53 protein-coding genes (1 of these 53 cut by a window edge) are annotated in these 57671 nt (G+C 43.8%); 5 read left to right on the forward strand and 48 right to left on the reverse strand.

Annotated features, from left to right (window positions below; genetic code table 11):
* Positions 1–16 precede the first annotated feature (16 nt).
* The 13 genes from H7T92_RS03245 to H7T92_RS03305 form a co-directional block, all read right to left on the reverse strand.
* A complete protein-coding gene (locus tag H7T92_RS03245) occupies positions 17–310 on the reverse strand; it encodes a hypothetical protein (protein WP_003004348.1) in 294 nt (97 codons plus the stop codon).
* A 98-nt stretch (positions 311–408) separates the two neighbouring features.
* Positions 409–1263: a PTS system mannose/fructose/sorbose family transporter subunit IID gene (locus H7T92_RS03250; RefSeq protein ID WP_037585172.1), complete on the reverse strand. Its 855-nt coding sequence runs from the start codon at positions 1261–1263 to the stop codon at positions 409–411.
* Positions 1247–2089, reverse strand: a complete 843-nt coding sequence (locus tag H7T92_RS03255) for a PTS mannose/fructose/sorbose/N-acetylgalactosamine transporter subunit IIC (RefSeq protein WP_003019182.1) — start codon at positions 2087–2089, stop codon at positions 1247–1249. Before H7T92_RS03255 ends, H7T92_RS03250 begins: the two co-directional genes overlap by 17 nt.
* Before the next feature lie 56 nt (positions 2090–2145).
* Entirely contained in the window at positions 2146–2640 is a 495-nt protein-coding gene (locus tag H7T92_RS03260; RefSeq protein ID WP_000261775.1) for a PTS sugar transporter subunit IIB, read from the reverse strand.
* 14 nt (positions 2641–2654) lie between these two features.
* Positions 2655–3092, reverse strand: coding sequence for a PTS sugar transporter subunit IIA (locus H7T92_RS03265; RefSeq protein WP_049472855.1), 438 nt, complete (start codon positions 3090–3092; stop codon positions 2655–2657).
* Between the two features lie 140 nt (positions 3093–3232).
* A complete protein-coding gene (locus H7T92_RS03270; protein WP_201037041.1) occupies positions 3233–4531 on the reverse strand; it encodes an ABC transporter substrate-binding protein in 1299 nt (432 codons plus the stop codon).
* Positions 4528–5211, reverse strand: a complete 684-nt coding sequence (locus H7T92_RS03275; RefSeq protein WP_037585171.1) for a response regulator transcription factor — start codon at positions 5209–5211, stop codon at positions 4528–4530. The genes H7T92_RS03270 and H7T92_RS03275 overlap by 4 nt, the downstream gene beginning before the upstream one ends.
* A 5-nt stretch (positions 5212–5216) precedes the next feature.
* Complete coding sequence (locus tag H7T92_RS03280; RefSeq protein ID WP_049522525.1) at positions 5217–6533, reverse strand: sensor histidine kinase; 1317 nt, start codon at positions 6531–6533, stop codon at positions 5217–5219.
* Positions 6533–7516: a substrate-binding domain-containing protein gene (locus H7T92_RS03285; RefSeq protein WP_201037043.1), complete on the reverse strand. Its 984-nt coding sequence runs from the start codon at positions 7514–7516 to the stop codon at positions 6533–6535. The genes H7T92_RS03280 and H7T92_RS03285 overlap by 1 nt, the downstream gene beginning before the upstream one ends.
* 189 nt (positions 7517–7705) lie before the next feature.
* Positions 7706–8101, reverse strand: a complete 396-nt coding sequence (locus H7T92_RS03290; RefSeq protein WP_201037094.1) for a single-stranded DNA-binding protein — start codon at positions 8099–8101, stop codon at positions 7706–7708.
* A 101-nt stretch (positions 8102–8202) separates the two neighbouring features.
* Entirely contained in the window at positions 8203–8829 is a 627-nt protein-coding gene (ytpR, locus tag H7T92_RS03295) for a YtpR family tRNA-binding protein (protein WP_023919637.1), read from the reverse strand.
* A gap of 9 nt (positions 8830–8838) precedes the next feature.
* On the reverse strand, positions 8839–9156 hold the full coding sequence (locus tag H7T92_RS03300) for a thioredoxin family protein (RefSeq protein ID WP_021154296.1): 318 nt from the start codon (positions 9154–9156) through the stop codon (positions 8839–8841).
* Positions 9153–9443 (reverse strand): DUF4651 domain-containing protein, encoded by a 291-nt coding sequence (locus tag H7T92_RS03305; RefSeq protein WP_003004245.1) that lies wholly within the window; start codon positions 9441–9443, stop codon positions 9153–9155. The genes H7T92_RS03300 and H7T92_RS03305 overlap by 4 nt, the downstream gene beginning before the upstream one ends.
* A gap of 142 nt (positions 9444–9585) precedes the next feature.
* Here H7T92_RS03305 and pepA point away from each other — a divergent pair, with 142 nt between their 5' ends.
* Positions 9586–10650 (forward strand): glutamyl aminopeptidase, encoded by a 1065-nt coding sequence (pepA, locus tag H7T92_RS03310; RefSeq protein ID WP_201037044.1) that lies wholly within the window; start codon positions 9586–9588, stop codon positions 10648–10650.
* A 372-nt stretch (positions 10651–11022) separates the two neighbouring features.
* On the forward strand, positions 11023–12507 hold the full coding sequence (locus H7T92_RS03315; RefSeq protein WP_021154294.1) for a DUF1846 domain-containing protein: 1485 nt from the start codon (positions 11023–11025) through the stop codon (positions 12505–12507).
* A gap of 63 nt (positions 12508–12570) precedes the next feature.
* Here the strand turns inward: H7T92_RS03315 and folK are convergent, their stop codons facing one another.
* The 18 genes from folK to pbp1b form a co-directional block, all read right to left on the reverse strand.
* Positions 12571–13380 carry a 2-amino-4-hydroxy-6-hydroxymethyldihydropteridine diphosphokinase gene (gene folK, locus H7T92_RS03320; RefSeq protein ID WP_201037046.1) on the reverse strand — a complete coding sequence of 270 codons (810 nt, stop codon included), beginning with the start codon at positions 13378–13380 and terminating at the stop codon, positions 12571–12573.
* 25 nt (positions 13381–13405) lie between these two features.
* A complete protein-coding gene (gene folE / locus H7T92_RS03325) occupies positions 13406–13960 on the reverse strand; it encodes a GTP cyclohydrolase I FolE (RefSeq protein WP_201037047.1) in 555 nt (184 codons plus the stop codon).
* Between the two features lie 8 nt (positions 13961–13968).
* Positions 13969–15279 (reverse strand): bifunctional folylpolyglutamate synthase/dihydrofolate synthase, encoded by a 1311-nt coding sequence (locus H7T92_RS03330; protein ID WP_201037049.1) that lies wholly within the window; start codon positions 15277–15279, stop codon positions 13969–13971.
* Positions 15280–16236 carry a dihydropteroate synthase gene (gene folP, locus H7T92_RS03335; protein ID WP_201037051.1) on the reverse strand — a complete coding sequence of 319 codons (957 nt, stop codon included), beginning with the start codon at positions 16234–16236 and terminating at the stop codon, positions 15280–15282. It lies immediately after the preceding gene.
* A gap of 162 nt (positions 16237–16398) precedes the next feature.
* Complete coding sequence (locus H7T92_RS03340; protein ID WP_260314258.1) at positions 16399–16998, reverse strand: CPBP family intramembrane glutamic endopeptidase; 600 nt, start codon at positions 16996–16998, stop codon at positions 16399–16401.
* Positions 16999–17201: 203 nt separating this feature from the next.
* Positions 17202–18395, reverse strand: coding sequence for an acetate kinase (locus tag H7T92_RS03345; RefSeq protein WP_023919646.1), 1194 nt, complete (start codon positions 18393–18395; stop codon positions 17202–17204).
* Positions 18396–18446: 51 nt separating this feature from the next.
* Positions 18447–19400, reverse strand: coding sequence for a class I SAM-dependent methyltransferase (locus H7T92_RS03350; RefSeq protein WP_201037054.1), 954 nt, complete (start codon positions 19398–19400; stop codon positions 18447–18449).
* Positions 19401–19430: 30 nt separating this feature from the next.
* Positions 19431–19889: a competence type IV pilus minor pilin ComGG gene (gene comGG / locus H7T92_RS03355; RefSeq protein ID WP_201037096.1), complete on the reverse strand. Its 459-nt coding sequence runs from the start codon at positions 19887–19889 to the stop codon at positions 19431–19433.
* Complete coding sequence (comGF, locus tag H7T92_RS03360) at positions 19855–20307, reverse strand: competence type IV pilus minor pilin ComGF (RefSeq protein ID WP_201037056.1); 453 nt, start codon at positions 20305–20307, stop codon at positions 19855–19857. Before comGF ends, comGG begins: the two co-directional genes overlap by 35 nt.
* Positions 20297–20584: a competence type IV pilus minor pilin ComGE gene (gene comGE, locus H7T92_RS03365; protein ID WP_201037058.1), complete on the reverse strand. Its 288-nt coding sequence runs from the start codon at positions 20582–20584 to the stop codon at positions 20297–20299. Before comGE ends, comGF begins: the two co-directional genes overlap by 11 nt.
* Positions 20550–20954: a competence type IV pilus minor pilin ComGD gene (gene comGD / locus H7T92_RS03370; RefSeq protein WP_260314263.1), complete on the reverse strand. Its 405-nt coding sequence runs from the start codon at positions 20952–20954 to the stop codon at positions 20550–20552. The genes comGE and comGD overlap by 35 nt, the downstream gene beginning before the upstream one ends.
* On the reverse strand, positions 20944–21261 hold the full coding sequence (gene comGC / locus H7T92_RS03375; RefSeq protein ID WP_101770912.1) for a competence type IV pilus major pilin ComGC: 318 nt from the start codon (positions 21259–21261) through the stop codon (positions 20944–20946). The genes comGD and comGC overlap by 11 nt, the downstream gene beginning before the upstream one ends.
* Entirely contained in the window at positions 21258–22289 is a 1032-nt protein-coding gene (gene comGB, locus H7T92_RS03380; protein ID WP_201037098.1) for a competence type IV pilus assembly protein ComGB, read from the reverse strand. The genes comGC and comGB overlap by 4 nt, the downstream gene beginning before the upstream one ends.
* Positions 22222–23163: a competence type IV pilus ATPase ComGA gene (gene comGA / locus H7T92_RS03385; protein WP_021154281.1), complete on the reverse strand. Its 942-nt coding sequence runs from the start codon at positions 23161–23163 to the stop codon at positions 22222–22224. Before comGA ends, comGB begins: the two co-directional genes overlap by 68 nt.
* Before the next feature lie 87 nt (positions 23164–23250).
* Entirely contained in the window at positions 23251–23640 is a 390-nt protein-coding gene (locus H7T92_RS03390) for a DUF1033 family protein (RefSeq protein ID WP_042759849.1), read from the reverse strand.
* A gap of 190 nt (positions 23641–23830) precedes the next feature.
* Entirely contained in the window at positions 23831–27484 is a 3654-nt protein-coding gene (gene rpoC / locus H7T92_RS03395) for a DNA-directed RNA polymerase subunit beta' (RefSeq protein WP_049492130.1), read from the reverse strand.
* A 160-nt stretch (positions 27485–27644) separates the two neighbouring features.
* Positions 27645–31214, reverse strand: coding sequence for a DNA-directed RNA polymerase subunit beta (gene rpoB / locus H7T92_RS03400; RefSeq protein WP_201037061.1), 3570 nt, complete (start codon positions 31212–31214; stop codon positions 27645–27647).
* Between the two features lie 351 nt (positions 31215–31565).
* Positions 31566–34022 (reverse strand): penicillin-binding protein PBP1B, encoded by a 2457-nt coding sequence (gene pbp1b, locus H7T92_RS03405; protein WP_201037062.1) that lies wholly within the window; start codon positions 34020–34022, stop codon positions 31566–31568.
* Positions 34023–34204: 182 nt separating this feature from the next.
* On the opposite strand from pbp1b, the gene tyrS reads away from it, so the two are divergent.
* Positions 34205–35461, forward strand: coding sequence for a tyrosine--tRNA ligase (tyrS, locus tag H7T92_RS03410; protein ID WP_003004779.1), 1257 nt, complete (start codon positions 34205–34207; stop codon positions 35459–35461).
* Between the two features lie 61 nt (positions 35462–35522).
* Here tyrS and H7T92_RS03415 read toward each other — a convergent pair whose 3' ends face one another.
* Genes H7T92_RS03415 through H7T92_RS03430 form a run of 4 tightly spaced genes read right to left on the reverse strand, consistent with a single transcriptional unit; the run spans position 35523 to position 38128 of the window.
* The gene (locus tag H7T92_RS03415) at positions 35523–35936 is read right to left on the reverse strand and encodes a DUF3021 domain-containing protein (protein ID WP_049513833.1); all 414 of its coding nucleotides are present in this window, start codon (positions 35934–35936) and stop codon (positions 35523–35525) included.
* 9 nt (positions 35937–35945) lie between these two features.
* Entirely contained in the window at positions 35946–36401 is a 456-nt protein-coding gene (locus H7T92_RS03420) for a LytTR family DNA-binding domain-containing protein (RefSeq protein WP_049513831.1), read from the reverse strand.
* A gap of 18 nt (positions 36402–36419) precedes the next feature.
* On the reverse strand, positions 36420–37262 hold the full coding sequence (locus H7T92_RS03425) for an ABC transporter permease (protein ID WP_201037064.1): 843 nt from the start codon (positions 37260–37262) through the stop codon (positions 36420–36422).
* Positions 37262–38128, reverse strand: a complete 867-nt coding sequence (locus H7T92_RS03430; protein ID WP_201037066.1) for an ABC transporter ATP-binding protein — start codon at positions 38126–38128, stop codon at positions 37262–37264. Before H7T92_RS03430 ends, H7T92_RS03425 begins: the two co-directional genes overlap by 1 nt.
* Positions 38129–38364: 236 nt before the next feature.
* On the opposite strand from H7T92_RS03430, the gene H7T92_RS03435 reads away from it, so the two are divergent.
* Positions 38365–39219, forward strand: coding sequence for a putative RNA methyltransferase (locus H7T92_RS03435; RefSeq protein WP_201037068.1), 855 nt, complete (start codon positions 38365–38367; stop codon positions 39217–39219).
* Positions 39220–39297: 78 nt separating this feature from the next.
* Here H7T92_RS03435 and H7T92_RS03440 read toward each other — a convergent pair whose 3' ends face one another.
* The 12 genes from H7T92_RS03440 to H7T92_RS03495 form a co-directional block, all read right to left on the reverse strand.
* Positions 39298–39861: an NAD(P)H-dependent oxidoreductase gene (locus H7T92_RS03440; RefSeq protein WP_201037069.1), complete on the reverse strand. Its 564-nt coding sequence runs from the start codon at positions 39859–39861 to the stop codon at positions 39298–39300.
* On the reverse strand, positions 39861–40454 hold the full coding sequence (locus H7T92_RS03445; RefSeq protein ID WP_201037071.1) for a TetR/AcrR family transcriptional regulator: 594 nt from the start codon (positions 40452–40454) through the stop codon (positions 39861–39863). Before H7T92_RS03445 ends, H7T92_RS03440 begins: the two co-directional genes overlap by 1 nt.
* A gap of 197 nt (positions 40455–40651) precedes the next feature.
* Positions 40652–41956: a response regulator transcription factor gene (locus tag H7T92_RS03450; RefSeq protein WP_201037072.1), complete on the reverse strand. Its 1305-nt coding sequence runs from the start codon at positions 41954–41956 to the stop codon at positions 40652–40654.
* Between the two features lie 10 nt (positions 41957–41966).
* Positions 41967–43613: a sensor histidine kinase gene (locus H7T92_RS03455; protein WP_201037074.1), complete on the reverse strand. Its 1647-nt coding sequence runs from the start codon at positions 43611–43613 to the stop codon at positions 41967–41969.
* A 2-nt stretch (positions 43614–43615) separates the two neighbouring features.
* Entirely contained in the window at positions 43616–44227 is a 612-nt protein-coding gene (locus tag H7T92_RS03460; RefSeq protein WP_201037100.1) for a YesL family protein, read from the reverse strand.
* Between the two features lie 171 nt (positions 44228–44398).
* Complete coding sequence (locus tag H7T92_RS03465) at positions 44399–45880, reverse strand: ABC transporter substrate-binding protein (RefSeq protein WP_201037076.1); 1482 nt, start codon at positions 45878–45880, stop codon at positions 44399–44401.
* A gap of 79 nt (positions 45881–45959) precedes the next feature.
* Entirely contained in the window at positions 45960–46892 is a 933-nt protein-coding gene (locus H7T92_RS03470; RefSeq protein WP_070587891.1) for a carbohydrate ABC transporter permease, read from the reverse strand.
* A gap of 13 nt (positions 46893–46905) precedes the next feature.
* Positions 46906–47835, reverse strand: a complete 930-nt coding sequence (locus H7T92_RS03475; protein ID WP_070674606.1) for an ABC transporter permease — start codon at positions 47833–47835, stop codon at positions 46906–46908.
* 224 nt (positions 47836–48059) lie between these two features.
* Positions 48060–49940 carry a beta-N-acetylhexosaminidase gene (locus tag H7T92_RS03480; RefSeq protein ID WP_201037077.1) on the reverse strand — a complete coding sequence of 627 codons (1881 nt, stop codon included), beginning with the start codon at positions 49938–49940 and terminating at the stop codon, positions 48060–48062.
* Positions 49934–50803 (reverse strand): ROK family protein, encoded by an 870-nt coding sequence (locus tag H7T92_RS03485; protein WP_201037079.1) that lies wholly within the window; start codon positions 50801–50803, stop codon positions 49934–49936. Before H7T92_RS03485 ends, H7T92_RS03480 begins: the two co-directional genes overlap by 7 nt.
* 90 nt (positions 50804–50893) lie before the next feature.
* The gene (locus H7T92_RS03490; RefSeq protein WP_201037081.1) at positions 50894–53539 is read right to left on the reverse strand and encodes an alpha-mannosidase; all 2646 of its coding nucleotides are present in this window, start codon (positions 53537–53539) and stop codon (positions 50894–50896) included.
* A 240-nt stretch (positions 53540–53779) separates the two neighbouring features.
* The gene (locus H7T92_RS03495; RefSeq protein ID WP_201037082.1) at positions 53780–55060 is read right to left on the reverse strand and encodes a glycoside hydrolase family 125 protein; all 1281 of its coding nucleotides are present in this window, start codon (positions 55058–55060) and stop codon (positions 53780–53782) included.
* Positions 55061–55275: 215 nt separating this feature from the next.
* Here H7T92_RS03495 and H7T92_RS03500 point away from each other — a divergent pair, with 215 nt between their 5' ends.
* On the forward strand, positions 55276–57351 hold the full coding sequence (locus H7T92_RS03500) for a GH92 family glycosyl hydrolase (protein WP_201037084.1): 2076 nt from the start codon (positions 55276–55278) through the stop codon (positions 57349–57351).
* Positions 57352–57541: 190 nt separating this feature from the next.
* Here H7T92_RS03500 and H7T92_RS03505 read toward each other — a convergent pair whose 3' ends face one another.
* A protein-coding gene (locus H7T92_RS03505; protein WP_201037086.1) for a DUF6287 domain-containing protein crosses the window boundary here: on the reverse strand, positions 57542–57671 show its end. The gene runs 440 nt beyond the window's last position; the window shows 130 of its 570 coding nt (coding positions 441–570); its start codon lies beyond the right edge, outside the window — the gene reads right to left on this strand; its stop codon occupies positions 57542–57544.

Genomic DNA, 57671 nt, shown 5'->3' on the forward strand with positions numbered 1-57671 from the left:
AGATGTTTCTAAAATATCAATTTAAAATTGTCAATTTTTGATTGAAATCGTCGATCACTTTTTGAAGATTGATCCGCCCGCGGTAGATGCCATATCCAAAAACAATCATGCCTAAAATTCCAACCAAGGCTAGTAAAATCCCGAGGATCAAGAGTGGGAGGAAACTTTTGTGAAAGAGATAGATCAATACCACACCAATACTGGCAATGATAAAGAGTAAGCTGAACCAACGACCAAGGTTTTCAAGCATGTGGCGTTGGTACTTGATTTCTGTTTCATATCCATTGACAAGTTCTTGTTTTGTAACCATGGGATTCCTCCTTATAAAAATTGAGAATGAAGTGCAAGTAAAGGAGGTCAATTCACTTCATTCTCAAAAACTCCTACTAGCAAATTCCTTTTTTTACCTTAGTATTTAAGATGTGGGTCAAAGATACCAAGGGCAACACCGATCAAAGCAACTACAACGAGAAGTAACATAACTTTGTTTGGTGAAATTTTTTTCTTAGACATCAACCACCAGCAAAGAGTGATGAAGGCTGCTGTTAAGAGACCTGGATAAACACCATCGATCTTTTCTTGGATGTTCAAGAAGACTTTTCCTTCAGAATTCTTGAATTGAAGGGCTGTTGTAACAGATACCCAAGTAGCTGCTACGGCACCGATAACCATACCACCGACAACGCTGATCGCTTTACGAAGAGCTTGTCCTTTTGGTCCTACAAGGAATTCAACGGCTTTATCCCCTAATTGGTAACCTTTGAAGAAGGCAAAGCGCATACCAAAGTAGACTAAGAGGTTCCATACGACGATGTAGAAGAGGGCACCAGCGACGTTACCACCTTTAGAAAGTCCAAGGGCAATCCCCAAGAGAACTGGAATCAAGGTACCAACGACCAATGAGTCACCAATACCAGCGATTGGTCCCATCAAACCGGCACGCATACCGTTGATGGTTTCGCCATCTACTGCATCTCCGTTTGCACGCGCTTCTTCCAAACCAGCTGTGATCCCTACAACAAGAGATCCAAGTTGTGGTTCAGTGTTGAAGAAGGCCGTATAGGTTTGCATAGCATCCTTTTGTTCTTCTTTTGTGTCATACATTTCTTCTACGATTGGAAGCATAGAAGTCAAGTACCCGAAGGTTTGCATATGTTCTTGAGAGAAACAAGTCAAATGACCATAATACCAATGATGGAATGCTTTTGCTAATGTTTTCTTTGAAATTTTCTTTCTATCAGCCATTTTAAATATCCTCCTCATCATCGTCTAGATCCACCGCTCCAGCTGGAGCAGCTTTCATCGATTTGATCACTTCAAGTTCATAGTAGATTACTGCAAAGATTAATGAAACAACGGCACTGGATACCAAGTTCAATCCGAGAGATTTTGCCAAGGTAAATCCAACAAAGAATGGAATGAAGTCAGTTGCTTCTGTAACAATTTGTTTCAACAAGATGGCAATACCGACACATGGGAGAAGAGCACCGACTGTAAAGAGGGCTTTCATCCAGTAACCATCCATAGGAAGGTATTGTTTCATCAAATCAACCATGTTTTCACCGTATTTGGTGATAATCATTGTTGGAAGGAAAGAGAAGAGGAAGTGAGAGATCCAAGGGTAAACCCAGTCAACTGCGTAGAGTTTTTTGAAGTTTCCTTCTTCAACGGCTTTCCAACCGATGTGTTGCCATACCAAGTTCATAGTAGCGGTACCGTAGAAAAGAACTGTACCGATTGTCCCAACGGCTGCACCGATTGGAGCTGCAGCTGCGGCGATTCCAGCTTCATCTGTGATGTTATTAGCATGCACAAACAAGATAGCAAGAGGAACACCGATGTAAGAGATGGCACGCACATCGGCAGATACGGTACCACCAGGTGTTACCAAGGCGATATAAACGACTTGAAGGGCAACCCCGACCATAATACCGGTTGTCACATCTCCAAGAATTAAACCTGAAATCAACCCACCGATCAAAGGACGACCGAGTGTATAGTTCCCGATACTGGAACCCCCCATACCAGGCATTGAAGACAAGCTGGCGAAAATACCAAGCAAGATTGCTTGAATCCATGAAATTGTCATAACAAACGCTCCTTTTGTTTGTAAATTTATTTACCTAACAGATAAGACTGTTAGTTTTAAAAACCAAATTTTGATTTGAAATCATCCCAATAACCGATGGAAACATCTGGCAACAATTGGAATTTCACCTTGTAGCCTGCTGCTTGAATGGCTTGGAAGGCTTCTGCTTCTTCCTGAGTGATGGATTGGTTATTTCCCAATTTCACAGCTCCAGGACGATCATTTGCAGGGCCAACAATGATTTCTTTGACATCACCTGGGACAAACCCTTGGTCGACCAAAATTTCCTTCATATCGATTGGATTTTTGGTGATCAAGAAGTAACGACTATCTGATTCTGTTACTTTTGCTGATTTTTCTTTAAAGGCTTCCTTTGTCCATACAAAGGTTTTCTTGTCTGATGCGCCTTTGTAAGCTTGGATCAAAACCTTGTTTGATGCTGCTGCATCGTTTACGGCAATCAAGCCATCACATGGTTTTTCCTTTGCCCAGCGTGTGACTGTTTGACCGTGAATCATGCGGTCATCAATCCGTACAAATGTTACTACCATAAGGTACCTCCCTATTAAATATCGTCATCATCTTCTTCAGCACTTGTGGCTGAAACTTCAAAAGGCTGTAGTGCAGATCGTGCTTCTGATAAGATGGTAGCTGACAAATCGTCTCCATCCAACACATCCTTCATCACAACTGCCGTCAAGGCCATGGTGAGGTTCATCCCACCAAGGATTAAGGCTCCATCGAGCTTTCCAGCTTCTTCTAGAACCGTGGCTGCAGTGGTTAATGGACTACCACCTACGATATCTGCCAAGACCAAAACAGAATCATCAGCTGTCAATCCTGAAATGCTCTCTCTGAAATCAACTGCGAAGTCATCAACTGATTTTCCTTCTTTGAGTCCAACTGCGATGACCTGATCCATCTTATCACCAGCAAACATGGCTAGTGATGTTTTTAGACCTTCTGCCAGTCCACCATGACTGACCAAAACGAGGTATTTCATTTTGCTACGCCTCCTTTATTTGACTCTATTGTAGACTATTTGAAAGCGTTTTTATATTGTCAAATGTCACATTCCCAATATGACATTTAGCAATAAAAAAATGACATCTGTCACTTGACAAAATGCCATCTTATTTTACTCTAAACTCCTACCTGTAGGCTACTTTCAATCTCCCTCTGAATTTGAGGCAAGCGGTTCTCGACATCTTGATCGCGCAAGGCATTGCCAATTAAGTAATCTAGCTTTTCTAGCACCTCTTTTGAGACATTTTTCGGACTACTTTCAACAGCTTGTTCCATAATGCGGTTCAAGGTCTGATTGGTCAAGGAATCCGTTCCAAAATCATCCACCTGCAAAAGGTCTTTACTAGAGCGACTCTTGACCACCTGTGGCATGACAGAGATCCCTTGGGATTGAGCAAAGAGGGTTTGTTGAATGTCTGGATCCTCTGTTAAGAGTTGCATCAATTCCCAAGCCAACTTGGAATGAGAACTTCGAGCCGACATAGCAAAAGAAGTCGTCGTGACTAAGGTTGCCTTGGTCGTTTTTGATTTAGCCGGCATCGGGATACAGGTCCAGGTGAAGTTTGAATATTTAGAAACGTGGTAGGGATAAGGTTTATAGGTCCGATATTGAGCCAAGGTCATGGGATAGAAGGCGACTTTCCCCTGGTCAAAATCTTTAGAGCTCACCTTGTAATTTTTATTTAGATCTTCCAATTTTTGCAGAAAAGTCAGAGACTCTTTCACCTCTGGAGCTGTCAGCTTGAGCATGCCACCTTGGAAAAGATGACCTCCATTTGCCGCCAAGGCTTCTTTCCAGGTGTATTCTGTACTCCCAAATTGGTCCAGTTGCCCATCCCCATTGGTATCTTTGGTTAGTTTCTTGCAAATCGTATAGAACTCTTCAAGGGACCAACCTTCTTTGGGAACCGCGATGCCTTCTTTATCCAAGAGATCTTTATTGACACACATCAAAATCGGATTGCTTTCATAAGGTAAGGCATAGGTTTGCCCCTGATAGACACCGGATTCAAAGGCAACGGGATAAAATGTTGCTTGATCTTTTCGATCCATATATTCGTTTAACTTTTCTAATACGCCTCGCGCTGCTAATAAAGAAAGATCTTGCTCAGAGACCATAAACACATCCGGCGTCTTTCCTGAGACAATCTTTTCAGAGAGCCAGTCTGAATAATCCGACTGCGGAATCCCGTTTTCATACTCTACACGGACATGAGGATGGGATTTTTCAAATTTTTGAATCGCACGATCCAAGGCATGGGAACGTTGACTGGTCGGCACATCCCAGCTAGAGCCTGCATAAACGCCGATATGGAGGACGGTCGGTTGCTGTTTCCACCAATAGAAACCCGCGCTCGCACAGAGCATAACAAGGAGACCAATCCCCCAACAAAGATGCTTTTGCTTCAATTTCATTCTGTATTTCCTTTAGAAAAATCACGTCTCGTCACTCCTGTTTGGACAGACCAGATCGCTAATTGCGTTCGATCTCGTAGGTTTAATTTCGCCAAAATCGTTGATAAGTAATTGCGCACCGTTCCTTCTGACAAGAAGAGTTTGGCCGCAATTTCTTTATTGGACTCCCCATAGCCGACTTCTTGGATAATGCGCCATTCCGTCGTGCTCAAATCCTTGACATTGTCCTCATCTACAGCAATAGAGAAGTTGGTTTTGGCCATTTGTGAGAAAATTTGAAAGACTTTACTAGCGATATTCGGGTTGATCATAGCTCCGCCTTGATACACCACCTTAATCGCTTCATAGAGTTCCTCTGTCGAGGCACCCTTTAAAAGATAACCTGAAGCACCATACTTGAGTGCACTATAGATAAATTCATCATCGTCAAAGGTCGTTAAAATAATAATTTTGATATCCGGATAGTGTTCTTTTACTTCTTTTGTCGCTAAGACCCCATCCATGCCTGGCATCCGGATATCCATTAAGATCAGGTCAGGATGTGTCTGTGGAATGCTCGACAAGACGTGATTCCCATCTTCCACTGTGGCCACCACTTCGATATCGGGGTGGGCTGACAAAATAATTTTCAGAGATTCTCGAATCAAGGCCTGGTCATCTGCCACCATTACTTTTATCACCATCTCTATCTCCCTTCTTTATATTTCGGTAAACTGACGCGCGTGAAAAATCCATCGCGACTTTCAAATTGAAGCTGTCCTCCTAGGATGGAAATGCGCTCCATCATCTGCTTGAGCCCATAGCCATAGGTCAAGGTTTCAAACCCAACCCCATTGTCCTGCAACTCGATCAGGTAATCTTCTTCATCCTCAAAAAAATGAAGGCTCATCTGACTGGCATGACCGTGGCGAACCGCATTGGTCATAGACTCTTGAATCACACGAAAGATCGTATCTTCAATCATGACGTCCATATCGACATCGACCCATTCATAGTGTAAATCAACCTGCAAGTTGGAAAGCGTCTGGTACTCGCGGATCATCTTTTCTAAAGCATCTTTGAGGGTTCGTCCCTCAAGGGCACCTGGACGGAGGCGGTTGAGAGACCCTCTCACATCCTGGATTCCTTCACGAACCACTTCTGATACGCTTTTCACCTGCTCTTTTGCTCGATTGGGATCGATATCAATCAAGACCCCAACAGCATCTAAACCTGCCGAGATCCCTGTTAGCGCATGCCCCAAGGTATCGTGAATCTCCCGAGCAATCCGCTTGCGCTCCCGATCTTCTGCAATTTTCTCAGACAAGGCCATATAGTTGTTCAACTCCGTATTGACCTTCGAAACCATGGCCAACTCTTCTTCTACTTCGTGGTTTTCCGCAAGAACATTCATAATATAGAACAAAAGCGAAATAATGAAGAGCACCATATTCAAGGCATAGAGGGAATTCTTTAAGAAAAAGGCCAGAATCCGGATGGAGGCAGGGTAAAAATGAATATAGACATCCAGAGAAGGTATCGGAAAGAAAAGCGAAAAGACGTCTGAATTGGTCACAAGTAGAATCAAGAAACTCACTAGGATAAACGCAAACCAATACTTGCGGTCTCGCTTGGTATTCAACTCTTTGGAACCATAGAAGATATCCGCAAAAACCAATAGAATCAGCCCGTTATAAGCTACATTTTGGACCCACATCAAGAGCAACATCAGGAGGATCTCCAAAATGTTCCACTTATCAAAAATGGACCATCGACTCGTTTGAGACCGGTAACGACTCATGGAGATCAAGGCAATTCCAGCAAATAAGAGCGCAGACAACCAAAAAGTTGTAGAAGGCGCAAAAGGAATACGCTCTAAGCGTTCTACTAATAGAGAAGCTTGCCGTTGGGCAATGATATAGTTGGTTGCTTGAAGATAGATGATACTGTTGAGCATCACAGCGATAAAATTCACGACCATCAGAATGGCCAAACTGTATCTCACACCTCTAAATTTTCTCATTACTGCCACCCATTCACATCAAAGTGATCGATGTTTTCCTTTGTCATCATTTGAACCGGAATGGTTATCTCTTTTTGATAGCTCTTCCCATCCGTCATATCTTGGATAACCTCCATCACGCGGTCTCCCATCTTCAACGGAGACTGGGCAACGGTTCCTACAACATCATCTGTCGAGTGCAGCAAGGCTTTCATATCTGGTGAGCCATCGATCCCATAAATCGCAATGGGATGGGTGATTCCTTGCTCCTTGATCGCTGCTAAAGCTCCTATAGCTGAACGGTCATTCAAGGAGACTAGAGTATCGACATTCCCCCCTGACTGCAAGAACTTACGGACAGCTGGCATAGCGATCTCCGTCTGACCCTTGGTTTCTAGTTCCGAGATAATCTCATATGACCCATGTCCTTTGATGGTATCCTTAAATCCCTGAATCCGCGTATCTGCTGAAACAGTCCCTTTGTGCTCCAAGAGAAGGATCCGAGCATTTGAAGAGCGTTTCATCAGCTCTTTCGCAATCAAGACTCCTGCTTGGTAGTTGTCGGAGACAATGCTGGCATCCGGCTTAAAATGCTTGAGCTGGGTATCAACTGCAATGATCTTAATTCCTTGTTTTCTAGCTTTTTTAAGAGCCCTTAAAATGGGCTGACTATCCCCTTTGACCGGATTAATCACAATCACATTTACTTTTTGGGCACAAAAATCATCGATCTGCTGGCTCTGCCTTTTTTCGTCCAATTCTGGATCTCGGACAGATACAAGAGCTCCTTTCTCATCGGCAATCCGACTAATTTCCGAATGAATACTTTTATAGAACTCATTGTTCATGGTCATATAGGTGACACCAATCTTGGTCTGATCCTTGATGCTACTGGTTTGACAAACAGCATAGATCCACAAGAGGAGGCAGGCCACTGGAATCACCAGTAGAACCCGTTTTATCAGCCATTTTAACAGTTCTTTTCTTTCTTCTTTCCTCTTCAAACTCCGGTCCTTTTCTGAAAATTTTGAATATATATTACTTTATTTTACTACTTTTTCAAGAAAAGTGCTGGCTTTTATTGTACAGATGCATATTTTTGATTTATTTTTAAAAGAGTCGTTCCCGAATGAAATCCCTAGCAAGTATCAAAAAAGCTGGTCTATAAACGAACCAGCTTTCTTTTTTTATTTCTAAAAAGGAAGATCTTCCTCTTCTAAGATGATATCAGCTAAATCTCCCGTTCCACCATTTTCACGCATCGCTCGCTGAGCGCGGCTCTCTAGCAACTGAAAACTTTGGCAGAGGACCTCTGTCACATACTGCATGACCCCATTTTTCTCGTAGCGGCGCGTCCGAATCTCTCCATCCAAAGAGATCAGGCTCCCTTTGCTGGCATAACTAGCCATGGTTTCAGCTAATTTCCCCCAGACAACGACATTGACAAAATCAGTCTCTCGCTCCCCGTTTTGGTCCTTGTAGCGACGATTGACCGCAATGGTCACTCGGGCAACGGATTTGTCTGTGCTGGTTTTATGCAATTCTGGAGCCGCTACTAGGCGACCGATTAAAATAACTTTATTATACATCATTTACCTCCTATCTATTTATTCGAAAAAATTTTAAAAAATGGAGGTGACAAACCAAAATCAAAAAAATCTAGGATCCAAAACATCCTAGATTCTTCTCTTTATTCATGCCAGTGACGAGCAGGATCAAAAGGTGTCCCTGCTACTTCTGCGTCATCCAATTCAATAATGCCTCGTTTTTGAGGAGCATTTGGCAAGTGCAATTCACGCGGACTGCACATCATGCCATAGCTTTTTTCTCCACGAAGGGCACCTGGGAAAATCAAGCTACCATCCGGCATCATGGCACCTGGAAGAGCGACAATGGTCTTGAGACCCACCCGCGCATTTGGAGCTCCAGCTACGATCTGAACCGTCTTATCTGGTCCAACTGCTACCTGGCAGATATTCAAGTGGTCACTATCTGGATGGGCCACCATTTCAAGGATTTCTCCCACCACAAATTTTGGTTCCCGATCGTTGACCAAACGTTCTGCGAAGCCTTCTCTTTCCAATTCTTGGTTCAAACGAGCTACTTGCTCATCTGTCAAAAAGACTTGGCCCTTGCCTTCGATGGCGAAGAAAGATGAGGCATCAAAGATATTCCAGGCAACGGTTTCTTGGTTGTCCTCACGGTAAACGCGAGCCACTTTCCCTTTTCTCTCCACCGCGAGCTTTGCTTCCCCACTATTTTTCAAGGTCAGCATCAATACATCGCCGACTTGTTCTTTGTTGTATGTTACAATCATGTTTTTCTCCTATTTTAATCCTGCTAAGAATGCTGTAATCTGCGCTTTGGTTTTCCGATCCCGATTGACAAACCGACCGATTTCCTTATCCTTTTCCAGAACCACCAAACTTGGGATCCCATAAACATCCCAGACTTTCGCCAGATCCATATAGGCATCTCTGTCAATCAAGATAAAGGTAAATTCGGGATTTTCAGCTTCAATCTCCGGCAAAAAAGGCTTGAGGTAACGACAATCCCCACACCAGTCGGCTGAAAAGACAAAGACTTTCTTGCCATCTTGCTCTACGTATGAAGCAATTTCTTCTAGAGAATTTGGTGTAATCATAATTTTTCCTCTTCGTAATGCAAGAGACCGTCCTCATAGACAAAGCGGTAATGGCGCTCATCTTCAAAAATGACGCCTCCTACTAAGCGCTCTTCACTAGACTCGTAGAGTTCCACATACAGAGTCGCAATCGTCCCCATGGCTTCCATTTGCTCCCGTACTTCTGCTACCAATTCTTCTTGGGTACGGAGACGCTTTTGATCTTTGGCAATTTTATAAACACCGGCCGCAAGAGCTCCTGCACTTGCTACAGCCAGACTAGACAAAATAATTTTTTTAGCTTTCATAGTGCCTATTGTAACACAAAATAAGCAGAGGGACAACGGTCTAGGCTAGATCTCTCCCTCTGCTTTTAGAGACTGATTTCCATAATAACGCTACCATCCTTGTAGAAAAAGTGATAAAATAGCATCAGAAAGAAGGTAACCTATGACTGATTTATTTTCTAAAATCAAAGAAGTAACTGAAATCCCTGCTATCTCAGGTCATGAAGCTCCTGTACGGGATTATTTGCGCCAACAATTGACCCCTCATGTGGACGAAATCGTGACAGATGGTCTCGGTGGGATCTTTGGGGTCAAACACTCCACAGCAGCCGATGCTCCTCGTATCTTAGTAGCTGCTCACATGGATGAAGTTGGTTTTATGATCAGCGAAATCAAAGCTGACGGAACTTTCCGTGTTGTCCCAATCGGAGGTTGGAATCCGATGGTCGTCAGCAGCCAACGCTTCAAACTCTTTACACGTGACGGGCGTGAATACCCTGCTATTTCAGGATCTGTTCCTCCTCATTTGACACGTGGAACAGGTGGACCAACCGTACCTGCTATTAGCGACATCGTCTTTGATGCAGGCTTTAGCTCTAAGGCTGAAGCTGAAAGTTATGGGATCCGTCCTGGAGATACTTTGGTCCCAGATAGCTCTGCGATTCTCACTGCTAATGGTAAAAACGTCATCTCAAAAGCATGGGATAACCGCTACGGCGTCTTGATGGTCAGCGAATTGGCTAAGAGTCTTTCTGGACAAGCCTTAAACAACGAACTCTATGTAGGGGCCAACGTTCAAGAAGAAGTGGGACTTCGTGGAGCTCACACTTCAACCACTAAATTTGATCCTGAAATCTTCCTTGCTGTAGACTGTTCGCCAGCAGCTGATGTCTTTGGAGACCAAGGTGCGATTGGGGAAGGAACACTGCTTCGCTTCTACGATCCAGGTCACATCATGCTACCAAATATGAAAGATTTCTTGCTCACTACTGCTGAAGAAGCGGGCATCAAATTCCAATACTATTGTGCCAAAGGTAGTACCGATGCAGGTGCAGCACACTTGAAGAATGGTGGAGTCCCATCAACCACTATTGGTGTCTGTGCACGTTACATCCACTCACACCAAACCCTCTATGCAATGGATGATTTCTTGCAAGCACAAGCCTTCTTGCAAGCATTGGTTAAGAAATTAGATCGCTCTACAGTTGATCTGATCAAACACTATTAAGCAAATCCTCTTAAAAACTTTTTCCTTAGGTGAGTACGGACGTTATGGACCTAAGGTTCCAAAACTCCCAAGTGCTAGAAACAAAAGTGTTTCTAGCACTTTTCTCACAGCGGAAAGTTTAAGTGCACACTGCGATAACCTTAATAGACTACCTCATTTTATTTGTTTAGCATCACTTAGGTTATTTTATGAAAAAAATATGCCTGAACAATCAAATTCTAGGATGTCTAACCTCATCTTAGGAAAGTATCTTAGAATATTTTATCTTCCATCTTTTTTCTGATATAATATGAAAGAATGAAATGGTAGGGAACTGAACACTCATCCTTGGTTCTGTGTAGCAGGCCCTTTCCTTATATACAGGAGTTTTACATGAAAAAACAAGCTTTTAGTTCTGAAAAGTATTTGAACTTGCAACGTGACCACATTATTGAGCGGATCAATCAATTCGATGGCAAGCTCTACCTTGAATTTGGTGGTAAGATGTTAGAAGACTTCCACGCTGCTCGTGTCCTCCCTGGATACGAACCAGACAATAAGATCAAGCTGCTCCAAGAATTGCGCGACCAGGTGGAAATTGTCATTGCCATCAACGCCAACAACATTGAGCACTCAAAAGCCCGTGGAGACCTAGGAATTTCTTATGACCAAGAAGTGCTACGCTTGATCGACAAATTCAATGAATTAGGGATCTTTGTGGGCTCTGTCGTGATCACCCAATATGCTGGACAAGCTGCAGCAGACGCCTTTCGCAAACAACTGGACAAGAGCGGGATCGCCTCTTATCTCCACTATCCGATCAAGGGCTATCCGACCGACATGGACCACATCATCTCTCCTGAAGGGATGGGGAAAAATGACTACATCAAAACTAGCCGCAATTTGGTCGTTGTGACGGCTCCTGGACCTGGTTCTGGTAAGCTGGCAACTTGTATGTCCAATATGTACCATGACCAATTAAATGGGATCAAATCAGGTTATGCTAAGTTTGAAACCTTCCCAGTTTGGAATCTTCCTTTGCACCACCCAGTCAACTTGGCTTATGAAGCAGCGACTGCCGATCTAGACGATGTCAATATGATCGATCCCTTCCACCTCCAAACCTACGGGGAAACAACGGTCAACTACAACCGTGATATTGAAATCTTCCCTGTCTTGAAGCGCATGTTGGAACGCATCCTAGGAACCTCACCTTATGCTTCTCCAACAGACATGGGCGTCAATATGGTTGGCTTTGCCATTGTGGACAATGACGCTGCGATTGAAGCTTCCCAACAAGAAATTATCCGTCGCTACTACCAAACCATCTTAGATGTCAAAGCAGAGCGTGTCGGTGAAGGGGCTGTGAAGAAAATTGAACTCTTGATGAATGATTTGGGCATTACTCCAAATGATCGGAAAGTGACCGTCCTTGCCCGCCAAAAAGAAGAAGAAACAGGGGAGCCTGCCTTGGCGCTTGAATTGCCAAACGGCGAGATGGTAACCGGAAAAACGTCTGATCTCTTTGGCCCAACCGCAGCCCTCTTAATCAATGCGATTAAGAAATTAGCTCATATTGACAAAGAAACCAAATTAATTGAGCCAGAATACGTCCAACCGATCCAAGGTTTGAAGATCAATCATTTGGGTAGTCGCAACCCTCGTCTTCACTCGAACGAGATCCTCATTGCCCTTGCTATTACAGCTATGACTAATGAAGACGCTAAGCTTGCTATGCAAGAATTAGGCAAGTTGAAAGGCAGCGAAGCCCATTCAACCGTTATGCTGACAGACGAAGACAAGAACGTCCTTCGCAAGCTCGGTATCAACGTCACCATGGACCCTGTCTACCAGTACGATCGCTTGTATCGTAAATAAATCAAGACAAACAAAAACAATCCCTGTTCGAGGGATTGTTTTTTATAATGCAAAGAAGAGAGACTATTTAACAGCCTCCCATAATTGGCGAATGGGCTTTCTTTGAACAGGGTCCACAAAATGGGGAGCAATTTCATTTAAAGATTCTAATACAAAGGCTCGTTCTGCCACATAAGGATGCGGCAAGATCAAGCTAGGGCTGTAGCAAATCGTGTCCTCCATATAAAGCAGATCTAAATCAATCACACGCGGTCCCCACTTGACCTCACGGACACGCCCCATTTCCTGCTCGATGGCAAGTAAGGTCTCTAGTAAATCCTCTGGGGTCATCCAGGTTTCAACCTCTGCCACCTGATTCAAAAAGGCGTCTTGCTCCACTCCTCCCCAAGGTTCCGTTTCAATCCTTGTGGATGTCTGAAGAAGGCGAATGCCTCGATCCTTGATTTTTTCTAGCGCCGTCTCTAGCTGCAGTTGTTTATCTCCCATATTGGTACCAAGGCCAATAAAGGCTCGTTTTTTCTCTCGTTCGATTGTCACCGAACAAGTCTCGAGTGGCAAGGGAACAGGAGCCCAAGGTTTTTTCAACTCCAGACGAACTTTTTCTACAAAGGCATAGCTTTCGAAAATCTTTTGCACCAATTGAAAGGCAACCGTTTCAATCAGATCGATCTTTTCTGCCTGCATCCACTCGGTCAACTGTTCCGCCAAGATCCCATAATGGATCGAAGCTTCCAAATCACCTGTGCGGGCAGCACGGGTCATCTCATAATCCACCCATAGGTCTAGGACAAAGCGTTGTCCTAATTCTTTTTCTGCTGGAAAAACACCATGATAGGCGTATACCTCTAAGTCCTTGATCCGTAATTGATCCACTCTCTTCACCTCTTATAGCCAGCCATTAGTGGCCCATGAGTTTATAGGCTTCATTTTTCAAGTCTTTATCTGTCGCAAGCAATCCACGCGCAGCAGTTGTCACTGTAGCAGTCCCAGGTTTACGGACACCCCGCATGTTCATACACATATGCTCTGCTTCTACCCAGACAAGAGCACCTTGCGCTCCAAGATATTCCATCAAGGCATCTGCGATTTCTACCGTCAATCGTTCCTGAATCTGTGGTTTTTTAGCATAAACCTCGACCGTACGAGCCAGTTTTGAAAGCCCAGCCACACGGCCATTTGGAATGTAGGCAATGTGCACTTTTCCATAAAACGGCAAAAAGTGATGCTCACACATGGAATGGAAAAAAATATCCTTCTCAACCACCATATTGTTATCAATGATTTCAAATGATTTAGACAAGTGCTCTTCTGCCGTCTGTCCTAGTCCTGAAAAGATTTCTTGGTACATCTTTGCAATGCGGGACGGGGTTTCTTGAAGCCCTTCACGGTTCTCTTCTTCACCGACTGCCTCGATGATCATTTTCACTGCTTCTTCAATTTTCTTTGTATCCATATCATCTCCTAGTTGGATTTTTCTGTTTTTAATAAATAAGGTCGTACCTGGCTAAGGAAGTAGAGCGACCCCGTTACAATGAGGAGCTCATCATCTCCAGCTTGCCAGTTTTGTAGAAATTCTCGCCAGTTGACTTCCTCAAGCTGATGGTTTTTCGCAGCAGCTCTTATCTCTTCTTGAGAATAGGCTCTTGGATCCTCAAAGGTCGTGAGGATCAAGCGACTATTTTCTAGTTCCTGCCACTGAATGAGCATCTCTTCCAAGGCTTTGGTCCGGATGCAGGTAAAAAGAATGGTCTTTTTTTGACTCGGGAACAGTTCTCGAAGACTTGCGATCAAAGGCGCAACGGCGTGGGGGTTATGGGCCCCATCTAGCAAGATCACGGGATTTTGCGAGACCACTTCCATCCGGCCAGGCCAGATGACTTGATGCAAGGCCTCATCCACTAACTCTCTTGACAATAGTTCACGTCCTTCTCTTTCAAAAAGTACATCACAAATACTGATAGCAAGAGCTGCATTTCTGGCCTGGTGATGTCCTAAGAGCGCTACTTGATAAGAAGCTGTTTCTCTTTTGGAACTGTGATAAGAAAAGGATTGGCCTGATAAACAAGAGGCCTCTAGCTCAACTTGGTAATCTCTGTCATAGGCTGTTATCGGTGCCTGCTCTTGAATCGCAATGACTTCAATGACTTGGCTAGCTTCTGCTTCTAATTTCCCTAGAACCAGAGGAATTCCTGGCTTAATGATACCTGCCTTTTCACGGGCAATGGAAGCTAGATCTGGCCCAAGAAGGGCGACATGATCCAAGCCAATCGATGTGATCGCAGTCAGAACGGGCTGGCAGACGTTGGTACTGTCTAGTCGTCCCCCCATACCGACTTCCATCATCACATAATCCAGCTCCTCGTGAGCAAAATAATCATAGGCGATCGCCGTCATCACTTCAAATTCCGTCAAACCTTGAAAGATGTCTCTTGATTCTTCAGCTTCCAAGAGCTGTTGGTAGCTATCCAGGTAGGTTTGCAGGTCTTGATCGGAAATGGCTTCGCCATTAATGGTGATCTGGTCATTGTAATGGATCAGATAAGGAGAGGTAAAGACTCCAACGCGTAAACCTGCCTTCCTCAAGAGTTGGGACAAGGTAGCAATGGTAGAGCCTTTGCCATTGGTCCCCGCAACATGAATGACCCGACAGTCTAGGTGAGGATTTCCTCTCAAAGCCAAGAGAGCTTCCATGCGCTCCAAGCCAAAATGTGGATCCTGCGAACGATAGGCTTCTAGCCAACGAAGATCCAACTGATGTTCTTTCTTCTTCATTTATTTGTATTGTTTCAAATTAGTATCTGCTGCCTCTTGGGCTTGGAAAATGGCTTGGCCCAGACTGGCTGCCATCTTGTGTAGGGGAATATCATGCACCCGCACCACTTCGACTCCTTGACTAGCTGCAATACTGGTCAAATGGCTCGAAGCCAGGTCCCGATTCCAAAAACCAGTCTCCGTTGCAGGATCTGTCTCAAATCCAGCTTCCTCAATAATATTGACCACAAAACGTTTGCGGGAGACCCCTAGAAAGATCGGATAACCTTTTTGGTGGATGGTTTCAAGCTCTTGCAACAAGAGCAAATTCTCGCGCTTGGTCAAACCAAAGCCGATCCCAGGATCCAGCATGATCCGTTCCGTCTGGACACCGGCTTCTTTTGCGACTGCAAGCGAGCGGTCAAAGAAGGTCCACATCACGTCTTGAATCGGTTCTTGAGCCATTGTTTGAAGCTCTGCTTCTGTAAAAGCTGGTTCGAAACCAAAAGTTGGAAAAATAGTGGAACTTGGATGATGCGGTCTTGCCATCACTGGATTAAACATGAGAACTGCGCTGGCTTCATGCTCTGCAACCACAGTAGCCATCTTAGAATCCCCAAGAAAACCAGTAATATCATTGACAATATCGGCTCCAGCTTCCAGCGCTGCCGCCGCCACCTGGGACTTCCAGGTATCCACTGAGATCAAGATATCACTTTCTTTCCGGATAGCTTTAATCACTGGAACCACGCGGTCAATCTCTTCTTGGATCTCCACATAATGACTTCCTGGTCTGGGTCTGGTTGATTCTCCCCCGATATCGAGGATCTGAGCCCCTTCTTGGATCAGTTTTCTCGCCTGTTGCAAGGCTGCATCCACACTCGTATACTTACCGCCATCAGAAAATGAATCCGGAGTGACATTTAAGATCCCACAAAGAAGGGTCCCTTGGCCACTCAGCCATTTATTATCAATCATTTTCGTTCTCCTTTGATTTCCTTCCAACAGCATGATTGCGAACAAAAGAGGCTAGAACAAATGTTCTAAACCTCTGAGTTCATTCTCCATACGGATTTCTCATTTTTTCTGACCTTCTGTACGAAGATTCTGCATCAAAACTCATTGGTACCTACCATTTTATCATAATTTATCATGGAAGAAAACTCTCGATACCGGCAATAAACAAAGGAGGAGTACAGCCGGATAATAATAAGCTAGCGCATTCAAGGTCATATGGAGACAGATGCTATACTCGATCCGCTTGTAGCGATAAGCCACCCAAGTTAAGATCAAGGACATGCCTCCGTAAGCTACCCATTCCCCCAAGGTACTCGGTCCATGTAAGTAAGTAAAAAAGAGAGCACCAGCTAGGTAACCGATCGGTTCTGCTCCTCGAAAGATCAAACGAGGGATGATGGCCCGACAGAGCAGCTCTTCTAGAATCGGAGCGACAAAGATCACGACCATGCCCATAGCAAGGAAAGGAGCATGAGATTGTAGTTCATTTAGAGCTGCTTGATTTGCCGTCGTGCCACCTGCCTCTTGTTTCAACAAGGGATAGGCGAGCAGGTTATTAGCCATCAATAAGAGAAGAAAAAGAAAATTTCTCCCCAGAGCCGGCCAGGTAATCACCCGAGCATCTAAGTTCTCCAGAGAGCTCATCTTGATGATTCTATAAAAAGCAAAGAGCACCACCACTGTAACTAGTGCCGTGAGAACAGTAACCCACCCAGCATTCATTCCATCTCGAAGGGAATAAACCATGATGATAAGAGGAAGTTGTGAGAGAAGGAATAGGGGGACAAAAAGAAGGAGCCAGAGAGCATTCTTACATAATGGGTGCTCCCGAATAAAAGACTGGATTTTTTTCAATGAATTATCTCTTTCTTACATAAAATAAGAAGGTCGGGGCTTTCGCCTCCAGCCTTCTTACTTTATTTCATTTACTGATTTTTGAAACGTTCAACGTCACGCGCAATCACCAACTCTTCATCAGTTGGAATGACTAATACCTTGACACGCGAATCATCTGTGGAAATATCTCCGACAACTCCAAAGACGTTCTTTTCAGGGTCGACCTTGCAGCCAAACCAGCTGATTCCATTGATAATAGAAGAGCGAACATTTACTGCATTTTCACCAATTCCTGCTGTAAAGATGATGGCATCTGCACCATTCAAGACTGCTAAGTATTGACCGATGTATTTTTGCAAACGATCGATAAAGATATCGTAAGCCAATTTAGCTTTTTCGTCTCCATTATGCATCGCTGTATGAATATCCCGCATGTCACTAGAAGATCCAGAAACACCCAGAAGACCGGATTCACGATTGAGGATGCGGCTAATATCTTCAGGCTTATTGAAATCCTCTGTATGTTCCATCAAGTATGGAATAATCGCTGGATCGAGATCCCCTGTACGGGTTCCCATCATGACACCACCTAGAGGTGTGAAGCCCATTGAGGTATCCACAGAGATTCCCTTGTCAACCGCTGTAACAGATACACCATTTCCAACGTGGCAGGTGATCAATTTCAATTCTTCTAATGGTTTTCCAAGAAGTTTAGCAGCTTCACCAGCTACATACTGATGACTGGTTCCATGAGCGCCGTACTTACGGACCTTATTTTCTGTGTAATATTTAGTTGGAAGAGGGTAACGATAAGCTTTTTCCGGCATGGTTGTATGGAAAGAAGTATCAAATACCACAACACTGGTAATATTTGGACAAATCTCTCTAAAGGCACGAATTCCAGCTGCATTTGCAGGATTATGAAGAGGTGCTAACAAAGACAATTCTTCTACTTTTCGAAGGACTTCGTCATCTACCAAGGCAGAATCCTTGAAGTATTCTCCACCAGCAACGACGCGGTGGCCCACACCTGTAATCTCATCGTAGGATTTGATAATATCAAAGCGAATCAAATCATCCAACAAAATTTTTACAGCTTGTGTATGGTCCTGGATATCTAATACTTGTTTTTCTGAACGTCCATCAAATTTAACAGTTGAAATAGAATCCTTCAAACCGATCCGTTCAATCAACCCTTTTGCAAGAACAGTTTCCTCTGGCATTTGGTACAATTGCCATTTCAAACTAGAGCTTCCTGCATTAATAGAAATTGTTTTCGACATATATTCACCTCATTAAGCGTTTTCACTTCCTCTATTATATCAGATCTTTGATCAAATTTCACTATCCTTTAACCAGTTTTGGAAACTTTCCATAAAGTGAACCACCTGGTCTTGATCCTGGAGATCGGTAAACGGATAGACAAAGGGCTGAACAGACTCTTCTTCTTGTTTTCGTAGGACGAAAATCGTCTTAGCATATGCCGGATTTGAAAAAAGAGATTCTGGCAAGGTCAGCATGGCAAGGAGTTGAGCCTTGTCTGTTAGCCAAGCTTTCAACAGATCACTCTGAGAGCTCGTCAAGAGGTTGTTTGGAGCTAAAAAGATGGCTACTCCTTGAGGTTTCAGGTATTTCAGAGCCTGTTCCATCATAAGGTGATGAGCATAGGTATGGCCTTCGGAGCTCGCCACCTGATAGCGCTGTGCAATCGCATCATCTGGATAATAACCAATCGGTAAGTCGCTAACGATCAAGTCACTTTCTTTTAACACTTGCGGACGCACCGCGTCGCCTTGTGCAAAGACAACACTAGACTCCATTACGTCTGCGATACTAGCAGATAGGTCAATCAAGAGATCATCTACTTCCAATCCTAAGTAATCAATCGTGAGACGGCTATTGTTGACAATGGTCTCAGCGAGATTTCCGGTCCCACTTCCCACTTCTAAGACATCCAGTTGGTCGCTTTTGGCCAACTGGTCGATCAAAAATGTAATGATAAAACCAATCGCATCTGGTGTGAACTGGTGATTTGCTTGCAAAGGCTCTGTTTGAGCAGCTTTCATAAAAAGGAACTGGTAGGCTCTGCGCCATTCTTCCTTACTTAAACCTAGCTCTTTTAATTTTTGGCTATTATTTTTGACAATGTCTAGATCTGTCTTGCCCTCTAAATACATGGCATTTTGCTCAATCAAGGCGTCATAAAAGTTAGTCGACAATTCATTTTGAATACTTTGAGTGTTTTCCAATAGATAGGTATAGGCTTGTTCAATTTTTTCGAAATTCATGATTTCCTCCGCACCCTATCATACCAAAAATTAGTCTTTTTCGCTATTTTCTGATGACTCCTTCGTCTCTTTTGGCGTCTCTTCAGAAGGCTTTTCGCTCCCTATCTGCTCTTTATCTTTCTGTGTCTTCTTCTTTTCTTTTTTGCTCTTTCTACTTTCTTTTTCTTCCCTTACAGGAAGAACAAACTCATAACTTTCTCCATCCATCTTAGCCTGGGCATGAAGAAAACCAGGATCCTGCTGTAGCTGAACAACTCCAGACTTTAAGTGAATCTCTGATGCCTTCTCATCACCCTTTCCTTTTTCAAGAGCCAATTGTACCAAAGCATAGGCCCGAAGTCGATCTTGACTCGTCTTTAAGATCCGTTTTCCCGCGACCTGACGGTGGAGATAAAACTGAAGCAAGAGACTGAAAATCGCTGCCATCAAAAGGGCGTAGAGCAAGACACCAGCCTTAACTTTTTTCATTTTGCATCGCTGGTACCACATGGTAGACATACTCCCTTTCTAAACCTTCTTCAAAATTCAAACGCAGATGAATCAACTCTCCCTCCTGCCAAATCTGACTAGAGTGAACACCTGAAATCATAGGCTGATATCCCCTGCCCTTAGCATCTGTTTTTCGAATATCATCTCCTTTAGACTGGCCAATCGCAATTGGTTTTTGATCCTGAATCAAGTAGATATGGTTGTTCTCCACTTTTTCAAAATGACTCCGGTCCAATTCCACCTGCATTTGTTGCTGAAATAAGATCCATTCTTCCTGCTTTTGATGCGCTTGGTAGTCCAATTCAGCGTGCAGGAGTTTAGTCAATCCTTGAAAAATCAACACACCCCCACTGAGCACTAAGAGAGCGACCAAGGCTTCGAGCAAGGTAAAGGCCTTAACCCTTCCTTTATTCCACATGCAGTACCACCTTTCCTTGATGATAAACCGTGATTTGATCGGCATCTTTTTCAACATGAACCTGAATACCACTAGCCTCAAGATGATTTTGCTCTGTCTGAAGCGCCATTTGAGCGACAGATAAGACCTCAACCTCTTTGAAATCCGCTAGTCGCTCCTTGCGCGAACGCCGGATCTCCCCTAATAATAGGGTCGTAATCATGGCAAATAAACTCAAGGCTACTAGGGATTCTATGAGAATACTAGCGGGAACGGATGCTCTTTTTAATTTTTCCATTTCCAAGCGAAAGCTGATAGGTCACCACTCCTCTCTGTGTCTGAAAGTGAACATTAGCCAGGGATGAATTGCCACCTGCTCGGTCTAAACGAATGGTTTTAGGATCTTGCAAAATAACAGAATCAGGAATCTCCACCGTCTGGTAAGGCGTTTGAATCTTCCTTGCACTCACTTCAACATCCAATTCCGTTTGCCTTGCTAGTGCTATCTTCTGACTTTCTTGATAGAGGTGTTCAAACTCTGCAAAAAATACTTTTTCTTCCACCTGCTGAAAACTAGTCTTGATCGATCCTGATAAGCCCAGATAGATAAAGCTGACGATCATCAAGGTCAGAAGGGTCTCCACCAAGGTGAAGGCCTTAATCTGCAACCGCACGTGTTTCTCCACTATTTTTCGCATAATAGGCACGGTAGGATTCTGCTTGTTTGTTGGTAATATTTCCATCAGCAATCAGCTTGGCTAGAGTGGCTTGGTCATTGGTATGATTGAGTTCATACAATTCAGCCTGGCTTTCGACCACCTTGACAACGGCTGCATTACCTGTCTCTTTCACAGAGTCTTTTTGCTTGGTCAAATTCGGCACAAAGAGCAATAAGAGTACACTGATGATCAATAAGACCACTAACATTTCAATCAGCGTAAAAGCTTTTACCTTGTATGTTTTTAATTTTTTCATAAATGAACCTCCATATTTTGATAAATCGGCAGCAACATGGCTGCGTAAAGTAAGACAATTACAAGAGCCACAAAGACAAAGACCAAGGGTTGTATCACATTCATGGCCTTGTGGACCCGACGAAAGAAGTCTTCCCATGTTTTTTCAGCGTAGATCTCTAGCTCACTTCCAAGCTTTGATTTGACCTCACCATATTCAATCATAAGCGGCAATTCTTTTTTGAAAAAAGAATATCCCCCGACCGTCTCTGAAAAGGATTGACCGCGGTCTAAAGAAAGAGCTAAGTCTCTTCCAATCTCTTGGAAAAGCTGGGATTTTTGCTCCTGCATCATGGAAAAAATCTGAGACAATTCCAATCCTTGCCCAATCAGATTGCCCCATTCTCTGGCATAATAGGCTGTCAAATAAGCTTGAATCATGCCTTTTCCGAAAGGCAGATGAGACAAGCTTCTAAAAACCTTGATCTTGCCTGACTTTCGATAATAGAGAAAGCCGAGTAAGAAGAAGGTTACCAGTCCCGCTCCTAAGGCCAAAAAGAGTTGCGGGAAGGAACTGATCAATTGCGTCCCAATATTTTGAGCATCCATTTGAGGAAGCAAGTAATTGCGCAAGCCTAGCATAATCAGAACTAAAAATCCAAGCAAGATGAGAGGATAGGTGCTCACCTCAATCAGCTTTTTCTTGACCTTGCGCATGTTTTCTAGGTAAGCACTGATTTTCTCCAAGCTCAATGCAAGATTGCCATGAAGCTCAGCGAGAGACAGCTGTGTCGTGACCGCATCTGAAAAACCGATCCCCGCCATCATTTCTGAAAAACTCCGCCCCCTCGAGAGGTCCTCTCGCATCTGGGAAACCAAACGACTCTCCACTAGGTGAGAGCGATCCAGAAAATCGACAATCTCAGACAGATGAAAACCACTCGAATAAAGATTCAAAAACAATTCGATGATTTGCTTTTGTTTAGCGGTAGATAATTTTTTCGGCTTGCGCCTGAGCCAGCTGGATATATCCCGATTGAGCCAAGAGATCCATTTGTTGGTTCCAGCGGCTGGCTGAGTGCTCTTGGTAGTTTTCCGTCGCAAAATCGACCACACCTCCTCCTGCAATTAATCGTTGGTAGCAAATACCTTGTAAAACAATCTTGAGTTCTTCCTCACTCACTCCAAGTTCTAAGAGCCTCTCATAAACACCTCGAACGCTTTTCGCATGAATCGTAGAGAAGACGGTGACTCCTGTCAAACTAGCTCGTACGACTGCACGAGCTGTTTCCTTATCTCGGATTTCCCCAATGATGAGAAGGTCCGGCCGATGGCGCAAGGAGAGTTTGATCAGGTTGTCATAGGTCATGCCGATCTGGTCATTCAGCTGAAGCTGAAGCATATTATCCTGCTTGATCTCGACAGGATCTTCAATAGACATGACTTGCTGGTCCGCAAAGCGCTCTTGCGCCAAAGCATGCATGAGAGTGGTCTTTCCCGAGCCAACGGGGCCCGCAAAAAGATAAAGCCCACGACCAGCCAATTTCTTCTGCAAGTCTGGCAGCTGGTCAAACCAAAACCGCAATTCACGTTCCTCATCATGCAAGAGCCGAATGACCAAGCTTTCATAACCACGATAATCCCCCACCGTTGACAAGCGAATCGAGACCACTCCATCCTCTAATGGGTAATCACACGACCCTAGCTGGCTGCGCCTTTTTTCTCCCACATTCATCCCTGCCACGAACTTAAAGTGGCTGATAATAGCCGTCATGTCCTCAAAAGGGAAGGACTTTACAAAGCGCCTCTCGTCTCCCACCCTCATAAAAACCTGGTACTCCTCCTTCCGAGGAATGAAGTAAAGATCCTGAGCTTCTTCCTTTTTCCCCATGCGGATCAGTTTTTTTGCAATTTCTTGAACCATAGTTCCTCCTCTCACTTATACTATTCGAAAAAGAAGACAAAAAAAGAAGACTTTCTAGATCGCTCTAAAAAATCTTCCGAATGTCTCTTATGACAGGGTTGTCCCCTTTTTTGAATCGAGTGTATATTGACAAGAACGGTGTTTGCGACTGCCTCTTTCCTTTTCGTAGCCTGGGCGGAGCTTGCTTTTAGGGATCTTGTGCTCGTCTTCTAGAAGGACAATCGAATGGAAAAACTGCACATCTTCACTGCAGTCCTCACACCACTCTTGCTCGTTGGTATCCCAAAAGATCGTCATGAGATCACTCCGACTCTTATAACTTGGAAAGTGTGCATTCAACTCCAACCACTTCTGCTTGTAGTATTTCAAAGCCTGGTAATAGTCTTCAAACTTCCGGCTACTGACGATATCTTCTTCCCAACCTTCTAAAAACCACCAGGGTTCACAGTCCCCGTACATTTCAATCACTCGATACATAAACTCTTCCATCCTTTGTATCCTCTATTATATAGAAAATCCTTTGAGAATAAAAGTTTTCTGCTCAGAGCATGATTTTTCAGGTAGTTTTCAGGTGATTTTCACAATTATTTTCCAAAAATAGACTGCCTAATTGCTATTGGTTCCTTTTTTCAAAAAAAGCCGGAACATGTAGTTCCGACTAATTTTCTTATTCTTCTACGACTTCAGCTGTTTGAACTTCATCGACTGTTCCATCTGTTAATGGTACTTCTTCGATAATTTCAACTTCATTAATCGCTTGTGGTTCCAAATTACGGTAACGAGCCATACCTGTACCCGCAGGAATAATCTTACCAATGATAACATTTTCCTTAAGTCCAAGGAGATGGTCTTTCTTACCGCGGATCGCTGCGTCCGTAAGAACACGAGTGGTTTCTTGGAAGGAAGCAGCTGACAAGAAACTGTTGGTTTCAAGAGAGGCTTTGGTGATTCCCATAAGGACTGGACGAGCAGTCGCAGGAACTCCACCAGAGATAAGGACATCCTTATTAGCATCTGTAAAGTCTGTAATGTCCATAAGCGTACCCATGAGAAGGTCTGTATCTCCTGGATCCATGACACGTACTTTACGGATCATTTGACGAACCATTACCTCGATGTGTTTGTCGCCGATTTCTACCCCTTGGCTACGGTATACTTTTTGTACTTCCGCAAGAAGGTAAGTTTCAACCGACAAGACATCACGAACGGCAAGGAGACGTTTTGGTTGGATAGACCCTTCTGTCAGAGCCGCACCACGAGAGACTTGATCTCCCACTTCGACTTTCATGCGGGCAGTGTAAGGGACAACGTATTCGCCCTCACCAGTTGCTCCGCTAACAAAGACTTTCTTGGTGCGTGTAGAAGCATCTTCTTCGATCGCTGTGACTTCCCCTTTGACCTCAGTGATGACCGCTTCCCCTTTTGGATTGCGGGCTTCAAAGATTTCTTGGACACGAGGAAGACCTTGCGTGATATCGGTATTTGAGGCAACCCCACCCGTGTGGAAGGTACGCATGGTCAACTGTGTACCAGGTTCCCCGATAGATTGGGCAGCGATAGTTCCGACTGCTTCACCCACTTCAACCGCATCACCAGTCGCCAAGTTGATACCATAACAGTGACGGCAGACACCATGGCGGGTGTTACATGTAAAGACAGAGCGGATAGTGACTTCTTCCACACCAGCTTTGACAATTTCACGTGCTAGGTCTTCTGAAATCAAGGTATCTGGACCAACGATGACTTCACCTGTTTCAGGATGTTTAACAGATTTCTTGGTATAACGACCAGTCAAGCGTTCTTCGAGTGGCTCGATCATTTCCTTACCATCAGTAATGGCACGGATCACAAGTCCACGGTCTGTTCCACAGTCGTCTTCACGGATAATGACGTCTTGGGCCACGTCAACCAAACGACGAGTCAAGTAACCTGAGTCGGCTGTCTTGAGGGCCGTATCGGTCATCCCTTTACGGGCACCGTGAGTTGAGAAGAACATTTCGAGTACTGACAAACCTTCGCGGAAGTTTGACAGGATTGGCAATTCCATGATCCGTCCGTTTGGAGCGGCCATCAAACCACGCATACCGGCAAGTTGCGAGAAGTTTGAAATGTTACCACGGGCTCCAGAGTCCATCATCATAACGATTGGGTTCTTCGGATCTTGGTTATCCACTAAGCGTTTTTCCAATTTTTCACGGGCTGCACGCCATTCAGCTGTAACGGCATTGTAGCGTTCATCATCTGTGATCAAACCACGACGGAATTGTTTAGTGATTTGTTCCACACGTTTGTGAGATTCTTCAATGATTTCTGCTTTATCTTCAACGACCGGAATATCGGCAATCCCCACTGTCAAACCAGCAAGGGTTGAGTGATGGTAACCCAAGTCTTTCAAGCGGTCCAAGAAAGCAGATGTTTCAGTTGTACGGAAGCGTTTGAAGATTTCTGCGATGATATTTCCAAGATTTTTCTTCTTGAATGGAACGTTTAATTCCAATTTCTCAATCGCTGCTTTGACATCTTGACCAGGCTCCAAGAAGTACTTAGCTGGAACGCCTTCTGTCAAGTTGGCATTATTTGGCTCTTGAAGGTATGGAAGCTCTGCAGGCATGATATCGTTAAAGAGGATCTTACCAACAGTTGTCAAGAGAATCTTGTGTTGTTGCGCTTCTGTCCATGGTTTGTTCAAGCTATCTGTCGCAATTCCGACACGTGTATGCAAGTGAACATAGCCATTGCGAAGGGCCATCACCGCTTCATCACGGTCTTTGAAGACCATGCCTTCGCCTTCACGACCAGCTTCTTCCATAGTGAGGTAATAGTTCCCCAATACCATATCCTGAGATGGAGTAACAACTGGTTTACCGTCTTTTGGATTCAAGATGTGCTCAGCAGCCAACATCAAGATACGAGCTTCTGCTTGAGCTTCTTCTGAAAGCGGTACGTGGATGGCCATTTGGTCCCCGTCAAAGTCGGCATTATAGGCTTCACAGACAAGTGGGTGCAAACGAAGAGCTTTCCCGTCAATCAAGACAGGTTCAAAAGCTTGGATCCCCAAACGGTGAAGGGTCGGTGCGCGGTTCAAGAGAACTGGGTGTTCTTTGATCACTTCTTCTAGGATATCCCAGATGCGTTCATCTCCGCGTTCGACCAAGCGTTTTGCAGCTTTAACGTTTTGCACGATATCACGCGCAACGATTTCACGCATCACGAATGGTTTGAAGAGCTCGATGGCCATTTCACGTGGCACACCACATTGGTACATCTTAAGAGTTGGACCAACGGCGATAACAGAACGTCCTGAGAAGTCAACCCGTTTACCGAGCAAGTTTTGACGGAAGCGTCCTTGTTTCCCTTTGAGCATGTGGCTCAATGATTTGAGTGGACGGCTACCTGGTCCTGTGATTGGACGACCACGACGACCATTGTCGATCAAAGCATCGACGGCTTCTTGGAGCATCCGTTTTTCGTTTTGCACGATGATACCAGGAGCATTCAACTCAAGCAAACGTGCCAAACGGTTGTTCCGGTTAATAACCCGACGATAAAGGTCATTCAAGTCAGAGGCAGCAAAACGGCCACCATCCAATTGGACCATCGGACGAAGATCTGGTGGAATAACCGGAAGGATGTTGAGAACCATCCATTCTGGCTTGTTACCAGATTTGTAGAAGGCATCCAAGACATCCAAACGACGAACAGCCTTCACACGTTTTTGACCAGTTGCAGTCTTCAATTCTTCTTTCAAGAGAGCAATTTCAGCTTCCAAATCCACTTGTTTCAAGAGGTCTTGGATCGCTTCTGCACCCATCTTAGCTACAAAGGAACCTGGTCCGTATTCACGCAAGCGTTCACGGTATTCACGTTCTGTCATGATGGATTTGTGCTCAAGTGGTGTATCTTTTGGATCGATCACCACGTAAGCTGCGAAGTAAATGACTTCTTCAAGGGCACGAGGGCTCATATCTAAGGTCAATCCCATACGAGAAGGGATGCCTTTGAAGTACCAGATGTGTGATACAGGAGCTTTCAACTCGATGTGCCCCATGCGTTCACGACGAACTTTCGCACGTGTTACTTCAACCCCACAGCGGTCACAAACGATCCCTTTGTAACGGATCCGTTTGTATTTCCCACACGCACATTCCCAGTCTTTTGTAGGTCCAAAGATGACTTCATCAAAGAGACCTTCACGTTCTGGTTTCAATGTACGGTAGTTGATTGTTTCAGGTTTCTTGACCTCTCCATAAGACCATGAACGGACCTTGCTTGGAGAAGCTAGGGTGATTTGCATACTTTTAAAACGATTTACATCAACCACTATTTCTTACCTTTCCTTGTTTTCATACTTGTTTCATTTGGATACAGCCTTAGGTGGGGGAAGAAAGGAAACTTTCTTGCCACCGCCTTGTGTCTGTATCTTGTTATCGAATCATCCTGTCAGAAGCATTGGTTTCTCACAAGACAATCATTTTTACTGATTATTTTTCTGATTCTTCAGCATCAAAGGCTGCTTTTGCTTCCTTAGCTGCTTTTTCACGTGCTTTTTCAAGGTCATCCACATGAATCACATCATCGTCTTCCCCTTCATCGAGGTCACGAAGTTCCACTTCTTGATCATCTTCGTCCAAGACACGCATGTCAAGTCCAAGAGATTGCAATTCTTTGACAAGAACGCGGAAGGATTCTGGTACACCTGGTTTTGGAATTGGTTTACCTTTGGTAATCGCTTCATAAGCTTTCAAACGTCCGTTGACATCATCTGACTTGTAGGTCAAAATTTCTTGAAGGACATTTGATGCACCATAAGCCTCAAGGGCCCACACTTCCATTTCCCCGAAACGTTGTCCACCAAACTGAGCTTTCCCTCCGAGTGGTTGTTGGGTAACCATTGAGTATGGTCCAACTGAACGGGCATGGAGTTTATCATCAACCATGTGGTGAAGCTTGATCATGTACATGACACCGACAGAAACACGGTTGTCAAACGGCTCACCTGTACGTCCATCGTAAAGAATCGTCTTGGCATCGCTATCCATACCAGCTTCTTTCACAGTATCCCAGAGATCTTCTGAGCTTGCTCCGTCAAAGACTGGTGTTGCGATGTGGATACCCAAGTTACGAGCGGCCATACCAAGGTGAAGTTCCATAACCTGACCAATATTCATACGTGATGGCACCCCAAGAGGGTTCAACATGATATCAACCGGTGTACCGTCTGGAAGGTAAGGCATATCTTCAACTGGAACAATACGAGACACAACCCCTTTGTTTCCGTGACGACCGGCCATCTTATCTCCGACGCGGATCTTACGTTTTTGTGCGATGTAAACACGAACCAACATGTTGACACCAGATTGTAATTCATCTCCGTTTGCACGCGTAAAGATCTTAACATCGCGAACGACTCCATCTCCACCGTGAGGGACACGAAGAGAAGTATCCCGCACTTCACGAGATTTATCTCCAAAGATCGCGTGAAGGAGACGTTCTTCAGCAGAAAGGTCTTTTTCACCCTTCGGCGTTACCTTACCGACAAGGATATCGCCTTCTTTTACTTCCGCACCAATACGGATAATACCTGTTTCATCCAAGTCACGAAGAGCATCTTCCCCAACGTTTGGAATTTCACGGGTAATTTCTTCAGGGCCTAACTTGGTATCGCGTGTTTCTGATTCGAATTCTTCCAAGTGAACAGATGTGTAGACATCTTCTTTCACCAAGCGTTCGCTCATGATAACGGCATCCTCGAAGTTATACCCTTCCCAAGTCATGTAAGCGACGATTGGGTTTTGACCAAGGGCCATTTCCCCTTTTTCCATCGATGGACCGTCAGCGATAAAGTCGCCTTTTTCAACGACATCGCCAACTTTTACAAGGGTACGTTGGTTGTAAGCAGTACCTGAGTTTGAACGACGGAATTTTTGGACGTGATAGACATCAAGAGATCCATCTTCCCGACGAACTTCTACCTTGTCCGCATCCGCATAAGTAACTTTACCATCGTGTTGAGCAATGACTGCAGCTCCTGAGTCATGGGCTGCTTGGTATTCCATACCAGTACCCACATAAGGGGCTTTTGGATCGATCAATGGCACAGCCTGACGTTGCATGTTGGCACCCATGAGGGCACGGTTGGAGTCATCGTTTTCCAAGAAAGGAATACATGCTGTCGCAACGGCAACTACTTGTTTTGGAGATACGTCCATGTAGTCGACTTGATCAGATGGGAATTCTTGGTTGTTACCACGGTGACGTCCCATAACGATTGGCTCAGCAAAGCCACCTTTTTCGTTCAACTTAGAGTTAGCCTGAGCGACGATGTACTCATCTTCTTCATCGGCTGTCAACCAAACGATTTCGTTGGTGACTACACCTTTTTCCCGGTCCACTTTACGGTATGGCGTTTGGATGAAGCCATATTTGTTCAAGTGTCCGTAAGATGACAAGTTGTTGATCAAACCGATGTTTGGTCCTTCAGGTGTTTCGATTGGACACATACGACCATAGTGGGTATAGTGCACGTCACGCACTTCATATCCGGCACGGTCACGTGTCAAACCACCAGGCCCTAAGGCAGACAAACGACGTTTGTGAGACAACTCAGAAAGTGGGTTGTGTTGGTCCATGAACTGTGACAACTGTGAAGATCCAAAGAATTCTTTAATTGCTGCAGTTACTGGGCGGATGTTGATGATTTGTTGTGGTGTCAAGACGTCGTTATCTTGTACAGACATCCGTTCGCGAACGTTTCGTTCCATCCGTGAAAGTCCAAGACGCACTTGGTTGGCAAGCAATTCACCAACGGCACGAATCCGACGGTTTCCAAGGTGGTCGATATCATCCACGCGGCCAAGGCCTTCTGCAAGGTTCAAGAAATAGCTCATTTCTGCCAAGATATCAGCTGGAGTTACGATGCGTACTTTGTCAGATGGGTTGGCATTTCCAATGATGGTAACAACGCGGTCTGGATCTGTTGGAGCGACAACTTTGAATTTTTGCAATTCTACTGGTTCTGTCAAAACAGCAGCATCATTTGGAATGTAGGTGATTTTGTTCAAACCGTTATCCAATTGTTCTGAGATGCTGTCGATCACATCGCGCGTCATGACAGTACCAGCTTCTACAAGGATTTCCCCTGTTTCAGCATCTACCAATGGTTCTGCGATTGTTTGGTTCAACAAGCGGTTCTTGATATTGAGTTTCTTGTTGATCTTGTAGCGACCAACTGGTGCCAAGTCATAACGACGTGGATCAAAGAAACGGGCTACCAACAAGCTACGTGAGCTTTCCGCTGTTTTTGGTTCACCTGGACGAAGACGCTCGTAGATTTCTTTGAGGGCTTCATCTGTCCGTGAATCCATTGGATTTTTGTGGATATCTTTTTCAATGGTATTGCGAACCAATTCGCTGTCCCCAAAGATATCGATGATTTCATCATCTCCAGAGAATCCAAGAGCACGCACAAGAGTTGTAAATGGAATCTTACGTGTGCGGTCGATGCGCGTGTAAGCAATGTCTTTTGAGTCAGTTTCAAGCTCTAACCAAGCCCCACGGTTAGGGATAACAGTTGATCCATAACCTACCTTACCATTCTTGTCCACCTTATCATTGAAGTAGACACCTGGTGAGCGGACCAACTGAGATACGATAATCCGTTCTCCACCATTGATGATGAAAGTTCCCATCTCCGTCATGATTGGGAAATCACCAAAGAAAACTTCTTGGGTCTTGATTTCACCTGTTTCTTTGTTGACCAAACGGAAGGTCACAAAGATTGGTGCTGAGTAGCTGGCATCGTGGATGCGCGCTTCTTCAAGCGAATACTTAGGTTCGCGGATTTCATAACCCACAAATTCCAATTCCATTGTATCCGTGAAGTTTGAGATGGGAAGCACATCTTCAAATACTTCCTTCAAGCCATGATCCAAGAAATCTTTGAATGAGTCTGTCTGGATTTCAATCAAGTTTGGTAAATCAAGAACCTCTTTGATTCTTGAAAAACTACGACGGGTCCGATGTTTCCCGTATTGAACGTCATGTCCTGCCAAAGTTTTTAGCTCCTTTTTCCATACTAGGATAGCTTGGTAAAATGACTTTCACCACCTATCCGGTTTTAACTACAATTGTGTGATTTGCATCACGTGAAGAGCTATCTCTTCACCTCATTCGTCGCTTTTTGTAATTTTTAGAAAAATTAAATTTGTGTAACAAACTAGGATTTTTCTGAAAAATAGGCACAAAAAGAGCAGCTAAATCGACTTATTCAAGTAAGATTTAACTGCTGTAAGCTCTTATTTGGACAATATTTCAAATAAAGCACACGACAAATTAGTTATCACTATTATACCGTTTTTTGCTCCAAAAATCAAGGCTTTCTCCAGGTTTTCTACTGGATCAGACTAGTGTCGATTGCCACGATTTGAGCTGTTTCGATTTGAACTATTGCTGGATGAACTATTGGTTGTCGAATTGTTCTTATTATTCGACTGATTTCCACTGGAATTACCGAAAATCGCTGCCCAAGCACTTTGATAATCGCTATCCGATCCCCCGATGGCAAAGCGGTATTGAGTGGTTGGCGCTCCGTTTTTGGCCCAAAGGCTCGTCACCATTTGACCGCTCACATCGATATCCCTACCATTGACATTGACGCGGCCCGGTCTTTCACCAGTCGATTTGAGCACTTCAGAGCGGATCACACTCTTATCGAGAGTGAATTTATCCTGAATTCCGAAGAGACTTGGATCTGCTTGGTAGATCGCATTCGCCAACTGCGCCATATATTGGGCATTGTTGTTGTATCCAGTCAAGGTCTGCATAGAAGCATTGTTGTCATGACCGATCCAACCTCCTAAAGAAACATTAGGGGTGGACAACATCAGCCACATATCCCCATTTGAGTTAGTGGTACCGGTTTTTCCAATCCAGTCTGCACCTGCCAGCGTTGGGTTGACTTGGCTAATCCGTGACTTAAAGGTCGTTGTTGCACCAGACGTAATAACCCCGCGCAAGAGATCCTGCATAATCGTTGCCGTTGCTGGGGAGTATACACGAACAGGATCTGCCTCGTGCTTGTAGACTACATCCCCATCTCGATCAATGATTTGCTCTACCATGTAGCGTTTGAGGTAGTTCCCATTGTTAGCAATGGTTTGGAAACCATTGGTATGTTGGGCAACAGTGACCTCAATTCCTCCCCCCATCGGCAGACTCTCAATGCCATATTCAGGGATATCATAGCCCATTTTCTTCATGTAGGATGGGACATCCACACCCTTTTCACGAAGGGTCCGGTAAGTCCAGTAAGCTGGAATATTCCATGAGGTGTTGAGGGCCTCACGGAGATCCATCATCGCTGTCCCTCGGCTATCCACGTGCATGATTGGCTCCCCACTTGAGAAATTAGTCGGGTAGTTAGAAAGGATGCTATTGCTTCCCATCAAGCCTTGGTCGATGGCAATCCCATAGGCCAACAGTGGTTTGATTGTAGACCCTGGGGAACGCTCTGTATCAAAAGCATGGTTGTTTTGATTGCCGTCAAAATTCCGTCCACCGATAAATCCTAAAACGGCACCCGTTCGGTTGTCCATGAGGACATTCCCAACTTCTACAAGACCCGTTCCATCATCCAAGACGCTTCCAAAATTCGCGACTGCAGCCTGCATCGCATTGTGAACCGGTTTGTTAATAGTGGTTTGGATCGTGTAACCACCTTCGCGCAACTCACTCTCAGCTAATTCTTGATAAGCCTTGACGGTTTCATTATTTTTCAGGTCTTGCTTGGTTACATTGTCTCGCTTGATCAAGTAATCATACATGGCCTCTTTTGCTTCTTCCATTGCTTGGAAGTAGAGGTAGTCATGCGGTGTTTTCTCGATGCCATCTGGAGCAATGAAGTCTTTGGTCAAGTCGTACTGAGCATAGGTTTCGTAGTCTTTTTTCGATAAGGCTCCCGTCCGGTACATATTGAACAAGACATCTTTGGCACGCGCCAAACCTAATTCGAGGTTCTCCTTGCTCTTTAGGCTACCGTCTGCAGCATAAGGGGAGTAGACAATCGGACTCTGAGGCAAGCCAGCGATAAAGGCTGCTTGTGGAACAGACAAGTCTTTCGCAGAGACGCCAAAGATCCCTTGAGCTGCGGCTTCTACACCTGCAATATTTTGCCCCCGATTGTTTCGTCCAAAAGGCGAGACGTTTAAGTAGGTGGTTAGGATTTCGTTTTTATCCATTCCCCTCTCTAAAGCTAGGGCGTCGACAATCTCTGTCGCCTTACGAGTAAAGGTGGGAGCATCTCCTACGACTTGCTGTTTGATCAACTGCTGGGTTAAGGTCGATCCTCCACTAGAGGAACCGACACCGGCTACAGATCCAAGCGTCGCCCGAAGAACAGCTTTGGGCACAACCCCCTTGTGGCTTTCAAAGTTCTCATCCTCAGTAGCGATCACAGCCTTTTTGACATTGTCAGAAATGGCATCTCCAGCTACCGGCGTGCGGATCAAATCACTGTCCACTTCTGCAATCAGGCTCTTATCGGAATAGGTCAGTTTTGAAACACTGCTGACATTGCGAACCTGCTGGACCAGTTCTTCTGTCTTTGGAACCTTGACATTGCTAAAGAGGCTTGCTGCATAACCAATCCCGATCCCTGCGCCAAATAAAAAGAGGCACACAAATAAGGCGATCATCACATCCCACAAGAGTTTGAGCGTCCTCAAAAAGGTCGCAAAAATATCGCCGACAGACCAGCTACTTTCTTCATTTTTTTCCTTATTCGGAGTTTCTGTATACATCTTTGCAAAGAATTTTTGGACTTTCTTCCAAAACTCTTGCAGCTTCTCTTTTAATTGATTCACTGATTCTTTCTCCTTGTTCCCTATATTATAGCAGATTAGCCCCTTTGTTTTCAATCACAAGAGCGTAGAAATCGTCACTCATTCTTCCTAGAGAAGCGCAAGAAAATGATGGAAAGCATTGCCATTTCCGTGGTTTATGGTAGAATAGAGAAATGAATAAACTTATAAAGGAGAAAAGACACATGCACATTTTTGATGAGCTAAAAGAGCGTGGTTTGGTATTTCAAACGACGGATGAAGAAGCCTTGCGCAAAGCACTGGAAGAAGGTCAGGTTTCTTATTATACTGGTTATGATCCAACTGCTGACAGCCTTCACCTTGGTCACTTGGTTGCCATCTTAACGAGCCGTCGCCTTCAACTAGCAGGCCACAAACCTTACGCGCTCGTTGGCGGTGCGACTGGTCTCATTGGAGATCCGTCCTTCAAAGATGCTGAGCGTAGTCTCCAAACAAAAGAAACTGTTCAAGAATGGGTTCGCTCCATTCAAGGGCAATTGTCTCGTTTCCTCGATTTTGAAAATGGTGACAACAAAGCCGAAATGGTCAACAACTACGATTGGTTCGGAAGCATTAGCTTTATTGACTTCCTTCGTGATGTCGGAAAATACTTTACGGTCAATGCTATGATGAGTAAAGAATCTGTTAAAAAACGGATTGAGACAGGAATTTCTTACACGGAGTTTGCCTACCAAATCATGCAAGGCTATGACTTCTACGTCCTCAACCAAGAACACAATGTCACCCTTCAAATCGGTGGATCTGACCAATGGGGAAACATGACAGCTGGTACTGAGTTGATGCGTCGTAAGGCAGATAAAACTGGTCATGTTATGACTGTGCCTTTGATCACAGATGCAACTGGTAAGAAATTCGGTAAATCAGAAGGCAATGCCGTCTGGCTCAATGCAGACAAAACATCTCCTTACGAAATGTACCAATTCTGGATGAATGTGATGGACGCCGACGCTGTGCGCTTCTTGAAGATCTTCACTTTCTTGTCACTCGATGAAATCGAAGAGATCCGCAAACAGTTTGAGGCTGCTCCTCATGAACGCTTGGCTCAAAAGATCTTGGCGCGTGAAGTGGTCACCCTCGTTCACGGTGAAGAAGCTTACAAGGAAGCTCTCAACATCACGGAACAACTCTTTGCAGGAAACATCAAAAACCTTTCTGTCAAAGAACTCAAACAAGGCCTTCGTGGTGTGCCAAACTACCAGGTCCAAGCAGAAGACAACCTCAACATTGTTGAGCTCTTGGTCACAGCTGGTGTAGTGAATTCTAAACGCCAAGCCCGCGAAGATGTTCAAAATGGAGCGATCTACGTCAATGGCGAACGCATCCAAGACCTTGACTATGTCTTGAGCGATAGCGATAAATTAGAAAATGAATTGACCGTTATCCGTCGCGGTAAGAAAAAATACTTTGTTTTGACTTATTAAGAAAGTAAAACCACGAAGTTTCGTATGAACTTCGTGGTTTTCTTATACACTTTTTCTGAGACTATTTCCCTTTTCTGCGATGCAACAAAGCTTGGTTGATTCGTTGAGTTTTTTTATGGAGTTGCCAAATCTGGTACAGCCAGATCAGGCCGTAAATGGCTAGAAAGATCAACCAAGGAATCGGGCTCCGCAAGGCTGTCCCCCAGCCAAAAAACAAGTAGGTTAATGCTAAGATGGCAGCTGTCACAACTAAATGCAAAGCCACACGCAAACTATAGGTCAAAAACTCTTCTTCCTCAAGAATGAATGTCAAGACCCCCATTGTCCCACTCATCAAAAAGATCGCCAGGATATTGCGGACATTTACAGCAGGATAGACGATGTTGGTATAGACATGGGATAATAACACCAAACACAAATAAAAGAAGGATCCTGTCCTCATACCAGATACAAAATAAGCTATAACTCGTTTCATCACTTTCTCCTATACCCCTAAATAATCCATCAAGGATTTGACATATTTCCGACTGACACTTGATTTTACTCCACGTGTCAGTTTAGCCATCATATTGCCTGAAAAACTATCCGATAGCGATTCTAAATGGTCGATATTCATCACCGCGTGGCGTGATATCTGTAAAAAATTACGACGATTAATCCGATGTTGAAAATTTATCAAAGTATCTCTGATGGTGAACGTTTTGTCTGTCGTATAAATGGTGAGCTGATTCTTATCAATCTCGGCTAGAATAATGTCATCAATTTTCACCATGATCAAATGATCATCTGTTTTGATAGGGATCACTACTTGATTCACTGTCGAAAATTGTTCGAGATACTCCATCACCTCTCGTGCTTGATCAGATAATTGCTTGGCTTGAATGACCACACAGGGGTCGTTTTCTGGGATATCTTGTTTTTCCTCAAAACGAATCTTCATTCCTACTCCAATTCTCACTTACTTTCTTTTACTCGATCTTTTTGCCAAGGAAATCCAAATCCCCAAAGCTAGAAGAATACCTCCTAACACTATAAGGTATGTTTGTTCCTTTGTCAATAAAGTTTGCCATTTGAGCTGAACACCCATTTTTTCTTGAAACTCTTGAAGAAGATTATCTTGACCTTTAAAGGTCTCACTTAATGCTTCTTTCATGAGGACTTGTCGATAAAGTGCAGCAATATAAGTTGCTGGGGTACATTTCATTAGTAGTTGAGCAAAATTAGGTAGAACGCCCAAAGGTACATAAGTCCCTACCAAAAAACCAGAAGCTGTACCCACTATGGTCGAAAACTTCCCAAGACTGTCTACTGATTGGAAAAAATAAACAAAAATGGCATTCACTAAGCTAGAAAGTAGGCTACTAAGTAGCATAATGAGGAGCACTTCAGGTAATAGAGATAAGGTTGGAACTTCTCTAAAATAGCCACACATCAGCACATACATAAGGATCTGCATGGAAAAAGAAATGATGATTGCACTCGTTAGATACGAAAATGCTAACCGCCACTTTCCTTGATCCGATAAATAAAGATCCTGATCTACCTGATGTTCACGGTCCTTTACTAACTGAGTCAGGGCAGCCAGACTTGTCGTAATCCCTGTCACAGCCAGCGTCCCACTCATTAACCAATTATTTAACACAGGACCACTATTGGGGAGCTGAGCCCAAGCATCTGTTAGATTTTTTTGAAGAAAAATAATATAAAGGACAAAGGAAATCAAGGCTCCCAACAGGGAGAAGAAAACTCCTGAACGATTCCTGAAGTACAATAAAAAATTTCGCTTTAGTAAGGCTAGCATTAGCGAACCTCCCTTCCTGTAAGTGCAATAAAGGCATCATCCATGGTCCCTGGGCGAAACTCAAAATGGGCTATTTTATCTCTAACTTGCGCCAGGTAATCAATGGCTTCCCTTTCACTATCGGGTTGAAGAACATACTCCAATTGACCTTGTTGCTCTACTGACATTCCCGAAGATTTGAGACTTTCTATCTGCTGTCTCTCCTTGAAACGAATCTTTAAGATATTAGTAGCATACTGGCTCTTAATATCTAGTGCCGATCCTTGAGCAATCACTTTCCCATGATCTACAATATAAATTTGATCAGCTTCATCTGCTTCGTCAAGATAATGCGTGGTCAATACAACGGTCATTCCCTCTTCTCTCTGCAATTGATAGAGCAAATCCCAAATAGATTTTCGAGTTTGGATATCCAAACCTGTCGTTGGTTCGTCTAAGAATAGAATATCTGGTTGTGAGAGCAGAGCACGCGCAATGTCAACCCGACGCTTTTGGCCGCCTGAAAGCGTCCCATATTTCTGCTTTTGGAAAGCTGATAGGCCTAGACGATCAATAAGATCAGACACACGATTTGGTTTTAGGCCTTTGTACTGTCTGGCACGAATGGTCAGATTTTCCCTAACCGTCAGCATCTCATCTAAGACACTAGTCTGAAAGACCACACCAATTTTAGTACCTGGTTCATAGATGATTTTACCTTGCGTTGGTTGTTTCAAACCAATCAACATGGAAATCGTCGTTGATTTCCCCGCCCCATTTGGTCCTAGAATCGCATTAAAGGTTCCCTTTTCAAACTGTAAATGAATATTGTTTACGGCTAAATGATTTCCATATCGTTTACTGATGTTTTTAGCTTGTAATATCATGTTCTCTCTCCTTTTGATAGAACCAGTCTAACAAAAAAAGCCATTTAAAAAACGGCTTTTGGGTATAAGTGGTCAAAATGAAGAGATGAGTGGCGAGATAGAAGAGATTAAAATGAGGAAATTAAATAAAGAGACTCAAGTTCCATTCAATACCGCGTAGATTCGTTAAAAAAGTGTGACTTAGTCCCATTAAAACATCGGTTGCTATCTAGAGGCTCTTTTGTTACACTACTAATATGAATACACCGATCAAACCAAAATTACAACGATTTCAAACAGCCACTGCTTTTGCCTGTCCCATCTGTCAATTGGACCTAGAACTTGTGGAGACCAGTTTTAAATGTCCCAAGGGCCATTCTTTTGATTTGGCGAAATTTGGCTATGTCAACCTGGCTCCTCAGATCAAACAATCGAAGGACTATGACAAAGAAAATTTCCAGAATCGCCAGCTAATCTTGGAAGCAGGTTTTTATGAGCCGATTCTAACAGCGATCGGACAAAAAATTCCGACCAGTGATGCCAGAATTCTAGATATCGGTTGTGGAGAAGGCTATTACTCCCGGAAACTACAAGAAGCCTATCCCAAGGCTACTTTCTATGCCTTTGATCTTTCCAAGGAATCTGTGCAACTAGCTGCCAAGAGTGACGCTAGCTGGAAGGTCAATTGGTTTGTAGGAGACTTGGCTCATTTACCCATTCAATCCAAGAGTATAGAGGTCATTTTGGACATCTTCTCCCCGGCTAATTACGCTGAATTTGAGCGTGTCTTAAAGGCTGAAGGGGTCATCATTAAGGTTGTCCCAACCTCTTCTCATCTGAAAGAAATTCGTCAGTTGGCCCAAGATCAATTGACCAAGCAATCCTACTCCAACCAGGAAATTTTGGAGCACTTTGAAGACCACTGTCAGATCCTCTCATCCGAAACAGTCAGCCTCACCAAGAGTTTAACTCCAGAAGAACGCCAGGCGCTCCTCGCCATGACCCCCCTTCTATTTCACGTTGACCAAGAAAAAATCGATTGGACCCAACTCACAGAAATCACCATTGAAGCTGAGCTGCTGGTTGGGAAAATCAAGATACAAAGGACTTAAAGTAAAAAGGCTGAGACGATTTGTCTCAGCCTTTTTACTCATCTTCTGCATGCTCTGTCATGACTTGTAAAGCACTTTTTAAATCCTTTTTGCTATTTGTGCGATTTTTTCGAGTTCTTCTTTCCGTTGACGATCACTCATATATTCCACTCGTGTAACTTGTGTCACTTTAACCGGTTTAATACCACAGGGTTTCAAGATTTGGGATTTTAGAACCTTTGCGTAGTCTTGAGAAAAAGGAAGAAAAACTTTTGGCGTATTATGCGTCGTAATGATCCACGCTTTTCCATCTAGTTGTCCCACCGGACCTCGAGGTCCATTCTGATAAGCAAAACCTGCAACAAAAACACGATCAATAAAACCTTTTAAAATAGCTGGCATTCCACTCCACCAAGTAGGGAAAATAAAAATCAACTGATCCGCCCAACTCAATAAATCTCTATACGGTTTCATGTCTTCATTATGCTGTAAATCTCTCCTTTTATGCCTTTCATCAAAACGTAAAACCGGATCAAAGTTTTCTTTATATAAGTCTACTATTTTAACCCTATGCTCTGGTGCTAAATGCTTTTGCACAGTTTGAAGGATTGATGCATTATAACTTGTTTCATTCGGATGTGAATAGATTATTAAAACATTCATCAGCTATCTCCTTTTATATAAATATCAAGCATCGTTCTGACGGTCTTTTGAACATCATTTTCTTTAAAGCTTTCTCCAACGGGACTCCTTACCAATAGAGCCAAACCCGCAATAAAACTCCAAAAATGGATCAAAATTTCTGCGTCACTACTAGAAAGATTTTCCTCATCTTTAACTCTTAACGCTACCGACTTAAAATGTTCAAATCCTGGTAAAGAGGAGTTGACTGAAATAGTTTCATGGGATAACTCCATATAGTTATATGGAAATTTGATAAATAATGCTTCAAATAGATAGGTTTCCTCTTGGGCAAACCTTACAAAGTTACAGCCCATCAGAGTTAGTTGAGTTCTTGCATCTATGGAAGTATCAATCCCTTGTATCATATTTTTCAAAAAGAACATTGATAAGTGTTCCATAACCACTTGAATATATCTATCTTTACTTCCAAAATGCTTATAGGGAGCTCCATGAGTCACCCCACATTTTTGAGCTATTGTACGCATAGACATCCGGTCAATCCCGTTAGTTCTGATTTCTTCAATGCCGACCAAAATTAACTTTTCTTTCAGTTCTTCCGTATTCCGTTTCATTTGACCACCTTTCCTTATCAAAGTATACGCCGTCTACTTTTTATAAAGTATACACTGTCTACTTATATTTGTCAAATTAAAAAATACTCAAAACTTAGCTTCAGGGCCTCTGACCTTCTGTCACGTACTCACTTAAGGAAAGTTACTAAGAAGACTTTATCTTCAATCAAAAGGCTGAGACAAATCGTCTCAGCCTTTTACTCATCTTCTGCATGCTCTGTCATGACTTGTAAGCGATAGGTTTTAGGCGATTTCCCACAGAGTTTACGGAAAACCTTGTAGAAATAGCCTACATTACTGTAACCAACTTTATAGCAGATATCTTCAATGCTGTCATTGGTCGATAAGAGGAGCTGCTGGGCAGCCTTAATCCGCTGTTTGTTGAGGAGTTCTGCGAACGTTGCATTGGTTTCTCGTTTAATCAATTGGCCTAAATAGACTGGATTAATAAAGAGAGCCTGACTGATGTCCTTGAGCGACAGCTCTTTTTGGTAATCACGGCTAATCACTTGGAGGACACTCGCTACATTTTCATTCATCCGATAGTGGGATAAGAAACGGGACAACTCTTCCTGGATAAAGCCAATCATCTCGCTAAAAGTGGCAGTTTCTTGGACTTTCTTGACTACATCAGCTAAATTATCACCTTGCAGGTATTCAAACAAATGAAAGACATCCATCAAAAATTGGATAAAGAGCTGCTTGGTCAGTGAGACCTTAGGGGTCTTCTCAAGGATCATTTTTTCTAACCAGTCCAGTTCTTCTAAGATCTGTTGGATATTTCCTTGCATGATCACCCGATAGGCCGGCTCGTAGTAATGGAAGACTTCTTCATCTTGATTGAGAGGGGTCGCCCCATAAAAGAGGCTCCGCTCCACTAGATCCTTAAATTGATGAAAGTGCTCCTTATACGGAGGTTCAAAGGCCTTCTCAATCATGGCTTCTTCTTCCTGATCCGAGATAAAGAGTTGAAGATTTTGCCCAAGAACTTGATAAGACGAGCTGATAAAGCCTTTTTTCTCCTTAGCGACTCCAATCCACAATGAGTTCCGACCTGCGATATAGCGACAAAACTCTTCCTCAGAGATATCATCGTGAATCAAACGGTCGGCCAACTCTTGGCTTGGTTGCTGGATTTTATGCTGAATTTTTTCTAGGATATTGCCCATCTCCACCTTATTGACAGGTTTGAGCAGGTAGTCTGCCACGCGCAAATTGAGAGCTGTCTTGACGTATTCAAAATCCTGATAGCCTGACATAATGATAAAGGCAGCATCTGGGATCAAATCCTTCATCTCAGCAATCATCTGAAGTCCAGTTTTCCCAGGCATATTGACATCCGTGATCACCACATCTACCGGATACTCTCGCACATAATCAAGGGCCTGGTCTGCATCTTCTGCAGTTGCGACCACTTCCATATTCCAGTGGTCAAAGGGGATTAATTTTTTTAACCCTTCTGTAATCATATACTCATCGTCTACTAATAAGACTTTGTACATTCTGTCTCCTTTATTCATCTTGAATGGTTATCGTATAAGTCACTCCATGGTTAGGTTGGGAGAAGACTTGGATATGGTAGCGATCTCCAAAATAGAGCAGCAGGCGTTCATGGACATTGACAATTCCGATGGACTGCCGACCACTCTTTTCTTCGATTTCTGAGCGTGGATTGCGATTGGCTAGCATCTCTTGAATGCTTTCTAGCTGTTCTTCTTTCATCCCGCGCCCATTATCAGTGGTCAAGATGATGACCTGCCCTTCTCCTTGCAAGACCTTGACACTGATCACATTGTCCTTGCGTTTGTGATCCACTCCATGGGCAAAATAGTTCTCAACCAAAGGCTGGATGGTAAATTTTGGAATCTTCATCTTTTCCAAACCTGGATCGATCTTAAAGCCATAGGCAATCGATTTTGGATAACGCACCATGCAGAGGTAGCTGTATTTGCGACAAAATTCGAGCTCATTTTCAACTGTCGTCACTCGCTCGTCTGAGATATTATTGCGCAAGAGACTACTAAACTCATAGATAATATCACCCAATTCATCCTGCTCTTGCATCACGGCATACATCCGGATAAATTCCAGTGTATTGTACATGAAGTGGGGATTGATCTGGGCTTGTAGCGCCCGCATATTAGCATCTTTTTGGCTGAGCTGCAACTGGTAGATATCCCGAATGTTCTTGTCCATATTGTCTAACATGGTATTGATCATATTACCAATAACCAGCAGTTCTTGGTCCTTAGTCGAGGTATCAATCCGTCGTTCACTATCGCCTTGACTGATCTGATTCATGGTATCGACCAAATCGAGGACTTGACGCCGGTAATTTTTGAAAATCTGCCGTAACAACAAGTAAAGGATCAAGAAAATTAGGAAAGCAATGGAGAGAAAAGTGGTCAGGTTAGCTAGACCCTTTTTGACCAGATAACTTTTAGAAACAGCTACATCCACCTTGTAGCCATAGATCGTGCTACGGGTTTGCCATTTAACATCTTTTGATTGTCCCTTATCCCCTTCATGGTACATCTCTTTCCCAAAGGGCGTGAAGATCCGCACAGCAACCGGTAGATCTCCTCTAGCATTGTCAATCGCTGCCGTCAAAATTTCCTGGTCCAGAGTCATATAAGCAATCCCAACTCCAGCACCCGTAGTCGGATCTGTCAAAGGAACCGGAATGGCTGTCGCAGGAGCCTTGTAACGGTCCGCTGAAACTTGCTTACCCCCCTTCGATTGCCGGGTAGAGACAAATACTGTCTTGTAATCCGACAAGGTGACATCGATACCCTCGATGTTTTTATTGCTCAAATAGAGACTGTCAATATTCTTATGTAGGGACAATTGGATATAAGAAGGGAATTGGGCATTCAACCGCCAGGTCTCATACTCTGAAGGAGACATGGTAAAATAGCGGTAAACCCCTTCTAACTTTGCAGGGTTTTCAACGAGGCTACGCCCTTCTTGTGTGACCCGCTGATAAGAGGTCTCAAGATCCGTCACGACTTCAGTCAAGACCCGTTGGGCGATCCGGTCGGCTTCAGCTTGCTGGTTTTTCCAAGAGATCCCCGCTACGACGAGACCCATAATGGTCAAAATGACCACCATGACATAGGCGTAGAATTTTAAAAGCGTACTTAACCAGATTTTTTTCATCGTTAGGATACCAATTTTTCGTGGATGTTTTGATAAACAGGGTCAAAGATATCATTGACAAAGAAATGCCAGACGCCGATCAAGACAAAAAAGAGAAGGGCTGGCATATAGTAGCTAATGACGCCAAGTAGCGCGGTTCCAAGGATGAGCTTCAGAACCGGACGAATGTCCAGCAACATTCCGATCAAACTGAGTTTGATACTGTTGGTATAAGAGAGAGCAAAATGCACTTGCAATTTCAAATAAACGGCGTAAGCTAGAGGCGCAACCAAGAGGAAAACCAGATTAAACAGGAGAACCAAAATTTGGAAGAAATTTAAGTGAGGAATCTGGATCATGAGGTACATGCCATAGAAGAGGACTCCTTCAATGGCAAAGAAGGTGTAAAAGACTTGATTGGCTAGAACAAGATTTTCTTTGAAGAGTTCCCAAGCGCGTGACCAATGATAGTCTTTGTACTTCATGCCATTTTCTGCATAGAGGCTCATGATAGTGGTACTGGCCGGTCCTACTCCTAGAAGAATGCCCCCACAGATCGTCAAGACCCAAAAAATCCCTGTTACCAGCATAGCAACATAGACTCTCGTAAAAATGAACTCGATGATTTTCCCCATCATTCAGCCTCTTTTCCAATTAGTGATTCTATTATATCATAAAAATAAAACGCTTTCCCATATTTGCATTAGTAAATTGAAATATTGATTTTCATTTCCAAGATTCATTTTCATAAAAAACTTAAAAAGGCTCTGGAGATCCCTCCAAAGCCTTTTCACACGACCTATTTCTTATTTTTTAGAAGCAAGGTATTCGTCGTATTGTTTTTGCATTTCATCAAGCACTTTTTGGTAAGCACCTTCTGATTTCAATTTTTCAAGCATCTTAGGAACTTCTACTTCAGGATCCACAGTACCAGTATTGATAGCACCCGCGAATTGGTTCAAAGTATTTGTAAGAGCTGTGATTTCTGATTTCACTTTATCTGTGTTAAAGATGAAACCAAGTGCTGGAGATTCTTTTGCAGTTTCCAAGTCTTTCTTAGATTGTGCAATTTGTTCATCTGTTACGTTTTCGTTGATGTAAAGAATCCAGTTGTTACCAGTGTTCCATCCAGACATGTGAGTGTTTCCGTTGTAGCCATCCAAGACTTTGACACGGTTTTCTTTGCCGTCAACTTTTTCCCAGTTCTTGCCTTCTGGTCCATAAACAAGGCCGTTCAAGAGTTCTGGATTAGTGTTCAAAAGGTTCAACACTTCCATTGCTTTTTCTTTGTTCTTAGAGTTGTTTGAGATAACAAAGTTAGCTACTTGAGTGGTATTGTTCTTCTTGTAAAGTTCAGTAAATGGTTTGATGTCGATCTTACGGTTTGCTACACGAGAAAGCAAGCTGTTACCGTAGTCAGCTGGTCCTACTGTTTCTTCACGAACTAACCAAGTATCTTGAGAAAGGTCATAACCAGTATCGCTTGTTGCTACGTCTTTTGGAATGTATCCTGCTTCGTAGTATTTGTGAAGAGTCTTCAAGTTTTCTACATAACGAGGGATTGTGTAACGGTCCACGATCTTCGTAGTGTCACCTTTCAAGTCAACAACGAATGGAAGTCCATCAACAGCTACATAGTCGAAGTCATCTGAAGGTCCACCGTAGCTCTTGTTCATTGCAAATGGAACAACGTTTGGATCTTTTTCTTTAATGGCTTTCAAGACTGGTTCAAGAGAAGCATAGTCTTTGACGTTTGAGATGTCGATACCATATTTTTCAACAAGTGGTCCGTTGAAGGCAAAGTTTTGAGAAGATGCAACGTTGGCTGCTACTGGAACAGCATAGATCTTGCCATTTACAGTGTTCCCTTTGATGTATGCTGGGTCAAGTGCTTTGTAAAGTTCTTTCCCTTCTTTCTTGTACAATTCTGTCAAGTCAGCATAGGCACCTTTTTGAGCATTGATAACGTAGTTGTTGGCAAAAGCAATATCATAGTTTTCACCAGATGAGATGATAACGTTCATTTTTTGTGCGTAGTCACCCCAACCAAGATATTGGATATCCAATTTTGCGCCAACTTTCTTTTCAATGATCTTGTTGGCATTTTCTAACAAGGTATCCAAGTTGTCTGGTTTGTCACCGATTTGGTACATCTTGATGATTGGTTTACCATCTTCAGTTGTTGCTGATTTCTTGTTGTTACCTGTAAGGCTTCCACAAGCAGCAAGAGTAGCTCCAAGAGCAATGACACTAGCAGATGCTAACGCGTATTTTTTCCAATTTTTCATAAGAAAAATCTCCTTTATGTTATTTTCTTTTTAGACTAAGTTATGAGTTGAAAATCCTGTTGATTTTCAATGAACAATGTTATTCTTTCACACCACCGATGGTCAAGCCTTTTACAAAGTAGCGTTGGAAGAATGGATAGAGAATGGCGATTGGCACTGTTGCCACAACCACCATGGCCATACGTCCTGTTTCCCGTGGGATGGATTGTACAGCTCCTGCCAATTGGCCGGATACCCCGACATTTTTAGCGATGTAATCCATATTGTTTTGGATTTGCATCAAGAGGTATTGCAATGGGTAAAGGTTGTCACTCTTAATATAGAGAAGGGCGTTGAACCAGTCGTTCCAGAATCCTAAAGCGGTGAAGAGACTAATAGTCGCAATCCCTGGTAGAGAGAGTGGCAAGCAAATTTGGAAGAAAATCCGTGTTTCACTTGCCCCATCGATCCGAGCGGATTCAAGAATGGCTTCTGGAATGGTCCGTTTAAAGAAGGTCCGCATCAAGATGATGTTGAATGGGCTAAGCAACATTGGGATAATCAAAGCCCCGATGGTATCACCCAATTGCAAGAGTTGAGTGGTGACAATATAGCCCGGTACCAACCCTGCACTAAAGAGCATACTAAGGAGTGAAAATACGGTAAAGAACTTGCGGTATTTAAAGGTACTCCGTGAGATCGCATAAGCATAGGTTGTTGTGATAAAGACATTACATGCTGTCCCCACAATGGTCACAAACAAGGTAATGAAGAGGGCTTGCAAGATTTTGTCTTTGAACTGTACCAAGAAAAGGTAACCATCAAATCCAAATTTTGCCGGCCAGAATTGGAATCCATGGACTGCCAAACTTTGTTCGTCTGTCAAAGAGATCATGACAACGAAGATGAAGGGAAGTACACAGGTCAATCCGACTAAGGTCAACAACAAGGTAAAGAAGAAGTTGCTCTTCTTACTGAAAGAATGGATCCCGACATTATCAATTTTTTCTTTTTGAATGGTTGATTTTTTCATACGATCCTCCTTTCTAGAAGAGAGCGGCATTCTTATCAATGCGACGGGCAATGATATTTGAGATTAAAACAAGAACCAAACCGACTACCGATTGGTAAAGACCGGCTGCTGCTGTCATCCCGATATCCCCTGACTTGGTCAAACCGTTGTAGACATAAACATCAATAACGTTGGTCACACTATAGAGCGCTCCAGCATTATGCGGGATTTGGTAGAAGAGACCGAAGTCTGCGCGGAAGATATTTCCGACTGCAAGAATGGTCAAGACCGTAATCAAGGAAGACAACTGAGGAATGGTGATGTTGCGAATGCGTTGCCACTTAGACGCACCATCCACGGTCGCTGCTTCATAGTAAGTTGGGTCAATTCCCATGATGGTTGCATAGTACATGACACTACTATAACCAAAGCCTTTCCAGATTCCTAAGAAGAGGAGAAGCGCTGGCCAGATCCACAATTCCGAATAGAAATTGATGGCTTTCATACCAAATGAAGCTAAGATGTGGTTGACCAATCCTTTGTCCACATTAAGGAAGGCATCGGTGAAGAAGCTGATGATAACCCATGATAGGAAGTATGGGAAGAGCATGGAGGTTTGAAGCACCTTGACCACTCTTTTTGATCTCAACTCACTAAAGATGATGGCGATCCCAACGGAAACAATCAATCCTAAGAAGATAAATCCTAAGTTGTACAAGACCGTGTTTCTTGTAATAATGTAGGCATCTTTGGAACTAAAGAGGAATTTGAAGTTGTCAAAGCCAACCCACTTACTCTTCATGACACTGTCGATGAAGCCCTCTCCTGTGATATGATAGTCCTTAAATGCTACGATATTCCCAAAAACCGGAATATAGAAGAATAAGATTAACCACGCTGCACCAGGTAAGACCATTAAAAGAAAAATGAAATTTTCTCTCAGAGTCCTTACAAACTTTTTCATTTAACTCCCCCCTTTGAGCCTTGAGCGTGTTTTTGCTTTGGTAGCGTTTACAATACTTATTATAAGATAGGCATTTTCTCTTTTCAAACTCCTAATTATAGAAAAAATTCTACAAATTTATGACATAGCTTTAAAAATGGATAAAAAAGGAGAAGAAATGTCTCCATTCATAGGACATCCTTCTCCTCCTTCAACATCATTGTCTTGAAACACAAGGCTTTCTATTAGGTCGTATAGATGGTTGAGGCTGTTGCAATGGTATGCCATTGATTAGCTGTTGTAGCTGCGAAGTCCTTATCTCCGTAGAAATCATTAAATGGCAAGATGTCTACTTCTAGTTCATCGATTCGTGAGATGGAACCAGTTAGATAGTCCTCCATACGGCTTTCAGCGCGCTTGATCCGTTGCAAGAGGCCTCCCATACGAATATCCACTGTATCCAAGCCAAAGACCTTGTTTTCTTTCAGCCATTGTTGGCTAAAGAGCTTGTGGAAGGTTTCAATCTGGCTTCTTAATTTTGGTAATTCTTCTCGAGCAATTTGTTGCAAGCTCTCTTTATCACCTGTTTGATAGGCTTGACGAATGCGTCGCCCCACATCAACCTTGCCACTTAAAATAGCATTCAACTGAGCCTGAGTTTCGAAAAGATAAGCGTAGACTCCAGCTTTTTCTTTAATGTCAGAAAGGGTCTCAGCAGCCTTAGCAAAGTGGGGCTTGTCCTGTTCAGGAGTCATGTGCTTATCAAGAATTGGGCAAAGAACATCCTGGTAAAAGACATAGCGGTTGGGGTTGATGCCACTGAGATTGTCTGGTAGGTCTGGCAAGAGATTGGCTAGGTCAAGTTGCATGAAATCTTCAACCGATAGACCTGTAGTGGTCTTGAAGTGAGCAGACAAGCGCTCTAAATCATTGCGATAACTGAGTTCTGCCCAGATTTGTAGACTTGGCAGAATAGAGAACTGAGCTGTTTCGCCACCATTATCTCCCCAACCCGTCACAATGACTTCCTTGATCTGATTGGCATGGCAGGCTTTGTTAGCTTCGACAGCGATGAGACGACTGAAATGGTTGTGTGGTGTGAAACCAATCCACTTCCAAGCACCACCTGCAAAGGCAATATCCTGGCTAATCTTGTGGTGATTACCGAAGTTACGGTTGTATTTTTCTTCGCTATCCTGATAATAATCCCAGTAAACCAAGGTCACACGGTCTTTGAGACGATCAAGATAAACACGAGTTTCTTCTGGAATTTCGACATCACGGTCGTACTGGCCATCTGCTGACATGAGTTTGAAGAACATATCGCTCCACATCTGGCAGTGGAAACCATACTTGTCTGCAATATCCAGCACGCGCTCCAAATGTTGACACATGAGGAGGCTACGGTCCACAACACCGTTTAAGATGAGATAGCGTCCCAAACCAACCAAGTGAGCTTCGTCCATCCCGATATTGACCTTGCGTGTTTGTAGTTTAGACAGAGTAGCAAACATGCCGTCGATTAGGTCGTAAACTTTTTCTTCGCCGATGAGGAGAATGTCCTCTACATCACGAAGTTGCTGGACTTCTTTGACACCCCATTTGACAAAGGCTGATAAGTGAGCCAAGGTCTGGATACATGGTACAAAGGTCATATCAAACTGCTGGGCGTAAGCTTCGATTTCCTGTAATTCTTCAGCTGAGTATGCTCCACGGAAATAGCCAAAGTAAGGTTGCCCTTCAATCTGATAGGTGTCTTCCATGTAGAGCTCAAAGGTTGAATAACCCATCAGAGCCAAGACTTCAATCATCTGCTTGGCAGATGCAACATTTAGAACTGCATTTCGCGAACAGTCAGCCATGTAGGCTAAATCTTCATAAGCCGCTTGTTCTTCAATCTCTACCTTGTCACCTTCTGCTAATGCTGTTGCGAGAATCGATAAGGCACGATAAATCTGATGAGGTTTGCGATAAGTCAATTGATATTCTCCACCCTCACCCTTGATAGAGATAGAGGCTTGGTCAGACTGAGCGACTGCCACTTCTACATCTGGTAGAGAAATGTAACTTTTTAATACTTCGATAGATTGAGCTTGTTTGGGACTAAGTCCTGTAAAACTTACCATTGGTTTTCCTCCTGTAACCAGTTGACAAGGGCACCGTAGAGATTGGCATCTGCGTGATAGGTGCAGGCTTGGATGACTGGAGCGATTGTATATTCTTCATAGGTTTCGACAAAAGTGTCTACTGCTTTTTGAACCCCTTTGATAAAATCTGGATTCTGACTGATAGAGCCACCTAGGCTAATCACATCTGGATCAATCAGGTACTGGATATTGAGCAATCCTTGAGCTAGGTTACGATTCATGCGCTCAATGGCTTCTTGACAGAGAGCATTTCCTGCTGCAGCCTCTTGGTAAACCTTGCGGCCATCCCAGTCAGACTGACCTGATTTTTCAATCACATAACGAACCATGTTTCCCGTAGAAGCTAGTAACGACCAGTTGTTGAGTCTTTCTGCAGGCTCGATAGTTGTCATATAACCAAACTCTCCACCCAAACCATGACGACCTCGGTGAAGTTTTCCATTGATAATCATAGCGCCACCGATTCCTGTCCCAATCACGACACAGGCTGCATTTTCAATCTCAGGATGAGCTAGCAGTTCACTGAGTCCAACACAGTTGGCATCATTTTCTAGGTGGACAGGAAGCTTATGATGAGCAAGGGCCTCATACCATGAAAAACCATGAATGTAAGGAATGGCACTGATTCCCTCAATCACCCCAGTTTCTTGATTAACGGCTCCTGGCACACTCATGGCAATCCCACGGTAGTCACGTTCTGACAATCGCTGGTCCAACCAAGCCAACAAATCTTCTAAAGTTTCTGGAGTTGGGGTGCTGGCCTTATCTAAAATCTTTCCATCCGGAGTGAGACTAGCAAACTTAATCCCAGTCCCTCCGATATCAATCGTTGCAATGGTCATTGCTTTTACCTGTAAAAAGGAGCGAGTCAGCAGTTGGTTCTTACTTTTTCGCTCCTCCTTTCCTTTTATTGTTTCTTCAGCTGCAACCAGCTATACTTCTTCTTTTTTAATCCATTCTGTCCGGATTTCTTGCGGTGCCAATAAGCCTGTATGAACCGGATACGGTTGTTCTAGAAGATCGACAACCGTTTGTTGTCCTTCTGACACTCGCACATTTTCTTGGCTCATGTTGTAATAGCGAAGGATGTAACCTTCTTCATTTTCTGCTACCTTAAAGGCTGTTGGACAAACCTGAGGATGCGTCAAGGCTGTATGCTTGAGTAAGCTACCAGACGCTGCTACACTTCCTTCTTGTTTTTCAACTTGAAGGCTGGTCATCGGTGTCTGCAAAGCTTTCGCTCGGCGATAAGCAGAGAAGCGCCCCTGAGCTTGATGGCATTCTACTGCATATTCAACCTCAAAGTTCCGCAAACATTGTGCTTCTGGTGTTGGGAAATAGCCCCAGTCACCAAGTTCACCGGAAGCACGGAGAAGTGTTACAGCTATCGTATCGTCTCCTAGGATTTCGTATTCATGCAATCCTTTATTGGCCACTGTTACCCCTTTGACGTCATCATACAAGCTGACGAAAGCTTGCTGGTGTTGGGGATTTTCAGGATTTTCCCAAGAAGCAGCCGGTTTATTTGGCCGTGTCACAACTTCATAGATACTTTCAGAATCGTTGCTTGGACGTGTATTGTGAGTCTTGACCAAAAGACGGATACGGTGATCCTTAGCTGTATTGGTGAAGCGCGTCTTGAAGCGAATTTGTGGGTCATCCACAAAGATGGTCATCTCCGTTTCAAGAGGGATGGTTGTCAGCTCTTCTGAGCGACTTGCCTTGCGGTTCATAAACTCGATAATGCCTCTTTGCTCCGCATCCAATTGTTCATCCGCGCTAACCGGGATCGTCAAGTCATGCTTGAGCAAGATTTTGGCATAGCGAGCATTGTTTTCCAAGACCTCATAAGCTGTTAACTCCGCATAGATCGGTTCGGTTCCTTTTGGTTGGAAGTAGATATATTCATTTCCAATATCACCACGATCTTCAAAGCGAAGGAAATCCTCATAAGCCTCATTGGTCGTTTTGTCGTAAAGGGTCAAGCCATCATCGATACTAAGGGTTACAAATGGCGTATCGATCACCCCATTCTGGAACAGACCATCATGATGAGGTGCTTTGCCTTCCAAGAGCTGGAAGGTCGTCCAAGAAAGAGGCGCTAGGTGAACCGGAACCGTCACGCGCACTTGACGCGCAATATAGGGTTGGCGGAATTTATCCTTAGGCAGGGTATAGCCAAAGCTTGCTCCCAAGTCCTCAATCTCTGCTTCTACAAGATGCCCATCTAAATCTTCTACGTGGTAGTCCGGCAAGGTCAAAGCGGCCATTTTCTTGAAGCCTTCTGTCGGATGCAATTCCTTAAACGGACAAACTGCTACATCGACAATCGTGCTGACGGTGTCCACCTTATTGTGCAAGCCAGTATTGATGACCGTAAAGAGGTGCTCACTCTGGGCTTTTTGAGTTGCTAGTTTGCCTTTCCATTCGTTGAGAAGGTTGGTCTTGACAAAGTTTCCAACTTGGTTGACCTTGGCAAAACGAACTTCCATCTCACGGTGAACATCATCTATGCTACATCCACAAATACTATCGTGTGGCGCATTTTGTAAGAGTGTCTTCCAAGCATAGGTCAATTGATCCTTGTGGTTGTGCCCACCAGTAATGATGGTCAAAGGTTCCACCACTTGCTCGAGCAAGTTGCTGTTTTCTTGGAAGGCTTGTTTGAGGTAAATACGTGAAGAAGATGTATTAGCAAGAGTGTACCAACCATCTGTTTCCTGACTGGTCAATTCTCCCGTAACCGTTGATAATTGTTCAGGAAGTGCACTTTCCACTGCTTGCACATATTCATCAAAGGAGCTATGAATAAAGGTCACGTCAGGGAAGAGCTCATTGGCCACGCGAATAGCTTCACTCAAGTTTCGTTGAACCGGTTGGTGGTCGCAGCCGTTCATCATTAACCATTGGTTGGTTGAGGCATAGTCGCGAACATCTGCCAATTTTTGTTTCCAGAAAGCCAAAGCTTCATCTTTATCCACTGGAATTTCGTTCCCGTTACTGTACCAGTTGGCAAAAAGAATACCGAGTACACGACTCCCATCCGCCCCTTGCCAGTACATTTCAGAAAATTGAGAGGTAAATTGCTCATCTCCAAGAACTTGGTTGTCAAATCCGATTGGTTTGACCCCACGCCCAAAGGCCGCTACGTGAATCCCTGATTTTTGAAGGATTTGAGGAGCCTGCCCCATATTTCCAAAGGTATCTGGGAAGTAACCAATTTGAGTAGATTTGCCCCATTTGGCACATTCTGCTTGTCCAATCAAGGTATTGCGAACATTGGCTTCACTGGAAATCAAGTAATCATCCTGCAAGATATAGAAAGGACCAATCTTGAGCTTGCCTTCGTCGATATAACGCTGCACCTTGTCGCGATTTTCAGGGCGAATTTCTAAATAGTCGTCAAGGACAATGGTTTGGCCATCCAAGTGGAAGCTTTTGAATTCAGGATCATTTTCAAAAAGATCAAACAGATTGTCAAACAGTTCCACCAATTGCATGCGGTGGCTTTCAAAAGGTAGATACCACTCACGATCCCAGTGGCTGTGAGAGATGATATGTACAACAACATTTTCCATGAGTAAAACCTCATTCTAACTTAAATTTTTAATGTTTTAAATATAAACTTGTGATTCTAACAAGAATCAGTGAAGCTAAAGCGTGCTCCTTATACTCAATGAAAATCAAAGAGCAAACTAGGAAGCTAGCCGCAGGTTGCTCAAAGCACTGCTTTGAGGTTGTAGATAGAACTGACGAAGTCAGTAACATATATACGGCAAGGCGAAGCTGACGTGGTTTGAAGAGATTTTCAAAGAGTATTAGCGAATATCCAAGTAATCCAAGACTAATTCACAGAACATCATGTTGGCCCAAGAGAACCATTCACGCGAATATTTGGTTGGATCATCCACGTGGAAACTTTCGTGCATGACGCCCGTGCCTCCATCGCAAGCAACCAACTGGTCCAGCAAGAGTTTTTTCTCAGCTTTATCATTTGTTGTCAATCCTTGAATGGATAAAGCAATCGGCCAGATATAGCGATAAAAGGTATGAGAACTTCCGAGTCCACTTGCGTACTTCCCTTCATAGAAGTAAGGATTTTCAGGGCTCAAAATAGTCCGACGAGTGGCTTGGTAAACTTCGTCGTCAATCTCGCAGTAGCCCAGATAGGGAGCAGCCAACAAACTTGGTACGTTCGGATCATCCATGATGCTAGCATTTCCCAAACCGTCTACCTCAAAGGCATAGATTTTCTCGCCCTTGCTGTTAGTCGTGTAGGCGTAGTTTTCGATTCCTTCTTGAATCTCCGCTTGCAAGCGTTTGGCATCTGCAATGATGCTGTCACTATCGGCTAGATTCAATGCTGCGAAGATTTCTTGCACATAACCCAAGACAACCACTGCAAACATATTGGACGGGATTAAGTAGCTATACTGACAGCAGTCATCACTTGGACGGAAGGCTGACCAGGTCATCCCTGTCACAGCGAAATCTGGCCCAAAGCCGTCATTCACCAGCGTGTCTTCCTTACGATCTGTATCCCGAACAAAGCGATAAGGGGAATTCTTGTGGTCTTGTTCCACTGTCCAGAGATGAAGGATTTCCTTGGTCGCAGTGACAAAGGTTTCATCAAATTGGCTAGTCTCACCTGTTTCCTTCCACAGGAGATAAGCCAGTTGCAAGGGATAGCAAAGCGAATCCACTTCATACTTGCGCTCCCAAATCCAGCCATTCAAATCGGTATGGTCGGTCTCGTGGTGGCCTTTCCAGTTCTCCTCAATATTAAAAGAGTTAGCATAGGGATCCTTGAGGATCAAGGTCATCTGGCGTTTGACCAAACCAGCAATGGTTTGACGTAAACGAGGATCTCGTTTAGCCACATGAAGATAGGGTCTCAATTGAGCCGTTGAGTCACGCAACCACATAGCTGGGATGTCCCCTGTTAACACAAAGGTTGAACCGTCTTCTAAAATTTCAACTGTATTATCCAAAGTGTCTGTATAGCAACGTTCAAAGACATCCACCCACTCAGGGTACTCCTTAGCTCGCTCAGCCACTTGATCCAACCATTCTCGCACAATTTCTTTTGAATAGGTCATTTATTTTCCTCACACGTATCGATTCTTTCCTATTCAGTATAAAAGATTTCAAATGGGAAATACATACGCAAACTATAGCCCTTTTTCTACAAAATTTTCCATTTGATAAAAACGCTATCATATTTGACAACACTTTGATACAATGAAGGAAATACCACCGCGTGTTCCAAGAAAAACACAGATCATTTAAGGTTGATGAAGAAAAAGGAGACAAGATGCGCACACATTGCCAGACCATCGATACCCGTTGGGGAAGCGATAATCATCCTCACTATTCCCACGGAAACACCCTCCCTTATACAGGAGTCCCTTTTGGGATGAACTACTTCCTTCCTCAGACGACACACGAACAAGGGGCTTGGTTTTTCAACCCCAATCTCCCTATTTTTCAGGGATTTCGCCTCACCCACCAGCCTAGTCCTTGGATAGGAGACTACACTTGGTGCCTCATCACGCCCATCACGGGGGAAATTGCAAGTTCCGACCTCTTCCGTCGCCAAAGCAGTTATTCGATGAAAGAAGCTATTTTCCAGCCCCACTACCTCCGTATTTTTTCGGAACGTTATCAGATTCACAGTGAGCTGGTTCCAAGCCGCTACGGGGCTGTCATGCGCTTTCGAGCACCAGAAAAACTGACACTCTGCTTTCATGCAGCAAAGGAACTAGAGGACTTGACTCTGACAGACCAAACCTGCCACTTCCACATTCTGGATCAGGCCCATACCGCAGATACTTCCTACTCTTTCTATCTCCAGTGGCAATTTAGCCAGCCGATTGAGAACGTCACTCACATCGATCAAGATCTTTTTCTCACCTTTGCTAGCAAGGAAGTGACCGTCCAATTAGGAACTTCTTATCTGTCTCAAGACATGGCTCACAGCCATCTTCCCCACCTTTCCCTAGAGGAAGCTAAAAAAGAGGCAGCCGATCAATGGAATCAGCTGCTAAAACGAATTGAAGTAAAAGATGCCGGAGGGCGTGACCAAGCCTTTTTCGATCATTGCCTTTACCGACTCCTCCTTTTCCCTCAAACCTTTTATGAAACAGATACCGAGGAAAATGACTGGCACCTGGATGTCACTCATAATGAAATCAAACCAGGAAAAGCTTATACCAATATCGGATTTTGGGACCTCTTTCGGACCTCTTTTCCTCTCTTTAGCCTTGTCTACCCCGATTATTACCGTCACTTTCTCGAAGGATTTTTAAACACTTACCAGGATACTGGTTTTCTACCAAAATGGTTGGCCCCAGATGAACGAGGGATGATGCCAGGCACCCTCATCGATGGCGTCTTTGCGGATGCTGTCACTAAAGGGATCGCACCAGACCTACATGAAAACATGCTCACAGCTATGCTCCAGACGGCTCAAAAAACAGATCCCACTCAACATTTTGGTCGCCATGGCAATGAAAGCTACACGGCCCTTGGCTACCTCCCCGATGATTTTCACGAAAGTGTGAGCCATAGCCTAGATTATGCCTATAGTGATTTTTGCATTGCTACCGTTGCCAAGCAATTGGGTCAGACAGAAACAGCCACTCGGTATGCTGCTTCCAGCCTCTCCTACCGAACATTGTATGATGCCCAAACAGGCTTTATGAGAGCACGATCCACCAATGGAAACTTTAAAGAACCCTTCTCTCCTATCAGCTGGGGAGGAGATTATGCAGAATGCTCTGCCACCCAGGCTACTTTTGGAGCCTTACACGACCTCTCCGGTCTGATAGAGCTAATGGGCGGTAAAAAAGCCTTCACCCAACGACTGCTGGATCTGGCCAATCAAAAACCTCAATTTGATGTAAGAGGATATGGCTATGAAATCCACGAAATGAGTGAAATGGCCCAAGTCCCATTTGGGCAGATCGCCATCTCCAATCAACCCAGCTTTCACATTCCCTACCTCTTCCGTTACAGTCTTCATCCCGAATACACTAATCTCCTGATCCACCAGATCCGTTCCCAAGCTTTTCATCAAGATTTCCAAGCCTATCCAGGTGATGAGGACAATGGTAGCCTATCTGCTTGGTACATCTGGTCAGCCCTTGGACTCTATCCAACCTGTCCAGGAAAACCAATCTATGATCTGGGCCTCCCTCTCTTTAAAGAAGTCCTTCTCCATCTTCCCAAGCAAGAGCTCAAAATTTGCGCCAACTCACACACTGCAGGCGCCTATTTCATCCAAAAAGCCCTATTAGATGGCAAAGAGAAACAAGAGGTTTCCCATCAAGATCTCCTTGAAGCCCAATTGCTCCAGTTTGAGCTTTCTTGGCTCCCCCCACATGCATAAGAAAAGAGAGTGGGACAGAAATCGGTAATTCGTTAGAATTCGATTTCGTCGTCCCACCTCCGCACAGTTGAGTAGGGCTGTAAAAGCTGATGAAATCAGCGTAGTAGAGCCCACTCAACCACTGCGTCTTGCTCGACAATCCAAAAACAATTAAGAGGCTAGGACTTTTGTCCCAGCCTCTTTTTTTCTGTTATTCATCTCCTACATGATAGTAGATCGAGCCTTGTTCCCCAAAACTAGCGATACCAACACCAGACCACATGCGGTTTTTAGAGGCATCTGATGTGTCCTTAAAGACGACTTGTCCTTGATCATCGACC

It is taken from the genome of Streptococcus parasanguinis (assembly GCF_016648855.1).
GTDB classification, from domain to species: Bacteria; Bacillota; Bacilli; order Lactobacillales; family Streptococcaceae; genus Streptococcus; species Streptococcus parasanguinis_L.

Bases quoted from the DNA above. Each gene is read 5' to 3' on its own strand.
- H7T92_RS03245 (WP_003004348.1), bottom strand. From the start codon at position 310: ATGGTTACAAAACAAGAACTTGTCAATGGATATGAAACAGAAATCAAG.
- H7T92_RS03250 (WP_037585172.1), bottom strand. From the start codon at position 1,263: ATGAGGAGGATATTTAAAATGGCTGATAGAAAGAAAATTTCAAAGAAA.
- H7T92_RS03255 (WP_003019182.1), bottom strand. From the start codon at position 2,089: ATGACAATTTCATGGATTCAAGCAATCTTGCTTGGTATTTTCGCCAGC.
- H7T92_RS03260 (WP_000261775.1), bottom strand. From the start codon at position 2,640: ATGGTAGTAACATTTGTACGGATTGATGACCGCATGATTCACGGTCAA.
- H7T92_RS03265 (WP_049472855.1), bottom strand. From the start codon at position 3,092: ATGAAATACCTCGTTTTGGTCAGTCATGGTGGACTGGCAGAAGGTCTA.
- H7T92_RS03270 (WP_201037041.1), bottom strand. From the start codon at position 4,531: ATGAAATTGAAGCAAAAGCATCTTTGTTGGGGGATTGGTCTCCTTGTT.
- H7T92_RS03280 (WP_049522525.1), bottom strand. From the start codon at position 6,533: ATGAGAAAATTTAGAGGTGTGAGATACAGTTTGGCCATTCTGATGGTC.
- H7T92_RS03290 (WP_201037094.1), bottom strand. From the start codon at position 8,101: ATGTATAATAAAGTTATTTTAATCGGTCGCCTAGTAGCGGCTCCAGAA.
- ytpR (WP_023919637.1), bottom strand. From the start codon at position 8,829: ATGATTGTAACATACAACAAAGAACAAGTCGGCGATGTATTGATGCTG.
- H7T92_RS03300 (WP_021154296.1), bottom strand. From the start codon at position 9,156: ATGATTACACCAAATTCTCTAGAAGAAATTGCTTCATACGTAGAGCAA.
- H7T92_RS03305 (WP_003004245.1), bottom strand. From the start codon at position 9,443: ATGAAAGCTAAAAAAATTATTTTGTCTAGTCTGGCTGTAGCAAGTGCA.
- pepA (WP_201037044.1), top strand. From the start codon at position 9,586: ATGACTGATTTATTTTCTAAAATCAAAGAAGTAACTGAAATCCCTGCT.
- H7T92_RS03315 (WP_021154294.1), top strand. From the start codon at position 11,023: ATGAAAAAACAAGCTTTTAGTTCTGAAAAGTATTTGAACTTGCAACGT.
- folE (WP_201037047.1), bottom strand. From the start codon at position 13,960: ATGGATACAAAGAAAATTGAAGAAGCAGTGAAAATGATCATCGAGGCA.
- H7T92_RS03330 (WP_201037049.1), bottom strand. From the start codon at position 15,279: ATGAAGAAGAAAGAACATCAGTTGGATCTTCGTTGGCTAGAAGCCTAT.
- folP (WP_201037051.1), bottom strand. From the start codon at position 16,236: ATGATTGATAATAAATGGCTGAGTGGCCAAGGGACCCTTCTTTGTGGG.
- H7T92_RS03340 (WP_260314258.1), bottom strand. From the start codon at position 16,998: ATGAATGCTGGGTGGGTTACTGTTCTCACGGCACTAGTTACAGTGGTG.
- H7T92_RS03345 (WP_023919646.1), bottom strand. From the start codon at position 18,395: ATGTCGAAAACAATTTCTATTAATGCAGGAAGCTCTAGTTTGAAATGG.
- H7T92_RS03350 (WP_201037054.1), bottom strand. From the start codon at position 19,400: ATGAATTTCGAAAAAATTGAACAAGCCTATACCTATCTATTGGAAAAC.
- comGG (WP_201037096.1), bottom strand. From the start codon at position 19,889: ATGTGGTACCAGCGATGCAAAATGAAAAAAGTTAAGGCTGGTGTCTTG.
- comGF (WP_201037056.1), bottom strand. From the start codon at position 20,307: ATGTGGAATAAAGGAAGGGTTAAGGCCTTTACCTTGCTCGAAGCCTTG.
- comGE (WP_201037058.1), bottom strand. From the start codon at position 20,584: ATGGAAAAATTAAAAAGAGCATCCGTTCCCGCTAGTATTCTCATAGAA.
- comGC (WP_101770912.1), bottom strand. From the start codon at position 21,261: ATGAAAAAATTAAAAACATACAAGGTAAAAGCTTTTACGCTGATTGAA.
- comGA (WP_021154281.1), bottom strand. From the start codon at position 23,163: ATGGTTCAAGAAATTGCAAAAAAACTGATCCGCATGGGGAAAAAGGAA.
- H7T92_RS03390 (WP_042759849.1), bottom strand. From the start codon at position 23,640: ATGTATCGAGTGATTGAAATGTACGGGGACTGTGAACCCTGGTGGTTT.
- tyrS (WP_003004779.1), top strand. From the start codon at position 34,205: ATGCACATTTTTGATGAGCTAAAAGAGCGTGGTTTGGTATTTCAAACG.
- H7T92_RS03415 (WP_049513833.1), bottom strand. From the start codon at position 35,936: ATGAAACGAGTTATAGCTTATTTTGTATCTGGTATGAGGACAGGATCC.
- H7T92_RS03420 (WP_049513831.1), bottom strand. From the start codon at position 36,401: ATGAAGATTCGTTTTGAGGAAAAACAAGATATCCCAGAAAACGACCCC.
- H7T92_RS03425 (WP_201037064.1), bottom strand. From the start codon at position 37,262: ATGCTAGCCTTACTAAAGCGAAATTTTTTATTGTACTTCAGGAATCGT.
- H7T92_RS03430 (WP_201037066.1), bottom strand. From the start codon at position 38,128: ATGATATTACAAGCTAAAAACATCAGTAAACGATATGGAAATCATTTA.
- H7T92_RS03435 (WP_201037068.1), top strand. From the start codon at position 38,365: ATGAATACACCGATCAAACCAAAATTACAACGATTTCAAACAGCCACT.
- H7T92_RS03440 (WP_201037069.1), bottom strand. From the start codon at position 39,861: ATGAATGTTTTAATAATCTATTCACATCCGAATGAAACAAGTTATAAT.
- H7T92_RS03445 (WP_201037071.1), bottom strand. From the start codon at position 40,454: ATGAAACGGAATACGGAAGAACTGAAAGAAAAGTTAATTTTGGTCGGC.
- H7T92_RS03450 (WP_201037072.1), bottom strand. From the start codon at position 41,956: ATGTACAAAGTCTTATTAGTAGACGATGAGTATATGATTACAGAAGGG.
- H7T92_RS03455 (WP_201037074.1), bottom strand. From the start codon at position 43,613: ATGAAAAAAATCTGGTTAAGTACGCTTTTAAAATTCTACGCCTATGTC.
- H7T92_RS03460 (WP_201037100.1), bottom strand. From the start codon at position 44,227: ATGGGGAAAATCATCGAGTTCATTTTTACGAGAGTCTATGTTGCTATG.
- H7T92_RS03465 (WP_201037076.1), bottom strand. From the start codon at position 45,880: ATGAAAAATTGGAAAAAATACGCGTTAGCATCTGCTAGTGTCATTGCT.
- H7T92_RS03470 (WP_070587891.1), bottom strand. From the start codon at position 46,892: ATGAAAAAATCAACCATTCAAAAAGAAAAAATTGATAATGTCGGGATC.
- H7T92_RS03475 (WP_070674606.1), bottom strand. From the start codon at position 47,835: ATGAAAAAGTTTGTAAGGACTCTGAGAGAAAATTTCATTTTTCTTTTA.
- H7T92_RS03480 (WP_201037077.1), bottom strand. From the start codon at position 49,940: ATGGTAAGTTTTACAGGACTTAGTCCCAAACAAGCTCAATCTATCGAA.
- H7T92_RS03485 (WP_201037079.1), bottom strand. From the start codon at position 50,803: ATGACCATTGCAACGATTGATATCGGAGGGACTGGGATTAAGTTTGCT.
- H7T92_RS03490 (WP_201037081.1), bottom strand. From the start codon at position 53,539: ATGGAAAATGTTGTTGTACATATCATCTCTCACAGCCACTGGGATCGT.
- H7T92_RS03495 (WP_201037082.1), bottom strand. From the start codon at position 55,060: ATGACCTATTCAAAAGAAATTGTGCGAGAATGGTTGGATCAAGTGGCT.
- H7T92_RS03500 (WP_201037084.1), top strand. From the start codon at position 55,276: ATGCGCACACATTGCCAGACCATCGATACCCGTTGGGGAAGCGATAAT.